The following is a 44,456-nucleotide window of genomic DNA, read 5'->3' as shown; positions in this document are numbered from 1 at the left end:
AGCAGGTACGAAAGTAGGTCTTAGTGATCCGGTGGTTCTGTATGGAAGGGCCATCGCTCAACGGATAAAAGGTACTCCGGGGATAACAGGCTGATACCGCCCAAGAGTTCATATCGACGGCGGTGTTTGGCACCTCGATGTCGGCTCATCACATCCTGGGGCTGAAGCCGGTCCCAAGGGTATGGCTGTTCGCCATTTAAAGTGGTACGCGAGCTGGGTTTAGAACGTCGTGAGACAGTTCGGTCCCTATCTGCCGTGGACGTTTGAGATTTGAGAGGGGCTGCTCCTAGTACGAGAGGACCGGAGTGGACGAACCTCTGGTGTTCCGGTTGTCACGCCAGTGGCATTGCCGGGTAGCTATGTTCGGAAGAGATAACCGCTGAAAGCATCTAAGCGGGAAACTTGCCTCAAGATGAGATCTCACTGGGATCTAGAATCCCCTGAAGGGCCGTCGAAGACTACGACGTTGATAGGTTGGGTGTGTAAGCGCTGTGAGGCGTTGAGCTAACCAATACTAATTGCCCGTGAGGCTTGACCATATAACACCCAAGCAATTTGCTCATGCAGATTGCGGTGGTGAAGATGACACGAACCGAAAGTTCGCACTGTTCACAAAGCATCACAACTATCACATATCCGAATTCGCTGGGCTGTCCATCTGGACATTCTGGCTACAGAATTTCTTGACGACCATAGAGCATTGGAACCACCTGATCCCATCCCGAACTCAGTAGTGAAACGATGGATCGCCGATGGTAGTGTGGGGTCTCCCCATGTGAGAGTAGGTCATCGTCAAGATTCATTTCGCAAAACCCCTATCTGCGCATGCAGGTAGGGGTTTTGTCTTTCTGCCCCCAAACATCAGCCGCATGCATTCCCTTGTAGGCCTTGCGTCGCGATCGGGCGCCCAGCGGCCGCAAAACCTGCATCCCCGATCTCCCAGGCAGACCCCGCGGCGTTGTCAGCGCAGACTGCAACAATATTCCCGCCCAATTTACGTGACTTTCCCTCGCCCCCCCTGCGTCAAGACTTTGGTTCGGAGCATTCCTTGCCCCGGGCCTGGCGATGCCAGCGTACCGTGCTGCGCATTTCTGGACTTCCACCGTCCCATCACTTGAGGTAGCAAGCAAGATGGCCAAGGCCGCCGATGTCGTTGTGCAATGCCTGGAAAACGAAGGTGTCGAGTATGTATTCGGCATTCCCGGTGAAGAAAACCTCGACCTGCTCGAATCCCTGCGCAAGTCGAAGATCAAGCTGGTACTGACCCGTCATGAGCAGTCTGCAGGTTTCATGGCTGCCACCTACGGTCGCCTGACCGGCAAGACCGGCGTCAGCCTGTCGACCCTTGGCCCTGGCGCCACCAACCTGGTCACCGCCAGCGCCTACGCCTACCTGGGCGGCATGCCGATGATGATGATCACCGGGCAGAAGCCGATCAAGAAGTCCAAGCAGGGCCGCTTCCAGATCATTGACGTGTGCGGCATGATGGACCCCATCACCAAGTACACCCACCAGTTCGCCTCGGCCGACAACATCCCGGCGCGCATGCGCGAAGCCTTCCGCCTGGCCGAAGAAGAGAAGCCGGGTGCGGTCCACCTGGAGCTGCCGGAAGATATCGCCGCCGAGCAGACCGACGCACTGCCGATCCCGCGCAGCCTGCACCGTCGCCCCCTGGCCGAGCACAAAGCCATCGAAGCGGCCGTGGAAAAGCTGCAGAACGCCCGTAACCCGATCCTGGTGATCGGCGCTGGCGCCAACCGCAAGATGACCGCCAAGGTCCTCAAGCAGCTGATCGACAAGACCGGCATCCCGTTCATCACCACGCAGATGGGTAAAGGCGTGGTCGACGAGCGTCACCCGCGCTTCCTCGGCAACGCCGCGCTGTCGTCCGGCGATTTTGTACATCGTGCGGTTGAGGCGGCCGACCTGATCGTCAACATCGGCCACGACGTGATCGAGAAGCCGCCGTTCTTCATGGTCCGCGGTGGCACCGAAGTCATCCACATCAACTTCCGCTCGGCCGAAGTCGATGCCGTGTACTTCCCGCAGGTGGAAGTGATCGGCGACATCGCCAACGCCGTGTGGCAGATCAGCGAAGCCCTGAACGACACTTCGCACTGGGACTTCACCCGCTTGCTGGCCATCCGTGAGGCCAACGAAGCGCAGATCGCCGAAGGCGGCGACGACGACCGCTTCCCGGTGTACCCACAGCGGCTGGTGGCCGACATCCGTCGCGTACTGCCGTCCGAAGGCATCGTTGCCCTGGACAACGGCATCTACAAGATCTGGTTCGCCCGCAACTACAAGGCGCACAAGCCCAATACCGTGCTGCTGGACAACGCCCTGGCGACCATGGGCGCCGGCCTGCCATCGGCAATGGCCGCGCACCTAGTGCACCCGGACCGCCCGGTGATCTCGGTATGTGGCGACGGCGGCTTCATGATGAACAGCCAGGAGCTGGAAACTGCAGTGCGCCTGAACATGCACATCACCGTGGTGATCCTGCGTGACGATGGCTACGGCATGATCCGCTGGAAACAGGCCAACATGGGCTTCACCGATTTCGGCCTGGACTACGGCAACCCGGACTTCGTCAAATACGCCGAAGCGTACGGTGCCAACGGCCACCGCGTGGAAAGCGCCGAAGGCCTGCTGCCGCTGCTGGAACACTGCATCAAGACCCCAGGCGTGCACGTGATCGACTGCCCGGTCGACTACAGCGAGAACGACCGCATCCTCAACAGTGAGCTACGCGAGCGCGCGCTGGCGGTATAAGCCCCCTGCCAACAGCGCTGCCCCTGGTGGGAGGCGCTGTCGGCTCGCGGTTATGTCCCGCAGGTTGGCTGTACATATCGACCCCCTGCCATAAGGCATATTTAATCACCCTCAGGTCTCCCACCCAGACCGCATCGAATTCAAGCCATGCGCCGTACTTGTGGGAGCCTGGCTTGCCGGCGATGGGCCGCAAAGCGGCCCCAATTGCTTAACGGACTGGCATTCGGCGATGCGGATGCCTTTTTTCAACAGGACTGGAGAGCCCCCGAAAGCGGCGCGCTCTCTGATGGCCTATTACGCTCATTTGTTCGAGCTGCGGATTTCCGATTCCCCTAACGCTGTACATCGATACTCGAAACATCAGGGTTAACAACTAACGCGGATGTAGCCAGAGCCCTACTGCATCCCGTCCCTTTTCCTACAGGCTTGTGGGAGTGTCCCGACTGTCACTCCCCGGTCGATCCCCGCTCTACTGGCGTCCTTCCAAAACAACCATAAGAAGGAAGCCACCATGTCTGAACACGGCACCCCAGTCAGCCCCGTACGTATTGCTGTCATCCAGTATGACCCTCAGGTCGGGCTTGAGCACTGCGTTGGTAACCTAGGCAGAGGGCTGGCACTGGCCCGGCGCGCGGTATGCGAAGGGGCCAATCTGATCGTGCTGCCCGAGCTGGCCAATACCGGATACACCTTCCACACCCGAGCTGAGGCCTATGCCCATGCCGAGACGCTGCGCGACGGCCCCAGCCTCAACGCCTGGGCGGACTTTGCCTGCGAGCACAAGGTGTTCCTGGCCGCAGGATTTGCCGAGCGTGACGGGCTGAAGCTCTATGACAGTGCGGTCCTGTTCGGCCCCCAGGGCCTGCTTGGGCATTACCGCAAGGCCCACTTGTGGAACCAGGAAAAGCTCTGGTTCACCCCTGGTGATCTGGGTTTCCCCGTGTTCGAGACGCCGATTGGCCGCATCGGCCTGTTGATCTGCTGGGATATCTGGTTCCCGGAGGTACCGCGGCTGATGGCCGCACAGGGCGCCGACATCATCTGCAGCCTGAACAACTGGGTATGGACACCGCCCCCTCTGTTCGACGAAGCAGGTCGCTGCATGGCGTCCTACCTGACCATGACCGCAGCACACGTCAACAACGTCTACATTGCCGCCGCCAACCGCATCGGCACGGAGCGGGGTGGACGCTTCCTGGGCTGTTCGCTGATCGCTGGAACCAATGGTTGGCCCATTGGTGAAGTGGCCGGCCCAGAGGAGGAAAGCATCTTGTATGCCGATGTCGACCTCAGCATTGCGCGTTCGGCACCGATCTGGAACACCCTCAACGATCTGCCCCGTGATCGGCGCACTGACCTCTACGATGCGGCGCTTGGCTATCGCTTGCATTCACCGATGCCGCGCTGAGGAGTCGCCGATGAAAACGCTACGCTTCTCGAACCGGCAACGTTCGCCGGCGTTGATATTCGCCTGCCTTTTGGTGCTGTTGGTGGTGAGCCTGGCCCATGGCCAATGGCCGGACTATGGGCAACTCGCGGCGACGCTCGATCAGCCGATGAGCCGCTTGCGCTGGATAATCGGCGATATCAGCGAAGTGACGTTCTACAAGCACGAGCTGCCTGCCCTGGGCTTGCTGCTAGGTGCTTGCCTGGCACACTGGGCCCATGTGCGCGGATACCGTTGGCAGGGTTTTGCCATTTGCTACGGCAGCGGCTTGTGGCCATGGGTGTTCACCAGCTCATTGCTGGGCCTGCTGCTGAGTCACGCATTGTGGGGATGGACCTTGGCCAGTGGTGCCTGGCAACCGACCTTCGTTGCCTTCGTGTCATTGCCGGCAGCCATGGTGCTGCTGTTTGGTGCAGGCTGGCGGGTGACGATAACCGGCGCCCTGCTGGGCGCGTTGCTGGTAACGCCAGCCAGCCTTTTGGTGGTCAACTACCTGTGCTATCCCTTGCAGCTGCCGGCGGTGATCGGCAACGTGAGCGGCATGGCGCTGGCAAGCCTTGTGGCATTCCTGTTGTGCAAGTGTTTTCCCTCATGGGTAAGGCCCTGTCACACGCCGGCCCCATCCGAGCCCGTCGCTGTACAGGCTGATTACGGCGTGGTCTGGACCTTGCGCCGCGTGCTGGCTGACTTCAGCGAAGCGCCATTTTACGGGAATGAACTGGCCAGCCTAGGCTTGCTGCTGGGCGCGTTCCTGGCCTATATCCTCGCTCCGTCAGCGGCGGCGTATGGTTCGCTGCTGTTGCTGCCAATGATCGCCGGGCAGGCGCTGGCGTCACTGGTCGGGGTCGTGTTCTGGCGACGCCAGTGGCAAGCGCGTGGGTGGTATCCCACTTACATTCCGATTGTCTCGATCGTCCCGGCAGCGGTGCTTGCCCACGGTGGCAGCTGGCAGGTGGTTGTCGCCAGTGCAGTGCTTGGCGCGCTGGTAGCTCCGCCGCTGGCAGTGGCCATTACCCAGCGCTTGCCGGCCTCTATGCACGGCTATATCGGCAATGTGCTGTCGATGGCCATCAGTACCCTGGGGATCGTGCCGCTGGTTGGGGTGCTTGCCGGAGGTGGGGTATGAATGGGGGAGTGCCACTGCCCAGGCTCTCGATCGGTAGCCTGGGTGGCACGGTGAGCATGCAGGCAGCTGCTCCGGGACGCGCTGTGCGACCAACGCTTGGCTGCGATGAGCAACTGGCCAAGGTCCCGCAATTGCGCCATATGGCTGATGTTGAAGTCGCCACACTGGGCCTGCTTCCCAGTGCCTCGTTGGGCTTTGCGGCGCTGCTCGACGTGCTGGCCTGGGCCCGCAGTGAAGTGGAGCGGGGCGCGCAGGGTGTAATCCTTACCCAAGGTACCGACACCTTGGAGGAAACCGCTTATTTTCTTGATCTACTGTGGCCGTTCGATGTTCCGTTGGTGATGACCGGTGCCATGCGCGCGGCCAGCCAGCCGGGCAATGACGGCCCCGCCAACCTGCTGAGTGCGGCACAGGTTGCGCTGGCACAAGGCAGCCGTGGACGTGGTGTGCTGGTAGTGATGAATGATCAGGTCCACTGTGCAGCCAAGGTTCGCAAGACGGCCAGCCTGGCGCTGGCCGCTTTCGAGTCGCCTGGCTGCGGCCGCGTGGGCGATGTTGTGGAGGGCGCAGTGGTTTATCGCCAACCGCCAGGCTTGCGCAATGTGTTGCCGCTGCCCCATCGAATCGAGCACCGCGTTGCTTTGCTGGAAGTGTGCCTGGACGCGGATACGGCCCTGTTGCAAGCCGTAGCACCCTTGGGCTACGAGGGGCTGGTCATCGCAGCGTTCGGCGCAGGGCATGTTTCCGGCAGCTGGGCCGCGCTGCTGGATCAGCTCGCATCTGCCTTGCCGGTGATCGTTGCCACCCGCACCGGCAGTGGTTCGACCGCCCGAGCCACCTACGGGTTTGCCGGAGCCGAGATCGATCTGCAGCGCAAGGGGGTGCACATGGCCGGGCAGCTCTGCCCGCGCAAGTGCCGCATTCTGTTGTGGTTACTGCTGGGTACCGGTGAGCAACCGGCACTGCAAAGCTGGTTGTCTCAGTAACGAATCTGCCCGCGTAGCGACCGCCGCGGGCAGCTCTTGAGGCACTGCTGTGCTAGTGTGCACACACTTTTGCTTTCCAGGATGTCCATCCATGCTTCCCCTTCTCAGCGAAAAAGAACTCGTCCGCCTCGAGGACCTGCTGATCACTTACGGCAATGACTATTCGGTGCTCAACCTGGCCGAGCTCAATGGCTTTTTCACCGCGCTGGCCAGCTCGCCGATTACCGTCACCCCTGAACATTGGTTGCCAGCGGTAGCCGGTGGCAAGGTGCCGAAGTTCAAGAAGCCTGCACATGAAGAGGCCTATACCGCGTTGATGCTGCGCTATGCCAGCCAGGTGGCGGAACAGTTGAGCGACGACGTCGATCACTTCGAGCCGTTGTTCGAGGAAAACGAAGGCGAGCAGGGCAGCGTTATCGTCATGGAGGAATGGTGCTTCGGCTACATGCGCGGTACCCAGATCGCTGGCTGGACCGAACTGCCGCCTGAGCAGGACCAACTGCTCAAGGCTATCTCGCTGCATGGATTGGAAGACAACTTCGAATTGCTTGACCAGATGAGCGAAGACGATATCCAGGCCTGCGTGCCGCAGGTGGTCGAGGCCGCGCGTGAGCTGTTCCGGTATTTCAACAAGCTGCACTGATTTGGCATGCCTATTGGCCCTACCGCCGTCTTGCCGGCGATAGGGCGGTGTAGACTGGACGATTATTCCGCTCAGCGAAATTATGGTTTCCCCTGCGCACGGATTCTGCTGCCAGCCGAACCGGTGCAGGATGTGCTCCATCAGCCCAACCCGGCGCTGACCAGGAGCCAAGCCCATGTCGAACCCGATCAAGCTCTACAACTTTCCCAAGTCCGGCCACGCCCACCGCATCGAGCTGATGCTCTCGCTGCTGAACCTGCCTGCCGAACTGGTGTTCGTCGACCTGGCCAAAGGGGCGCACAAGCAGCCCGACTTTCTGGCCCTCAACCCGTTCGGCCAGGTTCCGGTAATTGATGACAACGGCATTGTGATTGCCGATTCCAATGCGATTCTGGTGTACCTGGCGAAAAAGTACGACAACGGCACCTGGCTGCCCGAGGAACCTGCCGCAGCCGCTCGCGTGCAGCGCTGGCTGTCGATCGCTGCCGGCCCGCTGGCTTTCGGCCCTGCCGCCGCACGCCTGGTCACGGTGTTCGGAGCCGCGTTCAACACCGACGAAGTGATCGCCCGTGCCCACACCCTGCTCAAGGTGATCGACGCCGAGCTGGCCAAGGCCCCCTTCCTGGCTGGCAGCAGCCCGACCATTGCCGACATCGCCAACTACTCGTACATCGCCCACGCTCCCGAAGGCAATGTGTCGCTGGAGCCCTATGCCAACGTGCGCAGCTGGCTGGCGCGGATCGAAGCGCTACCAGGCTTCGTGCCCATGCCGCGTACCGTGATCGGGCTGCAAACCAGCGCCTGACACCCTGCCATCGGGAGGACCGCCGCCATGCAACAGCACTCGGACCACCGCCCCTCGCCCTGGCATGCCGGCGAGAAGACCCTCCAGGAAAAGGTGGGTGTAGCAGAGCGCATGGAGGCGTTCGGGCAAAAGGTCATTCGTGACTTCATGCCCGACCAGCACCGCATTTTCTATCATCAACTGCCGTTCATGATCGCTGCCAGCGTGGACGCTGACGGCCACCCTTGGGCAACCCTGCTGGAAGGCCCGGAGGGGTTCGTCAGTTCGCCTGATCCTCGTCAGCTGACGATCGATACCACGTTGCCTGCAGATGACCCTGCCACCCCGGGGCTGGCCTCCGGGCAGGCGATCGGCCTGCTGGGTATCGAGCTGCATACTCGCCGGCGCAACCGTATCAACGGGCAGATCCGCCAGGCTGCGGGCGGGCAATTGCAGGTGATGGTAGAGCAGGCGTTCGGCAACTGCCCGCAATACATCCAGCTGCGTGACTACACCCGCGTCGATGAGCCCCGCCTGGCACGTGTCGACGCGAGCACACTGGACGCCGCGACAGTCAGCATGATCCAGGCGGCCGATACCTTTTTCGTCGCCAGCTACGTCGAGCACAGCGACGGCCAGCGTTCGGTGGATGTCTCCCACCGCGGCGGCCGGCCCGGGTTCGTCAAGGTAGAAGGCAACCGCCTGACCATTCCCGACTATGCCGGCAACCTGCACTTCAACACCCTGGGCAACTTGTTGGTAAACCCGCAGGCAGGCTTGCTGTTCATCGATTTCAACAACGGCAACGTGCTGCAGCTCGGCGGCCGTACCGAGGTGCTGCTGGACAGCCCGGTAACCCAGGCGTTCGAAGGCGCCGAGCGGTTATGGACATTGCAGGTCGAACAGGTGGTGTGGCGCCCGGCTGCCGTTTCGCTGCGCTGGGCGTTCAAGGAGTATGCGCCCACCAGCCTGACGACCGGCACCTGGTCCGAGGCCGCAGCGCGTATCCAGCAACGTCAGCAACAGCGCCAGTGGCAGGCCTGGCAAGTGATGCGGGTGGAGCAGGAGAGCCGCGATATTCGCTCGTTCTACCTTGAGCCACCGGCCGGCAGCAACGTGGCTTTTGCGCCGGGGCAGCATGTTCCCGTGCAGATCCAGCCTGACGGTGGGGCTGCCTTGATCCGCACCTATAGTTTGTCCAGCGCGCCTGCCGACGGCTACCTGCGCATCAGCGTCAAGGCCCAGGGCCCGGCGTCGCGGTACCTGCATGAGCGCGTTGTGGCGGGTGATGTGCTGAACGTACGCGCGCCGATGGGCAGCTTCACCCTCGATCGGCAGAGTACCCGGCCGCTGGTACTGATCGGCGCGGGCGTCGGTATCACGCCGTTACTGGCCATGCTGCGCGAGCAGCTGAGCAGCGGCCCGGCACGGCGTATTCACCTTTTCCATGGCGCCCGCAGCCTGGCCGACTTGCCGTTCCGTCAGGAACTGACAGCTTTGCAGCAACAGGCCGCTGGCATGCTGCACGTGCACCGTGCCCTGAGCCAGCCGGAAAGCCATGCGGTGGTGGGGCGTGATCATGAGTTCGTCGGGCGGCTGGGCATCGAGCAGGTCAAGGCGACGCTGGCGCTGGACGACTACGATTTCTACCTGTGTGGCCCGGGTAGTTTTACCCAGGACCTGTATGAAGGGCTGCGCGGGGTGCATGTGCCGGATGCACGGATCCACGCGGAAGCCTTTGGCCCATCGACGCTACGACGGCACACCGACGGCGCCCAGCCGGCGTTGCAGCAGCCGCCTGCTGCCAGCGAGCCGGTGCCGGTGTATTTTGCGGCTTCGGCCAAAGAGGCGCGTTGGGCGCCCGGCAGCGGTACGCTGCTGGAGCTGGCAGAAGCGCGCGGGTTGGCGCCGGAATTCAGTTGCCGGGGCGGGTCATGTGGAACGTGCAAGACCAGGCTGGTGAGTGGCCAGGTGCATTACCCGAACCCGCCGGCAGAGATGCCGGATGCCGGGACCGTGTTGATCTGCTGTGCTGTGCCGGCGCGGATGGAGGAGGGCGGGCAGGCGTTGGTGCTGGATGCCTGATTCGCCTGCCCGCGAACAGGCCAGGCCAGACAACCCCAAAAGCCCAAATGAAAGATAATCTGCGCACTTCATAGCCCCGAGGCCCGCATGGACCAGATCCACCTGATGAAGGTGTTCGTCGCCGTCGGCGAACTGGAAAGCTTCGCCGCCGCTGCCCGCCGCCTGGACATCTCCCCCGCAGCGGTGACCCGCGCCGTCAGTGCCCTGGAAGATCAACTGGGGGTCAAGCTGTTGCTGCGCACCACCCGCAGCGTTCGCCTGACCGAGGCGGGCAGCCGTTACCTGGAAGACACCCGGCATATCCTTGCCAGCATCCACGAAGCCAACGAAGCGGCCGCCGGTATCAACGCCACACCCAAAGGGGAACTTGCAGTCACCGCCCCGATCCTGTTCGGCAAGAAGTTCGTCATGCCCTGCATCGTGCGCTATCTGCAGCAGTTCCCCGAGGTCGATGTGTCTGCCTACTTTCTAGACCGGGTGGTGAATATGGTCGAAGAGGGCATGGATGTGGCCGTGCGCATTGGCCCGTTGCCTGACTCCGGGCTGAAAGCACTGCGGGTGGGCAGGGTGCGACGGATGCTGTGTGCGTCCCCAGACTACCTGGCCCGCCATGGCATGCCCACGCACCCCTCGGACCTGGCAGGGCATGCGGTGATCGGCACCACCAACCTGTCGCCACGCGCCGGCTGGCGTTTTGGGGTGACCGATGAGCCGACCTTGGTGCGCATGAAGCCGCGGTTGACCGTGACCAGCAACGATGGGGCGATCGCTGCCGCCAGCGACGGGCTGGGGATCGCCCGCCTGCTGTCTTACCAGGTGGCAGACGAGCTGGCCAGCGGGCAGCTTCAAGTGATTCTGGCCGAGTATGAAGAAGCACCATGGCCGATTCATGTGCTGCACCGGGAGAGCAAGTATGGCTCGGCCAAGGTCAGGGCCTTCATCGATATGCTCGCCCAGACCTTGCGCGCACAGCAGCTGAATTGAGATCGTACAACAGCAGCAAAAACATCTCGAAACAATAAGTGTTGTACGATGACCTATGACGTGGCAATCTTCCGCCTGAAACAATTTGTCGCATATGACCACTGCCGGCATAAGCGCGAATCACCCGCAACTCTAAAAACAAAAATTCAGGTGAACCATGAAGATGAAAGGCATCCGTTGGTGGATGGTCAGCCTTGTCACGGCTGGGCTCGTCGTCAATTACCTCGCCCGCAATACCCTCTCGGTGGCCGCGCCCACCCTGATGACCGATCTTTCCATCAGTACCGAGCAATACGCCAAGATCGTTGCCAGCTGGCAGATCTGCTACGCCCTCATGCAGCCGATAGCGGGCTGGTTCATCGACTTCATCGGCACCAAGCTGGGCTTTGCCGTGTTTGCCATGGCCTGGTCGCTGGCCTGCGCCGGCGCGGCGCTGGCCACGGGCTGGCAGAGCATGGCGTTCATGCGCGGGCTGTTGGGCATGACCGAGGCCGCCGGCCTGCCAGCCGGGGTCAAGGCCACCACCGAGTGGTTCCCGGCCAAGGAGCGTTCGGTGGCGATCGGCTGGTTCAACATTGGCTCGTCGCTCGGCGCCTTGCTGGCGCCGCCGCTGGTGGTGTGGGCGATCCTGCACAGCGGCTGGCAGCTGGCATTCGTCATCGTCGGGGCATCGGGCATCGTCTGGACCCTGCTGTGGATGCTGTTGTACAAGCACCCGCGCGACCAGAAGCGCTTGAGCGACCAGGAGCGCGACTACATCCTGGCCGGGCAGGAGGCGCACTTTCAGCAGGACACCCGTGAGAAAGGCGCGTGGAAACGCATCTTCAAGACCCGCAACTTCTACGCCATCGCTTCGGCGCGAATCCTTTCCGAGCCGGCCTGGCAAACTTTCAACGCGTGGATCCCGCTGTACCTGATGACCGAGCGGCACATGAATATCAAGGAAGTGGCGATGTTCGCCTGGCTGCCGTTCCTGGCTGCCGACATCGGCTGCGTGCTGGGGGGCTACCTGAGCCCGCTGTTCCACCGCTACTTCAAGGTGTCGCTGTTCACCTCGCGCAAGATGGTGCTGGTGTTTGGCGCCAGCTGCATGATCGGCCCGGCCTGCATCGGCTTGGTGGAAAGCCCGTATACGGCGATTCTGTTGCTGTGCATCGGCGGCTTTGCTCACCAGACGTTGTCGGGTGCGCTGTACTCGATCACCTCTGACTCGTTCAGCAAGGATCAGGTGGCGACTGCCACCGGCATGGGCGGCATGTGTGGGTACCTGGGGGCGGCGGTGTTTACCCTGGTGTTCGGCATTCTGGTGACGCAGGTTGGCTACAGCCCGCTGTTCGTGGTGCTGGCGGCGTTCGATATCGTGGCGGCGGTGCTGGTGTGGAAGGTGGCGCGGGAGGTGTGTGGGGTTGCTGCATCTGGCAAGCCGATGGCGACGTCGACCGAGGCGCTCGCTTAAAGCGTCAGATTTTGGGGCCGCAAAGCGGCCCCACCCCAGGCGAAACGGTTACAACGCTCGATATTGCATCCGGAACCCCAGGCTCATCGCTTCCCCTCGCTGCAACAACCGCAGCCCGGGCCGCCCCGGCAGGTGATGGGCATTGACCGGATGGCTAACCGGCTCGAAGCAGAAAAAGCCCTGTCCTTGCGGGCAGAACAGCAAAAAGTGTTCAGCCCCGCTGGCGCTGCATGCCAGCCGATAGCCTGCACTGGGTTGTTCGATCAAGCATTCTCCTGCCCAGCCACTGAAGGCATGATCAACCACGGTTTCGGGCAACCGGCCCATGGTCTGAAAACGCCACTGCTCGGGGATCTCGGCCTGGTACGACGGCAACCGCCCATCTTCGGCCAGCCATACCCTGCGCGCCGCTGCATAAAGCTTGGTATCGGGATATCGAGGGAAGTAGGGGTGCAGCCCCAACCCATACCAGGTGGCTGGCTCATCCAGGTGCGTCACGTGCAGGTCCAGGTTCAGGCAGCCCTCATGCAGGTGCACATCCAGTGTGGCGTGGTAGGCAAATGGCACCTTACTGTCCAGCGTCAGGCGTGCACGCCGTTCACTGTGGTGCTCCACCTGCCATGCCTGCTGCCAGGCACTGCCATGAATGGGGTAGGGGTCATGCCCGGTGTTCGGCGTCAAGGCCTGCCACCCCTCGGGGCGGGCAAAACCACCTTCGGCAATACGGTTGGACCACGGCGCCAGCGGATAACAGCCCAGGCGTCGTGGCGTACCGCTGGCCAGTGCGGCCGGGTCGGAATGGCGCAGCAGCGCCTGCCCGGTCGCACTCACTTCCCAGTTCACCAGGCTGGCGCCCAGCTCCGGGGCCAGGCTCAGGCGGGTCAGGCGGTCCTGCAGGTGCAGTTCGGTCACAGCCATTCAAGGCTCCTTTGAAAAGTCAGCTGGCCCGGCGGTAGGTAAGCAGCACGATGCCGCACACCACCACGGCGCCGCCGAGTAGTTGCAGGGGGCTCAGTTGCTGGTCGAGCAAAGCCCAGCCCAGCAGCAGGGTGGCGATAGGTTCGACGTTCATCACCGGTGCGTTCTGCGCCATGTTCAGCCGTGGCACGCAGACGAACAGCAAGGTGAAGGCCAGGCCATACAGCACCACCAGGCAGGCCAGCGCCAGCCAGCCGCTGCTGCTGCCCGGCAGTGACAGACCGGACGGCATCACCCCGCTGAAGCCGGCTACCAGCATGCTGGAGAACACGATCAGCAATGTCAGCAGGCTGCGCACTGGCCCGCGCACACCGGCCAGTTTGTGGTCGGTGATCCACAACGCGCAGGCGAAGGCGCAGGCGGCGCCGAAGGCCAGGCTGACGCCCAGCGCCCAGTGCGGGTTGGCTGCGCCGCTGTCGGCCAGGCGCGCCGGCACATCCAGCGCCAGTACCAGGCCACACAGGATCAGCCCCATGAACAGCACGGTGCGGCCGGTCGGGCGGGCGCCGCCCAGTGCCCAGGTCAGCAGGGCCAACAGCATCGGGAAGGTGTTGCCCACCAGCAGCGCCAAGGCCACCGGAATGCGCGCTACTGCCGAGTACAGGCACAGGCTCTGGGTGGCGATCAACAGGCCCAGTACCAACTGCCAGTGGCGGGTACCGGCGGGCAGGCCCAGTGCCTGGCGCTGCCATAGCAGGAGGCAGGCCAGCACCAGCAAGGTGATGCCCGAGCGGCAGAGGATTGCCAGCAACACCCCGGTACCGTCATCGAAGGCGATGCGTGCGGCGATGTGGTTGCCGGCGAATGAGCAGGCCAGCAGCGCCAGCAGGGCGATTGCCAGTTTGCGCGGGAACAGGGTTGCAGCAGAGGAGGGGACAGCCATGTGCAGGATCCATTTGCAGGTTTCGCGTAGGGGGCTGCTTTGCAGCCCATCGCCGGCGAGCCAGCTCCCACAGAGACTGCGCAGGGCTGGACGGCTGCCCAATTCCTGTGGGAGCTGGCTCGCCGGCGATGGGCCGCAAAGCGGCCCCGCTTTCAGTTACAACACCACGCTAGGCAGCCATAGCGAAATGGCCGGAATGTAGGTCACCGCGATCAGTACCAGGAACAGCGCCAGGTAGAACGGCAGCAGTGCCTTCACGGTCGATTCGATGCTCACCTTGCCAACGGCCGAGCCGACGAACAGCACCGCCCCCACCGGCGGTGTAATCAAGCCTATCCCCAGGTTCACCAGCATGATCATGCCGAACTGCACCGGGTCCACCCCGATACCGGTAACCACCGGCAGCAGGATCGGCGTGAGGATCAGGATCAGCGGTGCCATGTCCATCACCGTACCCAGCAGCAACAGCATGAAGTTGATGCACATCAGGATTACGTAGCGGTTGTCCGACAGTGTCAGGAACGCCGTGGTGATCTTCGACGGGATCTGCATCAGGGTCATCACGTAGCCAAAGCTGGCGGCAAAGCCGATCAGGATCATCACGATCGAGATGGTCCGCACCGTGCGGTGCATCAGCTTGGGCAGGTCGCGCCACTTGTAGTCGCGGTAGACGAACATGGTCACGAAGAACGACCACACCACGGCCACTGCCGCCGATTCGGTGGCCGTGAATACGCCCGACAGAATGCCGCCAAGGATGATGACCATGGCCATCAGGCCCCATAGCGCCTCGCCGGCGATCTTCAGCGCCTGGCGCAGGGGGATCACTTCGCCCTTGGGGTAGTTGCGCTTCCGGGCGAACAACAGGCACAGGCCCATCATCACCCCACTCAGCAGCAAGCCTGGCATCACCCCGGCCATGAACAGCGAGGCGATCGACACCGTGCCGCCCGCCGCCAGCGAATACAGTACCGAGTTGTGGCTTGGCGGGGTCAGCAATGCCTGCACCGAGCCACTGACGGTCACGGCGGTGGAGAACTCTCGGGGGTAGCCTTTGCGCTCCATCTCCGGGATCAGCACCGAACCCACCGACGCGGTGTCGGCCACCGACGAGCCGGAAATCGCACCGAAAAAGGTCGAGGCCATGATGTTGACCAGCGACAGCCCGCCGCGCACGAAGCCCACCAGCACCCCGGCAAACGCCACCAGGCGCCGTGACATGCCGCCTTCGGCCATGATCGCGCCGGCCAGCACGAAGAACGGAATGGCCAGCAGCGAGAACTTGTTAACCCCACTGGCCACCTGGATCATCATCGCCTGCAGCGGAATGTCGATCCACCAGGCGCCGATCAGTGCCGACAGGCCCAGGGCATAGGCCACCGGCATGCCGAGCAGGATGAGGGCGACGAAACTGCCCAACAGAATGAACGCATCCATTTATGCCGCTCCTTCGCTTTCTTCTTCGAGTTGGTCGAAGCGCACCACCTTGCGCTGGCTCTGGTCGCCCAGCAGCAGTTTCTCCAGCACAAAGACCAGGGTCAGCACACCACCGATCGGGATCGGCGCATAGGTCATGCCCACCCGCACGCCCGGCAGCGATGCCAGAAACTGATTCCAGGTGGTGATGCACAGCTTGGTGCCGTACCAGGTCATGAACACGCACACCAGAATCATCAGCACTTGCACCAGCAGCGCGGCCAGCTGCTGCGGCAGCGGAGGCAGGCGGTCGGTGATCATCGCCACCGCCATGTGCGCCCCGGCCCGATAGCTGGCGGCGGCGCCGACGAAGGTGAACACCACCATCAGCAGGATGGCCACCGGCTCTGGCCAGCTGGCGCCAGTGCCGAGCACGTAGCGGGCGAAGATGCCCCAGGGGATGATCAGCGACATGGCCAGGATCGACAGGCCGGCGATCCAGATGCAGCCGCGGTAGAGCGTGTCGTTCGCACGCAGGAAAAGGTTTTTCATGGGCATCACCAAAGCGGCAGGGCGGCGGGCGCCGCACTGCCGAGGTCGTTCGGGAAGGGACCGGGTTACTGGACGGCGTCGATGCGCTTCATCAGGTCGGCGTACGGCGCGCCGTATTTTTCACGTACCGAGGCGGTGGCGTCGTAGAACGGCTTCTTGTCGACGCTGATGAATTCCACGCCGGCGGCCTTGAGCTTCTCTTCGCTGGCGGCGGACTTGGCGTCCCACAGTGCGCGTTCTTCCATCTGTGCTTCACGGGCCACTTTTTTCACCAGCACCTGCTGCTCGGGGCTCAGCTTGTTCCACGTGGTCTTGGACATTACCACCGGCTCCGGCAGGATCAGGTGACCGGTCAGGGTGTAGTACTTGGCACTCTGGAAGTGGTTGTGCTCGAGCAGCGTCGGCGGGTTGTTCTCGGCGCCATCGATCACGCCGGTCTGCAGCGCGCTGAAGATCTCCCCGGTGTCCATGGCGATGCCGTTGCCGCCCATGGCGTTCATCATGTCGATGAACAGCGGGTTGCCCTGCACGCGAATCTTCATGCCCTTGAGGTCTTCAAGGCTGCGCACTGGCTTCTTGGTGTAGATGCTGCGCGAGCCACCGTCCATCCAGGCCAGGGCGACCAGGTTGAAATCGGAGTTGGTGATCTTGTCGAGGATCTCCTGGCCGATCTCACCGTCGATGATCTTGCGCATGTGTTCGTGGTCGCGGAATACGAACGGCATGTTGAACACGTTCACATCCGGCACCACCGGGCCGACGATCCCCAGGCTGACGCGGGTCATCTGCACGGCACCGATCTGCGCCTGTTCGATCACTTCCTTTTCCGAGCCCAGCACGCCACCGGCGAACATCTTGAAAGTAATGTCGCCATTGCTGGCCTGTTCGAGTTTTTTGCCCATGTTCTGTTCGGCAACCACCGTCGGGTAGCCGGCCGGGTGGATTTCGGCGAACTTGATGTCCAGTGCCGAGACGGGCATGGACAGGCTGAGGGCGAAGGGGAGTGCGGCAAGAAGCAGCTTGCGTTTGAACGTCATGATGAAACTCCGTGGTTTTTATTATCCGGTTTCGGGCGTGCAAGTGTTGGTGTGGCAAAGGGCTCAGCCCCGGTAGGCAGGTTCCTCGACACCCTTGGTGCCAGGGTTGAGGGCAAATACCCCGCCAGCCAGGGGCTGGTTACTGAGGTCGGAGCCCGCGGGGCGGATCGAGGTGACGTACAGGGTGTCCAGGTTGGCGCCGCCAAAGGCACACATCGCAGGCTTTTTCACCGGCACGTCGAGTGAGCGGTCAAGCCGACCTTCGGGGGTAAAGCGATGGACCTGCCCGGCATCGTTGCCGCAGATCCAGTAGCAGCCATCCTGGTCGATGGCGGCGCCATCGGGCCGGCCGGGGTAACCGCGCATGTCGACGAACAGCCGTTTGTCGTGCGGCGTGCCGCTGTCGATGTCGTAGTCGAACACCCAGACCTTCTGCACGTTGGGGTGCGAGTCGGACAGGTACATGCGTTTGCCATCGGGGCTGAAGGCCAGGCCGTTAGGCACGATCATGCCATCCAGCTGCAGATGCAGCTGGCCTTCGCCATCATGCCGGTACAGCGCGCCAACGTGGGCGCCCTGCGGCATGTCCATGAGCATGCTGCCGGCCCAGAAGCGGCCTTGGCGGTCACAGCGTCCATCGTTGAAGCGCATGCCAGCCTGGGCATGCTGCACGCTGCTGAGCAGGTGGCTGTCGAGGCTGCCGTCAGCCTTGGCCTGCAGCTGGAATATGCCGCTTTCCATACCGGCCACCCAGCCTTCGCCGCTGCGGGCGATACAGGCGAGCATCTCGTCAGCCTGCCAGACCTGGTGCATGCCATCGGCCGCCTGCCAACGGTGCAGTTGGCGTGCGGGAATATCGACCCAGTACAGGGCCTGTTCGCTTGGGTGCCACACGGGGCTTTCGCCGGTGCCGTTGCGGGCGTCGACGATCAGTTCGCAGTTCATGGCCGTGCCTCCTGGCGCAGTGGGTCAGTTGAACGGGCCGGCCACGGCGAAAGCGCCGCCCTGATAGACCATGCTCGGGTCATCGGCGGCAGGCGCCGGCTGGGCTTCCACGGCGGCGCGGAAGGCTTCCGAGCTGTCCTTGGGCGCGTAGCCCAGGTGCGCGGCATGGCGGTTGTCCCACCACACGGTGCGGTTGTCGGAAGCGCCGTAGACCACGGTGTGGCCAACGTCCGGCGTAGACAGGCCTCGCTCGATCAGCTGCAGCAGGTCGTCATAGCTCAGCCAGGTGCAGAGCATGCGCGGGTTCTGCGGTTGCGGGAACGACGAGCCGATGCGGATGCTGACGGTCTCGATGCCGTAACGGTCGAAGTAGAAACTGGCAACATCCTCGCCATAGCACTTGGACAGCCCGTAGTAGCTGTCGGGGCGGCGCGGGGAGTGGGCGTCTATGCGCTCGTCCTGGCGGTAGAAGCCGATGGTGTGGTTGGAGCTGGCGAAGATGATGCGCTTTACGCCATGTTTGCGCGCCGCCTCATAGATGTGGAATACGCCACAGATGTTGGGGCCGAGGATGTCTTCGAAGGAATGCTCGGTGGATACGCCACCGAAGTGGATGATGGCATCAACGCCTTCGACCAGGGCATGCACTGCAGCCTTGTCGGCCAGGTCGCAAGTGACGACCTCTTCATGCGGCCCGGCAGCGGGCGCCATGGGGCTGATATCGGAAAGGCGCAGGACCTCGGCGTAGCCTTGCAGGCGATCGCGAAGGACCTTGCCCAGGCCGCCTGCAGCTCCGGTGAGCAGCAGGCGATTGAGGGGGGTAGTGGTCATGGCCGGCTCTTGTTGTTGATTGTTGTAGGTTGTCGTATGACTTTTGTGATTATTGGCGGTGGTTCCGGTGGTTGTCAATGAGGCTTGTGTGGCTTTTGCCGGCCTCTTCGCGGGTAAACCCGCTCCCACAGTAGATAGATGCTCTTCTGACCTACGCGATCCCTGTGGGAGCGGGTTCACCCGCGAACACCGGCGAAGCCGGTGCCATATCCCGTAGCCTTTGATTAGAGCAACGACAACGGGTAGTTGAAAATCAACCGGTTCTCATCAAACTCGTTATTGCTGTAATCCCGGCGAATCGACGAGTTGCGCCACTTCACGCTCAAATCCTTGAACGCCCCGCTCTGGATCACATAGGCAAGCTCGGTCTCGCGCACCCATTCCTTGCCATCGGTCACCACCCCGCTGTGGACATCCTGGCCGCTGATATAGCGGTTCATCAGCGTCAAACCCGGCACCCCCACAGTGACGAAGTTGAAGTCATGCCGCACCTGCCACGAACGCTCGTTGGCGTTGTCGAAGCTGGAGTTGTAGCTGTCGTTGGCCAGGGTCCCGCCACTGGTGCCATTGACCCGCATCCAGGTATCGCCATCGACCTTCTGCAACCCCACCCAGAAGGTGTTGCCACCGTACTTGGCCGAGAACATTCCCGAGTAGGTCTTGTTATCCAGTTCGCCTGCGCGCCTGGAACCGTCATCATCGCCATGGAAGTAGCCCAGGTTGGCGCCCAGGGTCCAGTCGCCCAGCGGCTGGCTGTGGCTCAGTTGCAGGTACTGCTGCTGGTAAACGTCCTTCAGCACAGCGTTCCACAGCCCGACCAGGGTGCGGTCCTGGTTGAACTTGTACTCGCCGCCGACGAAGTTGAAGCGGTCCGACACCCCGCCGCCGTAGCTCATGTCTTCCATGCTGGCGTCATTGCGCGGGCTGTTGCCGCGGAACTGGCCGCCGTACAGGGTCAGGCCGGCAATCTCGTTGGAGGTGACCTGCCCGCCGCGGAACGTCTGCGGCAGCGAGCGCCCGTCGTCCGAGCGCAGGATCGGCAGCACCGGCATCCACTCGCCGATCTTCAGTTCGGTCTTGGAAATCCGCGCCTTGCCTGCTACCGCCAGGCGCCCATAGTCATCCGCCGGCCGGCCATCGTCATGACGCGGGAGCAGCGCCGTGCCATAGGTGCCGCCACCGCCGTCGAGCTTCACCGACCACAGCCCCAGCACATCCACGCCGAACCCGATCGGGCCCTCGGTGAATCCCGAACGGGCATCGAGGATGAAGCTTTGCGTCCACTCCTCGGCTTTGCTTTGCGGGTTGGCGGGGTTGGTGAAATTACGGTTGATGTAGAAGTTGCGCAGCCCGAGCGTGGCCTTGCTGTCCTCGACAAAACCCGCCGCCAGGCTAGTGCCTGGCAGGCCGGCAATGACCCCGGCGCCGAGCAGGGCGAAGGGAAGGGTTTGGCAGATTTTCATTATTGTTGTGCTCCCGAAGGGTGTAGCAGCCCGTCCACCGGGCACGCGCAAGCGGCCTGCGGCAGGGGCGAGTAGATTACGGGCCGGTCAGGGCCTGGGGTGACTGCGTACTAGCCGGCGGCTAGGTACCGGTGGATGTACGTGAGCTGGCTGCGGGAAAAGAGGTGTGCAACAGGCGTGGATGGAGCGGGATGAGTGTCGACATGATTTCGTCCACTGATTGTTGTTTTTGTTATGCGTTGTCGTACAACTGTGGGCGATTATTAGCAAGGAGGCGGTAGGCTGTCAATCCGTAATGAGCCAGTGATCAAGGCTGCGATAACCGAAAAACCGGGCGCGCGTGCTCTACAATGCCGCGTACAAAGACATACGATGACCTGGTCCACTCCCAGGCCTTCGATGGCGCTCGGCCTTTGGTACGAGCGGGTTCGCGATTCCCTGTAGGAGCGGCCTTGTGTCGCGAAAGGGCCGCACAGCGGCCCCGGCAATATTACAGGTGCGGGGTCTTGCGGCCGCTGCACGACCCAAAGCAGCTCCTAAGGTGATTGCGCTAGCGGCTCATAAGTGAATGGACTGTGGCACTGCCAGCAAACAATCCGCCATTGCAGAATCACCAAGATCAGTGCATTGTAATGACATTCGTCATTACATGAGGGCCAGGTTATGGCTTCCATCAACATCCGCGTCGACGATGATCTCAAAGCCCGCGCCTACAAAGAGCTCGAGCGCCTCGGCGTAACCCCCTCTGAACTCATGCGACAGGCTCTGCAATATGTAGCTGAGCGGGGCAAGTTACCCTTCCGGCCGGTCCTCATGACCGAAGAAGATGAAGACCTCATTGCCACTGTGCAGGAGCGACTGGCTTCGCCGCAGCGCGTGAGGGTGCAGCTGGATGACCTATAGCCTCGACTTCGATTCCCGTGCATTGAAAGAGTGGAAGAAACTGGGCGATACCGTGCGTCAGCAGTTCAAGAAGAAACTGGCAGAGGTTCTGCTGAATCCTCGGGTTGAAGCCAATCGTCTTCACTCGCTACCAGACTGCTACAAGATAAAGCTGCGCAGCAGCCGGTATAGGCTGATCTATCAGGTCATTGACCAAGAGATCGTGGTTTTTGTCGTCGCTGTCGATCGCCGTGAAAGAGACCAAGCTTACAAAAAGGCCGCTGAGCGACTCGAGTAGGCCTCCAGGATATGGCAGTCCCAGGCTGCAGTCTCAAGGTAGACATCGCCAAAAAGCTAGAGCTCTGATTCTGTGGGAGCGGGCTTGCCCGCGAAGAACCCCATTCTGCCATTCCCGAGCCAATAAAAAGGCTGCCAATCGGCAGCCTTCTTGATGTTCAGCCCGCGTAGGTTTTCATCCTGTTTTAAACCACAATTCCTTGGCAGATTGGCTGAGGTGGATATAAATTCAGCTACATTGATTTTATTTTTCTAGATATTTGAAACAAGGAGCAATGGTTTCATTCGGGGCAGAACGGGCGATCGAGTGTAGAACAAGAAGAACTATTGGTTGAGCTTGGCAAGACTTGATGATGCCGGCTCTTAATTTTTAATCGAAATGTCAAAAAATGCCGAATAAGCTAGAGGGGGCCATTAATCAGCAATGAGAGAAGCTGAATGGCTGGCGCCGGGGAAATTGTAGTGGGTGGGTGACATTGATGAAGTGGAAAGACGAGCGGTAGCTCAGCATTGGCCTAAATTTGATTATGCACTTAGCCGTGAGTGCTCTGCTGTAAGCGGTTGGTTTTTCATCCAAGGCTTGGGGTAGACTAGTTATATGGCGGATATCTGGTTTCTGCTGATTCTACTTAAAATACCTATTCAAGAGGGCATGGATCTCTTTTCTTTTCAATAGTGGATGTTTAAAGCCATAGTCGGGTATCCAATAAAAATCCATTTTATTATGATTGGCTAAGAAATTAACATGGGTCGCAGAAAGTCCCAAGATTTTCGCTGCTTCCATTATGGTGCAGTATTCGCTCAGGAATGAGTTGATTTTTCTGGCGTCGCATTGGGTGAGGAATTGTTGATCATTAAACTTGATCGGGTGGACAAACCCCTTAGTTATGAAGCGTCTGCAAAATTGATACTGACTAAGGTTGTGTGACTCCAAAATTGCTTTGAGCGGGGTTAGGGTTGCTAGCTTTGTCCGCAGGGAGTCGATTTCGTCTAAGGAAACTTTCGTGTACGATCTATAGAGTGGAGCTCTAGCAGGCCGAATTTCATCGCGGGCAACGCGAATCAAGTCAGCTCGTTTGATATGCAAGAGATTTGCTGCTTCTTGCAAGCCCACTATTTTTTTTTGTGAGAGGCACATGCCAAAGGTTCCGCCTGTCGGATTCAGTAGGATTTTCAGGGCATCAGAAAAGTGTCTGCGGTCATAAACGGTAATCGAATGCCCATTGATCAATTTTCCGGTAATGGCATGCACATTATGCGCCTCAAGGATGATATGCAATTTATTGGCGGTGAGATTAAGCTCATTGCTAAGGATGCGAGGAGTGGTGTAGCGTTCATAGAATTTTTCTACGTCGTCTAGTAGAAAAATTCGAGTGTCAGTGTCTGAGCAACGAAGCAAGCCAATATCGCGGTAATAGATTACTGTATTTTTATGTGTTTTTAATATCGCGGCCGCTTGATCGAGAGTGCAGTTTGTTTTATCGCCCATGAAGCAGCGTCGAATTTTCTTATTTCTTCTTATTGAGTTACTTTTGTGCGGGATCGTATCGATCGAAAGAGATACCGCTGTCAGATCTGCGGAGTGAATCAGAAATGGATTACCTACCTTGTTGAAAATCGGCGTGACTGCCCCGCAACGGTTGATCGCAGCGAAAATTTCAAAACAAGATCTCTTATATTTTGCAGCAAGCGCTTGAGTGGTTATGTATGAAGTTTGGAAGGCATGCACATCTTCTTTTTTGAAGTAGGAGGCAGTGCGAATTGACGCAATTGGTGTCAATAGCTTCTGGCGTGATAAGTCCTTGCATTCTTGAGGGTTAAGGCCCAAGATCTTAGTAGTGTCGCTTAATGAATAACAGTTTGAATGTATTTGGGCTTCGAGGATGAATTGATGGGCCTTGGTGCTTGTTTTAAAATTATTAATTGCAATGCTTATGGGCGCGATATCAGCACCGTCATACCTGGCTTTATCATATGCCGGCTGTGCTTTTAGGAACTGTTTCCAAAGGCGGCTGTCAATCCCAAGCAGAAGTCTTAGTCCATTACCGAAGATTGGCCGTGGTCGAGCTGTTTTACTAGCGGTCATGCTTTTATGAGGGAGCCCATTAAGTAGGCTAAAAAACTTTGGGTATTGTTTCTTTAGTTTTAAGCTAAGTATCTCTGCCTGCGTTGAGTCCATCGAATCCCAGATGTGGGGGAGTAGTTTCCAAAGTCTTTCAGAGTCGTCAAATACTAAGGCGGTGGCGGCATCGAAAATCAGGTGGCTCGCCCGGTTGATTTTTTGTTTAGGGATGCCAAGCATGAGCATTGCTGAGAAGAATGAGTCAAGCTTTACCTGGTCTTGCTGCTTAAGTAAGGTGAGCAATCGCTCTTCGGGAAGGCAGTCATCTTTCGAACATGTCGGAGACTCCCAATTAACACCGCAGATACAGTTTTTACGGCCCAGGTGGCTCAATCTAAGAGGGCGCTTGCATTTTGGGCAGGCATTAAGCAGTTTTCGTTGATGTATGGGGCAATAGCTGCATAGGCACAGGTCATTTATATAGTGGAAGTGGTCAGCCATTTGGCACTCACTGCAAACAGGGTAAAAGGAAGCTCGCAGCAGGCGTCTACCAATTTTCAGTTTCCCAATTTGAAACCTTCCGTCAGGCTCATCTGGGTTTGCTAGAGAGTAGAACCCGTCGTGAATGCGCTTTTGTAATGCGGGACCTACTTGAGCGTGCATCATTGATTCGTAACGGCTGCCTTGAACCAGTGAGTTTCCATGCACTGGATAACTGTAACCATGAAAACATGAAGTTAATTTGGAGACACGGCTGTATCCGTTCATCAGCGCTAGCCGCCGGATAATGCTGGAAGGGCTTTCGTCAACGAAAGGCAATGGTATGTAGTTAAATGTTTTCATTGTGCACGTGCAGTTTTTCATAAGCCGATGGCAACTCCAGATCGAAAGGAGCCGAGCTCATGCGGAGCTTCAAGTCAATCAACCGGCACGCTTGATTGAAATCATTCAATTCTAAGGACAGTCGTTGATGAGCGAGCATGTTCTGAATGGCGCCATGAATGATCAGTCTGATGTACTCCAAGCTACCTGATGTTGCGACATACAGGCGGACGGCTATGTCCGAATCGGTGAGGTGAGCCCCTGAGCGAAGAAGCCCCCGGGTATAGAGTTGCTCGTCTAGGCTGCTGAGTAAAACCATGTAGTCCGACCCACTGTCCTCACTGAAAGCCGGATATTGTAACTCTATGATAAATGGAAAACGTCGGGCGAGGGCAGGGCGTTGATTCAACAAAAACTTGCACTCTGGCGTTCCCGCGAGTACGAAGGGCGTCATGGTTTCATTCATCATGGTAATGAGCCAATCAATCACGGTGCCACGCGCTTTATCGGCTTCGGGCCTTGCAAGATGGTGGAACTCATCCAATTCACACACTTCGACTAGGCAGGTTTTCAACAATGCCATGATGCGGTAACTCAGTTCCACGGTATCGCCCCTGGTATCAGAGCAGCCCAGTTCACGCACCAGCGTCTTGGCGAAAGATTTGACCGTAACAGGTGACGGTACGCTGCAATAAAAGGCTGGGCGAACCGTGGTGACACCGTTCGCTTCAATCAGTTCGTGTGGAGCGCCAAACGAATCCCGGAATAACTTGAGCAGCGTGGATTTACCGCTACCTGACGGTCCTACCACCATCGCGGACGTCGGGATACTCCGCTGTCGAGCGGTCTCAACACTTTTTTGCAGCATGGTGTAGGCATGCAGATACGATGGGAACAAGACGAGTTGTTGAGAGTAGTCGCGCAACCATTGGGTGTCGGTGTTAATCATGGCGCACCTGCACTGTAGTGGTGGACGTGAGTGGAATGCTTTCGAGCAGTGCAATAGCTGCAAGAGGAGCGGGATTTGAGAACTTGGCTTGCTCCAGAGGTGGAGAGCTGGGTGGAATGTTAACTGTTTCCTCAACCGCTGATTTCTGACTTTCCGCCAAGCGCGCCAAGCGTTTTTGTGCGGATTTGCCTTTGTCGCTGCGCAGCGCGAGGATATATTTGACCCTGCGCTCACGGGCAGACTTAAAGTCGAAACTCTTCCGTTCACTGCGTAGTTGCTTGAGCACCACACGGTGCAACTGCAACGTCAGCCCGTTTTGGTAGTCCGGGTCGACGGCTTCGAGTTGAAACAGGTCTTCAGGCTTGTCAGGGTGGCAGATCCACACAGAGCCCAGATCACTGATGTCATAGAACACAGTGAGCCTGACCCTCTTTGGTCGGCGCGTCGCCAGCGCGGGAACTGCCGGCCCAGTCCATTGAAGATTGGAAAATCCAATGCGTCCGTTGACCGGCAATGCCGTTGTTTTGCTCCAAAACAAGCGTTGAACATCCTCGGCACCGTACCTCTTGGGCGGGAAATCGCCGTCAATCAACTTGTTCCAGGTATTCAGAGGAGAATCATTGAGCGACCGATGGAGATCCTGATGGTAGGTATCCAGAAATTTGGCAAACTTCTCCTTCAGTTCGGCGATGGTGTAGGTGGCATTTTTTTCTGAGTCATAATCTCCCCGTTCGTCAGGGCTCGAAAAAGTGGTTCCGCTGAGGTGATGGGCGAAGCGGATGTTGTGAGTTTTGAACCAGCGCTCAACGAACGGCTTCTGATCGGGAGTGTAAGGTTCGCAATAAACGACCTTGGAACCGAGCAAATGCATGATGTAGCCAATTTTTTTTCCTGCAAACTCGCTACCGTTGTCCATCACGTAAGTAGTGGCTAAGCCCGTGAACGTACCCTCTGGGCTGAGTGAGCTTTTAAGTGCACGCAGGGTTTTCTCGATGCAGGGTGGGTTGATTGATATGTCCCACCCAATAATCACGCGTGAACGGACTTCAAGCAGGACCGTGAGCCAGGCTCGGCCGATGACGGTCCCGCGATCGTTCACGATCAGGACATCAATCATCTGAGTATCGCACTCAACTCGATCCAGCAAGTGAGTAGGTTGTTGGCTTTTCCTGCTAAACTTCTGTTTATTGACCGCGCGCCGCCGACCCAGTTGGGCCAAGTCTTTTTCGTACGTGTCATATTGCTGAATGATCCGCCAGATGGTCGAATTGCTGGGGACATTCAATTGGTCGGTAACGGGTCGCTTGCTGTTCAGATCCTCGAGACTGCATTGGATTACGTCGGTAACTTCCACAATGCTGTGTGGAAGTTCGATGAAATACAGTTCTCGCACCCAATGATCAATGATTTCTGCGACCACGTTGGGTTGACGATCAAGCAGTCGCCGCTGACGCCGCAGAGGTGAGCGGATCAATGCCAATGGACTGCCGCCAGACTGCCGATAGAGCATCATCCAACGGTACATCGAACCATAACAGGGAGGGTGCAGGTCACCGAGCTGTTCCGCAGTTTCCCGGATTAGCGATATGGTCGCTGGACGCGGCAGCTGTCCACCGAGCTTGGCTTCAGCCGAACGAACATAGTAGAGTCGTTTGTCGAGATCACGTCGTTGCTCGTCGGTAAGGTCGGCGATAATCCGCTGCACGTTATGCTCCAGAGGGGCATCTTGCATGCGGAATAGATTGCCGCGTTCGAATGCGTGACGCAGGCGGTCCAAGGTGTGAATCGCTATATGAGTGCGCCTTGCAAGACTGCGCAGCTGCGCTCGCTTGTCATCTACCGCTATAACGACATACACCTCAGTATAAAGGCGCCACTGCTCGCCAACCTGCATATTGAAAGCTTTGTGAGTGTTCATGATCTGCTCTCTCTAAACCGGCAAAAATTGAGCGGAGGTGGAGAGGTGATCCGCATGTCCGGAGCATCTTGGATAAGTTAAATAAATGGTGAGGTTTATTGGTTGTTAATCAAGCCATACCATGGTGTTGCTTGTGAGCGGCTTGCATAAATCGCAAACGATGGCTCTGTAGAATAATGCGTGCGCAATCTCCCTTGCCTCATGTACGCTGCATAGTAACTGCTGCAGCGGAATTGCTCCTTTCTTTTGGGCCAGATATCGTCGGACCGCTATGTCCGACCGGGCGGTGCTGCTGTAGCCCCGGTGATACAGATAATCCAGATTGATGGTCCGAATCGGATGGTAGAAGTGGCGCATTGGCAGGCATTCTAGAAGGCAGTCGTACTCAGCGAGCCATTCTGTAATTTGCAGCAACCTAGACTTGGTTCTGAAGCATTCAAAGCTTTCATCATTTTTTACTTCAATCAACTGCTGTGCACCACTGAGATAGGTGACCTCGAAGTCGGGAGTATAACGACACTTTGAACATTTGAAGTTCAGTGTGTAAGGATGAATTTGATAGCGGGCAACGTCGGGCCGCCGTTCCAATTCTAAGCAAAACGCTGCTTCAAGCAATGACTCACACATAAGCGGATCTCCATTTTTCTTTGAAGGAAAAATGGTGACGCGGCTCCCGTGCCGACCATGGCGCGGCAGACGGCTAGGGCTAAGGTCGGCCACGGCACCTAGGCGAACCTTGATATCTACATAATTGACAGAAGGCATCTCAGCCTCCTTTACGATAGAGTCTCCAAATCCCAACGATTACTAACGCTGCGTTTGGAGAGCGTTGGGACGTCCCGACGGTGCTTCCTATGGACTTCATTATGGGATGTAATAGGGATATTGAGTACGGGTCAAAATACGGCGCTCAATGGCTTCCTGCAGAGACCGCGCAAAGCTCTACCCTGCGGGTTTTCCGAAATCTGCATTCCGCGCAAAGTGCGCCGCATTCCGAACGTATTGGAGGTGTACACTATGTCCACCCTCAAACTAGGCCCAGTGAGCTGTCTGTATCGCAGCAAGACATTATTTCATGCAGCGGCACAATCCATGGGCTGCCCTCCCACCCCATGCAGCATGGCCAAATGTTGGCGCATGATTCGCCCATGGACCGATAGTTTTTCGCTATGGAAGCGTCTACGGTGCGGAACGGAGTTAAATAAAAATAACCAAGCTGCGTTGTTTGAGCATTTTCCGACACTACGCACGCTGTATGACAATCCGCTGTGGATGGCAATTTCTCATCCCGAGTGGGTGAACGAATGGGATGAGCTGGCAGCATCCATTCGGATCGGCGGAAAGCCGTTGGATGCGTATAACGGTAAGTTAACTCGACTCCTGTATGGCCGCGTGGATTGGCCTTGCCTGGGTGTCCACTTAGTGCTGTTGCAGACGCAGGGCACCCGCTTTATGTTTCATCGGATGTGGCTGGAGAAGAATCTTTTGGCCATGGCGGGGCTCAGCTGCATCCAGCGACCGATTAGAAATATTCGTAATGAGTTCCAAGATTTTCTCTTTCGCATATTTGTCGGCACAGAGCCTGCATCGCACAACGGCTGGCAATACTGGCGCTCGTGCTGGGCTTTTGACGAAAAGCTCTTTGAATTTCTGCAGGAGAGGCAGTGGCTACATGGCGATGATCAACAACTCGCGCTACTCATCTGGAACTTCCGTCAACAGCTTCTGCGCGAGTTGGATGTTGGTCCTCAAAAGCCTATGGGAGAGATAGGGTGTGGATTGCCCCATTCCTTGCGCAAAAAATGGTGCCGCGAACGTTCGCAATGGATGGATCATCCTATCCACTTAAACGGTGTTTGCTGCGAATTCTCCCACCAGCATGCATCGACTGCTGTTTCTCGCGATAATCAAGCGACTTCGCTGACAACGTAGCCGCCGATGCGCTGTTCAATCATGGAGTGGAGTTATCAGAGTCTGAGGTTAAACGGAGGGGAACGGTCTCGCTTGGCAGACGGGCCAAAAGTTGATGAACCAGATGCAATTGTTGCGCGAGGTCGCGAAGATTCCGACGGTCCTGGCGACGATCGAGCAAATACCGGTGTGCGCGTTCACGTAAGCTGGTCGCTTCAAGCTGCAGCAACTGCTCCCGTTGTCGCAATTGACTGAGGACCGTGTTCAGCTGTTCGTGGCTTGCTTGAAGCTGCTGGACCTGTTTCTGTGCGGATTGCAGGGTCAGGCGCTGAGTATGATTTTCAGCGCATTGGCGTTCTAAATCTCGGTACAACTGTGTCAGGTCTTCCTGTTTTCTCATCAGCTGCTCCTGCAGACGCCGCTGCTCATGCTGTAGCTGCTGTACCTGTGCATCATGGCTTCGGATGTCAGTCTCCCGCTGTTGGCGGACATGCTCACGGTAATGCACCAACGAATCGCGACCCTGCTGATACTTTTCTTCCAGCGACTGAAGCTGTTTGGCGCGATCGCTCACGATTTGTTGAAGATGGGATTCGGCGGCGAGCAGTCGCTGCCGTTCACCTTCCAATTGCTGCAAGCGCGACGTCAGGGTGAGCTCCCGCTCGCGGGCTTCGAGACGTTCATCGAGCAGCAATTGATGATTTTTTTTCAACTCTTCATGGCGGGCGTTGTCGATCTGGCGTTGCTGCTCGTAAGCCAGTTTCTGCCGCTCAAGGCGCGCCCGGTCGGCGCTGACTGCTGTTTGCGCATCTGCCGCCAGGCGCTGTACCAGACCTTCCATGTAGGTCTGCACTTCCTCGCTCAACGTCACCGCAGGCGGTCGCGGCTCTTCACTCGCTAGCTCGCGCAAATAGCGGTTGATCGTAGTTTTCGAACCCGTGTCGCCCAGTTCAACCCGCACTGCGTCAATGCTCGGCGCTTCACCCCGGGCGAGGAGGGCGTCTCGAGCAGTCTGCACCAGCGCTTTGTTGATTCCGCTACGGGCCATGGCGTTGATCCGATAAGGTGGTTCTAACACAGTATGGTGCAAACCGAATGCGCTGCTTCGCGCTCAGCCGCGCGGGCAGCACCTGTCCGGACTGGTCATCTAGCATCAGTTCCTCAGGATTATTCATGCTAACGTCGATCGGGTTGATGTGGCTAATCAAGGCGCCTGCTGCCAGGGCCAAGTCGGGTAGGCCGGCCGCCGGCATGATCACGCCGGAGGTGCCGATGTAGCAGCAGGGACCAATGTTGTATTGCCTGCGCAGCTGCCTTGTAGGCTCCCTTCGGCAGGTCCTCCCCAAACCACACGACACCTGACGCGGTCGGCAGTTACAGCGTGACCAACGCGACGGCTCAACCTATTCGCCCTGCTGGGATACGGTCTGCTCAACCGGCTTAGGACGGCGGCGCGATGGCAGGCAACACACTTTGGCGGCATCTGGCTGACATGCAGGTGCACGAGGCCTTTGCTGCCGAGACGCTTACGCAGGTCATCCATGTTTGGTGTGATCACGGTGCCCCGGTGTCCTCTCAGATCCACACCAGCGCCAGGCTCCTAGGCTCTGTACGAAATGTCTTGTGGGAGCGGGCTTGCCCCGCGATGGAGTGCGAAGCGCTCCTGTTCTCGAGATCAAATAGTGCCAAAGACGCCGCAAATTCAGGCTTTACTGCCGCGTTGCGGCAGATCGCTGGACAAGCCCGCTCCCACAACGATGGATGACCATACTTTTCGTACAGAGCCTAGGAAGAAAAATGACGCAACTCATCTGATGTCAATGAGGAATTTCGTAAAAACCCCCATTGACAAACCATTCGTTAAGCGAAAGAGTTTTGTAGGTTATATATTGCCAACTATTAACTTTAACGCTATACCGCTGTGCCTCCTCCATCAAAAAACTCCTAACAGCGGAGACACCACGAGCCACATGCAGGCCAACGAGGTAATCCCGAGTTAATGTTAAATCGTGGGCCGCATTTGTAGTGTAACTGTGGCCTAAATTTACCACATTGAAATGCCTTGCAACTCTTCGCTTCAGCGTCTCATCCCAATTCGCAGGAGGGGATGGAAAAAATTGCAGCGCAGGAACTACTTGTTCATTTAGTACAGCAGAAATCCATTGCTCCCTTGTGAAGTCGTCATAATAGGGATGAAATGTTTGCTCAGCAGCAGAACTAGGAAATTTGGCTTTTTTAGCATTATTGCAGAAATCACAAGCAGGTACCAAATTGCTTGGAACAATTGCCAAGTCAGGATATTTAGACTTGGGCAGATGATGATCTAGCACCGTCACTGTCCCAATACTGCATAGTGGACAAGTGGAAGAAGCGCTCCTCAACAAGTTGTAGTACTTCCTGGCACTACCACGAGTCGCGCTCAAGTGGGTTGTATAAAGAGAGTCAAGCTCCGCCTTCGTTACTGAACCCACCGACAGAACCCGTTCAAATAAATACAGGTCCTGAGCTATGCCTCTTGCATCGTACGTCGACGCCGTTGCAGCTAATGAAGCCTCAATACTACGGAGTCTACCTGCCAATTCGGCATCACTAGTACCTTCTATGCAGGCACTCATTACCTGAGAAAAATTGAAAAGTGGCTTCGGCAAGATTTTCATCATTAAATACTCGGAGGAGGTATTAAGCTGAGCGCTCTTGCTAACGCCCTACCTTCGGCACCAATTGCACCACCAAATTCAGTGATGACCTGTTCATACGTACGCCCAATCGCCCTCTCGGCAATTAGTTTATGATAGCCAGTTTGAGTTAGCTCCAAGCTAAATACTTCTCTGGTCAAAGTACCTACGTTTTCACCAAACGTATTAATCTGAGGCCGCTCAGCGGTGACTTCATGACCTGAGCGGGAGAGTTTCCACACACAGGACGCCGGAACTTCCTGTAGAACCACGGGCGAATGCGTAGCGATTATCGCTACGCCGTTTCGATTCACTAATAAATCAGAAAGCGCTCGCACAAGAGCAGATAGCAACGGTGGATGCAAATGGCATTCTGGCTCATCAATCAGAACTAACGACTTCTCTTCAACCAACTCCACAAGTCGTGTAACGGCCAAAAGCACAATGGCGTGACCTGAGCTTAATTTCCTGAACATTCGAATAGCTTGATCCTCTACGTGCACGGGATCAATTTCGGACAGACAAGAGACATTGATTTCAGCAAATAGCGGATCTGACTCTAAAGTATCAAGTGCTTTTTTCCACCGATCTCGGCGAACACCCTCCAAGCAAATCAAAACGCTTCGTGCAAACTCACTGGCAAGTTCATAGGCGCCCTTTACACGGGGTTCAGCTAATGGGGGTAACCCTGGTGGCGATAAAGGCAAATTTTCTCTAGTAATCAATCCAATATAGCTGTAGCGGACATCTCCGGCCGATACTCCACCCAGCGGCCCCTTGGAATCAAACGCGCTGAAGGAAACCGCAACCAGCCCAGCAAAGCCCAGTTGTCGAGCGCTGCTGACAAATGGATTGCTAGGGAAAGCAGAGCTTCGAAGAACCCCAACTGCTTGCGAGCCATCCTCGGCGGGCATCCCGAGAAATGAACGTGCAAGCAAGTCGAAACACCTACTCTTTCCGACCCCGTTCCGCCCGATAATCACATGGGCATTGGTAGAAGGAAGTGTTCCTGGCATGACCTCAAACTTAAGAAGAGGTGGTGGTGTCACAGCTTGGGGGTCCTTCGGAAACTCATATTCAAAACTATACGGCGTCAACAGGCTTCTCGCATGAGCCAACTGCCTAAATCGATCCTTTACTCGGGATATAAGGATATCCCTTAGCAGTGAATCATTCAAAACCAATTCCTGCTCGTGCTGAATGTAAATATTTTCATCAAATGCAAAATCACGCATGGCGCGCAAATATTTAACTCGCACACTATCCCCAAGAGAAATAAGGGTTTCGTAATAATTCTCATCCTGGCCGATTGAAAAATATTCCGAGCTTAAAGCTTCGAACGCCTGCGGCAACTTCGTGGTTCCGTCCTGCTCATTCATCCCGCGCCTAGCCACTTTTACATAGCCCAAACTCACCGACTCGCGAGCACCCAAGATTATAGTAACCTTAAACATTGTCTGCCACTTGAACCAATCATTCCATGAATCTGGAACTAGCACACAGTAAGGCTCCCCTCCAAACAAAGCCGGGCTTTCAGTATAAAATTTCAAAGCAAGCACTCCTTAGAATTTCCATTCACATTCAACTAAGCCCTAATACGCACGGACTATTAAAATCCAAGATCCCTAAAGTCCATAAAGCACACCAGTTTCAGACAAAAGTCTCGGATCAACTACCATGCCGTTCCTTTTAACCAGCCACTTAATAGCCAGCATTAGGCTATCATCTCTATCCTTTCTCTAGCAAGCAAGGCATACGTAAATTTGACGTTACCGGCCGACACCTTGTTCACACTTTGTTGCACGCTAATTATAGACACTTTCCTTACGTGAGGTGCTGATATTAATTGCTTAAGGTAGTAATGCAGCGGCGAGTTACTCAACGTCATAGAGCTTTTATGGCCACACATCTCAAACGCACCCTCATTAGTTCGCCACATCACATGCACAAGATGCCTATGAAAATATTGATTACACTCACAGCTTATAGACCCTGCCGTTGCGAGGTCACAATACTCTTCGCTTTATAGATCCGCTCCCTAGCCATTTTCGGTTGGGCCAGCGGTACGATTCTTATTCTAGGCTCTGTACGAAAAGAGATGTCGCAAACACCGCATGGAGCAGGCCAGTGAGACCATCGCGGCATAACTTTTCGCGAGCTCGTCGAAGCGCGTCACGATCCTGCGGTTCTCTTTCAGTCAGCCAAACATGCGCTCGATGATGTTGCGCTGTGGGTATTTGGGCCGGTCAAACAGTCTTGGTAATCCAGGCTTGGGCTTGCGCTTCATCGAGCGCAACGGGATGATGGGCTGCATTCGATATTGGTCGCAGTAGCGGCGTAGCGCTTCGGCGTCGTAGCCCTTGTCGGCGAGCAGCCATTTGCAGCGCTTACGCGGGCGGCCACGTTGGTTCGATGGAATGCTGACCTCGTCCAATAGTGCTTGTGCGTAGCTGATGCCACTGGCTTGACCGCCAGAGAGGAGAAAGCGCAGCGGTGTTCCGTTGGCGTCGCAGAGCATGTGGATTTTGGTAGTCAGGCCGCCGCGACTGCGGTCTAGAGCATGATCGGCAGGCTCGTCAGGTCCCCTTGTTTCCCGGCGCCAGATGAGGCTCGGGTTGCGCGTACTGCGGTTGAGTCGATCATCCAGGTTTGCAGATCGATCAAGCCTTGCTCATTCAATTTCAGGTGCAGCCGTTTGAGCATCTGCTCGAACGTCCCCTGGTTTCGCCAGCCCCGAAACCGTTGATACACCGTTGACCATGGGCCGAAGCGCTCAGACATATCTCGCCATGCAGCACCCGAGCAGAGCACCCACAGCACGCCATCGAGCATCAGGCGGTCGCATTGTCGGGGGCCGGCCTCGGCCATGGGTTTCGATGAAGAGATCGGAGACCACATCCCAGGCCTCGTCCGTGAGTTCGTAGCGCCTTGCCATCACAGAGTTCCTTTCCGTTAATGGCGCGTGACTCTACAAAATCTCAGCGTTGGAGGAGCGATGATTAGGTTTCTCGGGATTTCGTACAGAGAGCGTTATTGACGTTTTCAGGTAAATGCGGGGTACGGTCGGCTCGCCGCGCTCTAGTTCTGGCGAGTGGTCCAAAGTAAAAAGCCCGCCGAAAATCGGCGGGCTTATCAATTGTCTCCAAGGGGAGGCGTGACGCCAACAAATCTCGGAGCCAGCCCTCATAGCATACACGGGTTCGTCGACAACCGGGTGGCCCGTGGGGGGCTTGCTGCGGGTTCGGCACACCTTATACGACTTGATCAAGGGATGGCGGGTCTTGCGAAACCCATCAGCCACCGTCGCGGGACCAATCGTTGCGGCTGACCAAGCCCAATTCTTTCTCGCCGTGGCGGGCGTCATCCTCGAATAGATCTACGGTACGCCGCTCCTGTTTGAGGTAGGCGAGGGTGGTGAAGAAGCAGCGCTCACAGAGGTGCACTTCATCGCGCTCGCCGTCGTGTGCCGTCCCATAGCCCCACTGCCCCCCAGGCTGCCGTAGTGCAGATTGCCGTTTGCTAGCCGGGTGGATTCGCTGCAGACGTCGCAGCGGACATCGGTCACCGCTTCGCATTCCACGCGTCCGAGGATTTTCATGGTTCCTGCCTCGTTGGCCATCGTTCTCTAAGCGTAGAGCGCAGGAAGTTTCTGAGTAGGCCATCGGTCGCGTATGACCGGTGCATGGCGGGCAGTGGCTCTGCCTCAGAGCACAAAAGGCTTTGGCTACACTGAGAGAAGCGGACGCCCCGCATGGGCTGAGCCGAGCGCTTCCCGGCGGTGACCCTCCGAGCCTGACGCCCGTTTCGACGCAGAGCTCGCCGCATGACTGTTACAGCCGGGCAAGCGCTGTTACACCGCATTTTTTCGTACCGTTCAAACGGTACGAAATTACAGGTGTACAAACCTTGGTCGGCAGCGCGGAAGAGGTCCGATCCTGAGGTGTGAGAAGCCTGCATTCTCAAACTCCAGGCAGGAAATCACTGCTCAGTTGCGTTCTAGGCTATACGGAGGGCGGGGCATGAGCGATCCCGAGCGCTATCGGCAGGCCGGAAGGCGTGAAAGCACCGTCCGCCGTTATGCACGGGTGATCGAGCATTTCGAAGGGGAGTGGGGCGGGCTGCTGCCGGCCAGTCACGCCAGTGTGGCGCGCTACTTGGCGGAGAATGCCGAACAATTTTCCCCGGGTACTCTGCGTACGCACCTGGCGGCGTTGGCCCGCTGGCACCAGGAGCATGGTTTTGTAGACCCGACCAAGGCACCGGCCGTGCGCGATGTGCTGCGGGGCATCCAGGCATTGCACACCCGGCCGGTCCAGCAGGCTGAACCGCTGCAACTGCAGGAACTGGAAGCTTGCATTCAGGTACTGAAAAGGGAGGAGGAGGGCGGGCAACCGGCGATGCGCTTGCGTGCTTGTCGCGATCGGCTGTTGCTGTTGCTGGGTTTTTGGCGTGCGCTGCGCAGTGACGAACTGTGCCGTTTGCGCATCGAATTCATCCGGCTTGAACCGGCGCAGGGGCTGACGGTGTTCCTGCCCAGCAGCAAGACTGATCGCGCCAACCTGGGGCGACAGCTCAGCGTACCGGCGCTGAACCACTTGTGTCCGGTCCAGGCCTATGAAGATTGGCTGGCCTGCAGTGGGTTGTGTGACGGACCGTTGCTACGTAATGTCGACCGCTGGGGGCGGTTGGGTGAGGGGCTACACAGTTACAGCGTGTCCCGAATCCTGCGGCGGATCTTGCAGCGCAGTGGGCTGGAGGCGGTGGGTTTCAGCAGCCATTCGTTGCGTCGAGGGTTCGCCACATGGGCCAGTGCCAATCAGTGGAATGCCAAAGCCTTGATGGATTATGTGGGATGGCGCGACGTGCAGTCGGCGATGCGTTATGTCGACGCGGACGCCCCATTTGGCACATTGCGGCGCTGATTCTAGGGCAAGCTTCTATTTAGCGTCAGTCAGATTGCCAACCGCCCAGCAATGCTCTGGGTGAGTATTGAGTGACCATTGCAGCGTTGGGTTAAGCGGGCGCTGTAAGCCGTAAGAGGGAGGCCAATACCAGTGAAGCAGACAGTCATGCTAAATGCAGATACACGACCAAGTTCGTCAGAGCGCCGAGACGGCAAGCCTACGGTGTTTTTGATCGGCGATCAGCCGGTGCGGCCCAGTTCACTACAGGTATACCTGCTGGTGCGAGCTGGCTTCGCATTGACGGATGTAAAAGCGATGGTTTCGTCATCAGCGCTCTACTCCAGTGCTGACATTTTGAAGCGGGTGGTTGGACGGTCTGTTCGCACGCTTCAGCGTAAAGCGCTTGAGAGTGATAAAGCACGATTGAGTGCTCAGCAAAGCGCGGTCGCTTTTCAATATGCCCGGGCACTTGAGGATGCCATAGCGGTTTTCGGCTCTCAGCCACAGGCAGAAGCCTGGCTCGGGCGGCCATGCCGGCATCTTGAAGGTTGCGTGCCGCTGGATATGGTTGAAAACGCAGTCGGCTTCCAGGCCGTCGAGTCGTATCTGCAAAGGATAGAGATGGGAGTCTATCAATAAGGCTCGAAGCCCCCCAGAAGGCATGTGGCTGGCGTTCAGCGTGACGGAAGTTGTAAGCTGAAGTTCAACATACCGAGTTTGGAGCAGTCCTCATGTCACGTCTTGCAGAATTCCGTCGCCTTGAACAGCAACTCGCCACGCAATTGGCGGAGCTTGAGGCCATGAAGGGGGATACCGCGATACAAGCGGAAATGGCGTTTGAGAGTAAGCTGCGCTCCCTTTTGAATGACTATGGCTTTAGCCTGCGCGATGTCATTAACATCCTGGACCCTCAGGCGCTCAACCGTAAGCCAACTCCTACGGTTTCCGAAAAAGCATCGCGCAAGCCACGTGAAGTGAAGGTCTACAAGCACCCGCAGAGCGGTGAGCTGGTTCAGACTAAGGGTGGCAATCATGCTGTACTCAAAGCCTGGAAAGCCGAGCATGGTTCTGAAACAGTAGAGTCATGGCGCCAGCAATGAAACAGCCGGCCTCATTGAGCCGCTGTTGTATTTGAAGGCCAGCGTTGAAGAAATTAACCTGGAAAGGGAAGTTTAGGTAGATGCACGCAGCTCTTGATAAATCAATGCAAGCGATTGTCGAAGCAGAAGATCTAAAGCTTCAAGAGGTCGTGGATTCTTATGGCTACGTGTGCCACGGCCATAAGTGCGGGATTCAAGTTTTCCCGCGCTCCTATCGAGCTGAAAATCTGCTGCGCGCGCATTTTTATGCCAAGGTGACCCACGTTCCAGACTGTGATGTGAGCGGCGAAGAACAGATTCGCTCGAAAGGCAAGAAGCGCAGTGTCGCCGCAGAGCTGGAAACATCCCCAGGCCTATCGCCAGCTAGTTTAAAGCTCATCGACAAACGGGTGATTACTGATGAGGCTCCAGCAGAAGGGGGCGATGCAAAAATCACTAGTGGTCCACGATCAGCATCAGCAGACAGGGAGCCCTCTCAGAAGCCCGCCGGGCGGCGCGCTGCCAATAGCATTCGGCCAATCTGCAGAGCCTTCCTTGAGTTCCCTTACGACCGTCATCTTGCTCTGCAGGTCAGCGGAGTTCAAAACAACACGTATCAAACCGTTTTCAAAGTACTTCGTTCAGCAGGAATAGAGCGTCTGTCCCAGCAACGCATTTTCTATGGGGAACTGTCGTGGACAGCTGCTCGGGATTATGGCGATAAGCTTGAGATTCCGCTCAATGCCGGGTCATGGATTGACAAGAAGCTGACACCTTATACTGTTGTGGTGGAGTGGAAGGACTGGACCCAGACCGCAAGGTCACGGCTGATAAATGAGTTGAAAATAGCACGCAAAGAAAACATGGATGCCAAAAAACAAGATCGGTCGCAAAGAACGTATTTGTTTTTCCTTGGCCCTCAAGATTCTGATGATTTCTCACGATTCACACTGAGTGATCAACGCCTGATTTGTACAGTACACGGAAAGTTATTCTTCCCGTAGTCTGTGATCCGTAGTTACAGACTGACTTCGCACTCCCAATCTACCCCGGGTCGTTCAGGGCCAGTATTTGCTCACCGACTGCAAATGGGTTTGGTAACCAAGGGCGGGCTGACCTTCTTCCACGGTACGCTGGACTACTACATCCGTGCACTGGATAACGATACCGGCGAAGAACTATGGCGTGGCCGCCTGCCAGTGGGTGGTCAAGGAGCACCAATGTCCTATGTCGTCGTGATGGCAAGCAGTACATCGTTGTGACTGTGGGCGGGGCGACTCGTACCGGCACAAATGACAACCGTGGTGACTACGCGCTACCTGGCAAGACCCAGTAGTTTTCGGACCAGGCTGCGGGGGAGTATTTCCCCGTAGCCACTCAGGCGTTGAGACATGGACAGATCGTACTCGGTCGAAGGTGCATACACCTTTGGAGATTTGGCGTTGAATCCTGTAAGCCGCGAGGCCTCGTGTGGGACCCGCCGTATCGTAGTGAAGGCAACGTCCTTCAAAATCCTCACTCTGCTGATTCTACACGCTGACCAAATTGTAAGCCGGCAATCCATTTTCAGTGATGTATGGGGGTACGGGTTTGACCCCGGCACCAAGGTGCTTGAGGTGCAATTGTCATACTTTCGGCGAACACTCACCGCCCTGGAATCAGTTGTTCAGATAAAAACTCATCGCGGACGCGGGCTAAGGATTGAAGTACTTCGATCCAACTCCATCCTCGCCGATGCACTAGTTGCAGCTGTTGAATACGATGGTAGAGACCAATCTCCGCTCCCATCTTGAGCGTCGATTTTTTTGCACCGAGACCGCATGACTTGGACTGAAGGGGTAGGGCATGGCACGCCCTGTAGGCGGACGGCGATGCCTATCGAAGTGCTGTTAATGCGATCTCGTAGCAAAGCGAACGCGTCGACACCTCGCCCTGATGATCGACGCAGCCTGGATGCTCACTGATTTAAAATGAAGGTCCTCGATTGCTCAAGCAATGCGCGAATGCTCAGAAATGGTTCATTGGGAAAGCCATTGAAAAATGGATAAATCGGTCCAGCCGCCAGCAGGGCGGGCTGGCCTAGCGGGCCTTGCCGGACGAGCAGGTCTTGCAGGACGTGCGGGGCGAGCGGCTCTTGCTGCCCTGGCGGGACGAGGTGGGCGTCCGGTTCCCGAAACAGCCTGTTGAGTATTCCAGAGTATCGGCCTTCCTGAATGATCCATGCAGATCAACCCATTGACGGCACCTAACCAGTTCCCGGTCTCAGCTGACCACGTATGATTGCTGGACAGGTAGGCAATCCAGTTCATGTCTGTGTCGAAAATGTGTCGGCCAGGGTCCATCCAGCCGGTGAGCTCACAGTTCTGATCGAAAAGCGGATAGAGCATGAGAACCTCCTTCGGTTGATCCGTTATTTTTATCGCTGATCGATGCAATAAATTGTTGGTGATCAGTTGTAGTTGCGCACTAGCTTGATATTTCGAGATTTTTTCGTTAGATTTATTTACATTGGCGCAGTTCGGTAGCTTTGTCAGAACAGGGAATTATTTTGATGGAACCAATCGCAGCAGGTGTTTCTGTGGTAAATGCCACCGGTGCCCCTAAAAAAATTGCTGAAAGTAAAATTGTGTCGGATGTATTTGATTCGTTGGTGTTGAAGTATAAGCTCTCTTCATTCTCGGATTTCAAAGAAAATTTTCTAAAGTCTTGTTCTGGGAATTTACTAATCAAGACGATCGCATCTCCAGATAGCTATGTTCATGTAGATGAGATTTATGTGCCGTTAGAACTTTCAGGTCATTCCAAAATTGAAGTTGAAAGCGGTACCACTTTAGATAATTCAAGTCGAGCCTCGTTAATTGTTGGGCTTGCAGGTCAGGGTAAGTCAACAATTTTACGTAAGTTGCTTTCCAATAATATATCTAAAATAAGTCGGCTGCCTTTTTTTTACGAGTTAAAGCATTATTCGGGCGGCGAGATCGAGGTGGCTATTTCAAATAATCTTTCTGCTCAGGGTATTGAATTCAGCCCGGGTGGGTTGAAGAAAATTTTAAATGATAGTAATGTTCGGCTTTTCCTCGATGCTTTCGATGAGTGCCCCTCGATACATAAAGTAGCTTTGTTTCAGGAAATTGATAAGCTAGTAAGAAAGTATAATTGCAATATAATTTGCACAACTCGTCCTGATACTGAGCTTGATGCCTTGGTGGGGGTTGACATATACCGAGTAGAATTTTTAAAGCCCAGGCAGATACGGTCAATTATCCATAAGACATGCAATGACCCAAGCAAGGCGGACGAGTTATGTAGTGCGCTAGAGCGAAGCCACTTCCATAAAGAAAGTGACAGTGTTCTGAGGTCGCCGATTTTAGTGGTCCTCTTCTGCGTGAGCTACAATTTGGGGATATCTATACCTGAGTCATTGTCTCAGTTTTACAAGAATATCTTCGATACCGTTTTTTTGAAACATGATAATTTAAAGGGTAAGGTTTCTCGGGCCCGTCACTGGAATGACGATAGAAGCATCTATCGTAACGTTTTTGATTATTTCTGCTTCATTTCTCAACGGAAATCGTTGGCTAGTTTCAGTTTTTCCGAGCTATCAGTTTTGATAGGGCAGTCTTTGAGTTACTTTAGCAAGGAATCAAACGTTGCTGACGTTATAGCTTCAGAGCTGATTGAAATCACTAATTTGCTAATCAAAGATGGATATGATGAATATAAGTTCATTCATAAGTCCATACAAGAGTTTTATTGTGCTTCCTTCCTGGCATCTGGTTTAGATACGGAGAAGAAAAAAGACTTTTACCGTAAATGTGCTGAGGAAATAGGCTTTTATAATATTTTCTCGAACACATTGCTGTTTATGAGGGAAATTGACTCATTTGACTATCTGGCATTTTTCGTAGCGCCTGCTGTAAGCAAAATGCTTGGCCTAGAAATGCGCTCAATTAATGATGACTATGTAGTCGGTCGACGCCTCATGGGCGAGTATATGACTAGTGTGAAGTATGTCGTCCGATATGAGGAGGGCTTTGATCGGCGAGGCGGTGCGACCGTAGTTGCAGAAATTTTCCCAGCTAAGATTAGTCCGGGTGTCAAAAATACGTTCTCTTACAAGCTATTCTCAACAGCAAGTGAATTTATTCACATGAAACATCCCTCGGATGCTGTTATTAAGGCTATTGCTTCTGGGTCTAAAGGTCTTGGTGAAGGTCTCTACGAAATAGACCTTAAAGCAATGCTGCCTCACATTGGCGTTGATGAGGCCGGCATTGAGCACAGCCTAATGCTGTCGTTGGGAATTTTGTATCGAAGGGAATACAACTCAGCCATTGATCATATCGCTAATAGAGTTTCCCAGGTTTCGAAGCAAGGATATCTAGATTTTGATCTGGAGTGATGAAAAGTTCTACCTATCTGGCTATATCCAGATCTCAAACAAGACCTCGCCCTACTCGGGAAGGCCGAAGCAAGAAGGGGCCTTAAAGTAGTCCGGGAACGGACCGCTGAAGGAGAGCCCGACAAGATCGGTAAACCCCTCCGAGGAGTTCTAGCAGGACACCGACGAATCCGAGCGGGCGATGTACGTTTCGTCTATCGGATTGAATGTACCGAGCTGGTACTTTGCATAGCGGCTCGATGCGATGAAGTGTATGAGGCCGTCAACCGGCGTATCTGACCCCTAAACCCCGCACTGGCGGGGTTTTTCAGTTCAACTCCCTCCACGTCTCCCCAGCCTAGATTCGATAAGCGCTGTGGTTTAGCAGATGATGCTCAGATAAATTTCTGATGTTCTATTGCGCCATAATCTCAAGATACTGCCTGGCTGGTGCGCATAATAGGTTTTGCTTCTATATAGCTATAGCTGCGCGCCCTGGGCACGGTTTTGGTGCGTCAGTCCAGTCCGGATGAAAATAATCTTGGGAAACGTGAAAAGCCACGGGACATTCTTTCCGACGCTGGCTTACTATCCTCGATTGCAATACTCATTATACTGGAGAGTATAAACATGCGCTGCAGACCTTGATGAGATAACCTAGTTGGTAAATTGATGTAGGTCGAGAATTTTCCCTTGCTGGCCTGGTGATTATTGCAATTCCAAATTTAAATATCCACCCATGTGATACGAAAAAAATGTGGCATGCCCTGCCTTGGCCACTAAAGCGAGCGAAACCTAGCCCGGTGCGGAGTCGTTGTCCTTTCGATAGTAACCAAGGAGGGGCCTATACCTCTAGATCATTACCCTGAGAGTTCGTCCAGGTTTAGCGCTGATGAAGGCTGCCCTCCGTCGTTGATCGGTGAGATCCAGTTGTTAGAGATCGGCCGACCTGGGTTTTCAGCAGTTAGCCCGGGCTAAATTATTTCTCCAAATCCTTCGAATTTACTCATAATGATTTGAGTTCAATGAGTCCGCTGTTATGATTACTGTAGTATGCTCCTCTCGAATAAGATTAACCTCAGCAACGGCCTATTGAATAAATGCAAGATGCTAACTCCCCGCACCCCAGTGCCCTCCATCCTAATGGTACCTTTGACAAGCTGAAGTCTGCGGGTTTGTCAATCCTGTTTTTAATTGGGGCAGGGTTCACCTTGCTTCAGATTCACGATTCCGGCTACAGCAAGGGGAAAAGCGAAACTCAAACACTCATAGATACATACAAATTGCGGCAGGAAGATGCAGAGAAGGCGACGAAGGTTGCGCAGCAAGAAATAACCTCATTAAAGCTGGAGCTGCAGCGCGCTGTAGAAACAGTCACTCCTAGAGAAAAATCAGCTCCAGATCTAGCATTTATTGGAAAGACGTTGGCTGAACAATCCACGAGAGGGATCAGTCTTTCCCTCAGTGCAGGTAAGACTATTTCACCATTTGATGACGGACTCTATATTTCGCTCGAGAGAATTGATTATCTCCCTCCGATTCATGTCGCAACTTTAACATTTGGACATACTGGAAAAAATAATCTTCGTGTGGAGAATTTAGCAGTGGGCTCAATTACGCAATATGAAGGTTATGAAATTAGAGTCGTGGCGACCAGTACTTTCTCTATTGGATTGAAAGTTGAAAAAATGAAAGCGTAGCCCATTTTCAATCTATCTATCACGGTTTTGGATTTGGATGGGTAGTATGGCTGGGCAGCGATGATAGGGTATATCCTCCCGGAAGATGTGTAATTATGTGAGGTGTGCTTCCTGATTGGTTGAGGTTGAGAATGGCCTAGCTGCTAAATAAAATTAGCAGCTTAGACAGTGAGTGTTACCCTGTTTGGTCAGTGGTCAGTGGTCAGTGGTCAGTGGTCAGTGGTCAGTGGTCAGTGGTCAGTGGTCAGTTTTCAGTGTTTGTTGGCTTCGTTGTTTGGCCATTTGCGTTCTGCAATCTCAAAACAGTTAATACCCTCAGGATCTCTAGATATCAAGGTCAGTTCGAGATCTCCATGCGTTGGAGTGTTGGTCCAATAGTGTCCTCTCAAACGAGTTGAGTCATCGATTAGTCTGAGTTCTCCTGAGCCGGTGGTTAGCTTATTCTCGCCTTGGTATTGTCTGCGCAACTCAAATACATAACATAG

39 protein-coding genes, 2 rRNA genes and 2 pseudogenes (2 of these 43 running past the window's edge) are annotated in these 44,456 nt (G+C 56.2%); 23 read left to right on the top strand and 20 right to left on the bottom strand.

Going from position 1 to position 44,456, the window contains the following annotated elements; all coding sequences use genetic code 11:
* From AC5O5I_RS22205 to AC5O5I_RS22150, 12 genes and pseudogenes are all read left to right on the top strand, one after another.
* Nucleotides 1-539, top strand: a 23S ribosomal RNA gene (locus AC5O5I_RS22205); it begins 2,354 nt to the left of the window's first position.
* A 143-nt stretch (nucleotides 540-682) separates the two neighbouring features.
* Nucleotides 683-798 (top strand): 5S ribosomal RNA (rrf, locus tag AC5O5I_RS22200).
* Between the two features lie 333 nt (nucleotides 799-1,131).
* Complete coding sequence (locus AC5O5I_RS22195) at nucleotides 1,132-2,775, top strand: acetolactate synthase large subunit (protein ID WP_494511581.1); 1,644 nt, start codon at nucleotides 1,132-1,134, stop codon at nucleotides 2,773-2,775.
* 229 nt (nucleotides 2,776-3,004) lie between these two features.
* Nucleotides 3,005-3,112, top strand: a pseudogene (locus AC5O5I_RS22190) (FAD-dependent oxidoreductase); the annotation flags it as partial.
* Between the two features lie 174 nt (nucleotides 3,113-3,286).
* Nucleotides 3,287-4,183 carry a nitrilase family protein gene (locus AC5O5I_RS22185; protein ID WP_494511580.1) on the top strand — a complete coding sequence of 299 codons (897 nt, stop codon included), beginning with the start codon at nucleotides 3,287-3,289 and terminating at the stop codon, nucleotides 4,181-4,183.
* A gap of 10 nt (nucleotides 4,184-4,193) precedes the next feature.
* Nucleotides 4,194-5,348, top strand: a complete 1,155-nt coding sequence (locus tag AC5O5I_RS22180) for a hypothetical protein (RefSeq protein WP_494511579.1) — start codon at nucleotides 4,194-4,196, stop codon at nucleotides 5,346-5,348.
* Entirely contained in the window at nucleotides 5,345-6,334 is a 990-nt protein-coding gene (locus tag AC5O5I_RS22175; RefSeq protein ID WP_494511578.1) for an asparaginase, read from the top strand. Before AC5O5I_RS22180 ends, AC5O5I_RS22175 begins: the two co-directional genes overlap by 4 nt.
* A 91-nt stretch (nucleotides 6,335-6,425) precedes the next feature.
* A complete protein-coding gene (locus tag AC5O5I_RS22170; RefSeq protein WP_494511577.1) occupies nucleotides 6,426-6,977 on the top strand; it encodes a UPF0149 family protein in 552 nt (183 codons plus the stop codon).
* Between the two features lie 175 nt (nucleotides 6,978-7,152).
* Entirely contained in the window at nucleotides 7,153-7,782 is a 630-nt protein-coding gene (locus AC5O5I_RS22165; protein WP_172226807.1) for a glutathione S-transferase family protein, read from the top strand.
* A gap of 27 nt (nucleotides 7,783-7,809) precedes the next feature.
* Complete coding sequence (locus AC5O5I_RS22160) at nucleotides 7,810-9,846, top strand: pyridoxamine 5'-phosphate oxidase family protein (protein ID WP_494511576.1); 2,037 nt, start codon at nucleotides 7,810-7,812, stop codon at nucleotides 9,844-9,846.
* Nucleotides 9,847-9,933: 87 nt separating this feature from the next.
* Complete coding sequence (locus AC5O5I_RS22155; protein WP_172226801.1) at nucleotides 9,934-10,830, top strand: LysR family transcriptional regulator; 897 nt, start codon at nucleotides 9,934-9,936, stop codon at nucleotides 10,828-10,830.
* Between the two features lie 157 nt (nucleotides 10,831-10,987).
* A complete protein-coding gene (locus AC5O5I_RS22150; RefSeq protein ID WP_172226798.1) occupies nucleotides 10,988-12,286 on the top strand; it encodes an MFS transporter in 1,299 nt (432 codons plus the stop codon).
* A 48-nt stretch (nucleotides 12,287-12,334) separates the two neighbouring features.
* Here AC5O5I_RS22150 and AC5O5I_RS22145 read toward each other — a convergent pair whose 3' ends face one another.
* The 8 genes from AC5O5I_RS22145 to AC5O5I_RS22110 all read right to left on the bottom strand — a co-directional run bounded on the left by AC5O5I_RS22145 (nucleotide 12,335) and on the right by AC5O5I_RS22110 (nucleotide 20,391).
* Complete coding sequence (locus AC5O5I_RS22145; RefSeq protein WP_172226795.1) at nucleotides 12,335-13,204, bottom strand: aldose 1-epimerase; 870 nt, start codon at nucleotides 13,202-13,204, stop codon at nucleotides 12,335-12,337.
* A 19-nt stretch (nucleotides 13,205-13,223) separates the two neighbouring features.
* Nucleotides 13,224-14,147, bottom strand: a complete 924-nt coding sequence (locus AC5O5I_RS22140) for an EamA family transporter (protein ID WP_494511575.1) — start codon at nucleotides 14,145-14,147, stop codon at nucleotides 13,224-13,226.
* A 156-nt stretch (nucleotides 14,148-14,303) separates the two neighbouring features.
* Entirely contained in the window at nucleotides 14,304-15,584 is a 1,281-nt protein-coding gene (locus AC5O5I_RS22135) for a TRAP transporter large permease (protein ID WP_172229324.1), read from the bottom strand.
* Entirely contained in the window at nucleotides 15,585-16,115 is a 531-nt protein-coding gene (locus tag AC5O5I_RS22130) for a TRAP transporter small permease (RefSeq protein ID WP_172229322.1), read from the bottom strand.
* A gap of 65 nt (nucleotides 16,116-16,180) precedes the next feature.
* Nucleotides 16,181-17,152 carry a TRAP transporter substrate-binding protein gene (locus AC5O5I_RS22125; RefSeq protein ID WP_172229320.1) on the bottom strand — a complete coding sequence of 324 codons (972 nt, stop codon included), beginning with the start codon at nucleotides 17,150-17,152 and terminating at the stop codon, nucleotides 16,181-16,183.
* Nucleotides 17,153-17,215: 63 nt separating this feature from the next.
* Nucleotides 17,216-18,097, bottom strand: coding sequence for a glucurono-1,5-lactonase (locus AC5O5I_RS22120; RefSeq protein ID WP_494511574.1), 882 nt, complete (start codon nucleotides 18,095-18,097; stop codon nucleotides 17,216-17,218).
* Nucleotides 18,098-18,121: 24 nt separating this feature from the next.
* Nucleotides 18,122-18,928, bottom strand: a complete 807-nt coding sequence (locus AC5O5I_RS22115) for an NAD-dependent epimerase/dehydratase family protein (protein WP_172229316.1) — start codon at nucleotides 18,926-18,928, stop codon at nucleotides 18,122-18,124.
* A 224-nt stretch (nucleotides 18,929-19,152) separates the two neighbouring features.
* Entirely contained in the window at nucleotides 19,153-20,391 is a 1,239-nt protein-coding gene (locus AC5O5I_RS22110; protein WP_494511573.1) for an OprD family porin, read from the bottom strand.
* A 663-nt stretch (nucleotides 20,392-21,054) separates the two neighbouring features.
* On the opposite strand from AC5O5I_RS22110, the gene AC5O5I_RS22105 reads away from it, so the two are divergent.
* Nucleotides 21,055-21,294 carry a type II toxin-antitoxin system RelB/DinJ family antitoxin gene (locus AC5O5I_RS22105; RefSeq protein ID WP_028700126.1) on the top strand — a complete coding sequence of 80 codons (240 nt, stop codon included), beginning with the start codon at nucleotides 21,055-21,057 and terminating at the stop codon, nucleotides 21,292-21,294.
* On the top strand, nucleotides 21,284-21,571 hold the full coding sequence (locus tag AC5O5I_RS22100; protein ID WP_494511572.1) for a type II toxin-antitoxin system RelE family toxin: 288 nt from the start codon (nucleotides 21,284-21,286) through the stop codon (nucleotides 21,569-21,571). Before AC5O5I_RS22105 ends, AC5O5I_RS22100 begins: the two co-directional genes overlap by 11 nt.
* Before the next feature lie 624 nt (nucleotides 21,572-22,195).
* Here AC5O5I_RS22100 and AC5O5I_RS22095 read toward each other — a convergent pair.
* The 4 genes from AC5O5I_RS22095 to AC5O5I_RS22080 all read right to left on the bottom strand — a co-directional run bounded on the left by AC5O5I_RS22095 (nucleotide 22,196) and on the right by AC5O5I_RS22080 (nucleotide 28,086).
* The gene (locus tag AC5O5I_RS22095; protein WP_494511571.1) at nucleotides 22,196-24,475 is read right to left on the bottom strand and encodes a hypothetical protein; all 2,280 of its coding nucleotides are present in this window, start codon (nucleotides 24,473-24,475) and stop codon (nucleotides 22,196-22,198) included.
* Nucleotides 24,462-25,403 (bottom strand): TniB family NTP-binding protein, encoded by a 942-nt coding sequence (locus tag AC5O5I_RS22090; protein ID WP_494511570.1) that lies wholly within the window; start codon nucleotides 25,401-25,403, stop codon nucleotides 24,462-24,464. The genes AC5O5I_RS22095 and AC5O5I_RS22090 overlap by 14 nt, the downstream gene beginning before the upstream one ends.
* Nucleotides 25,396-27,321, bottom strand: coding sequence for a TnsB C-terminal domain-containing protein (locus AC5O5I_RS22085; protein WP_494511569.1), 1,926 nt, complete (start codon nucleotides 27,319-27,321; stop codon nucleotides 25,396-25,398). The genes AC5O5I_RS22090 and AC5O5I_RS22085 overlap by 8 nt, the downstream gene beginning before the upstream one ends.
* A 105-nt stretch (nucleotides 27,322-27,426) precedes the next feature.
* On the bottom strand, nucleotides 27,427-28,086 hold the full coding sequence (locus AC5O5I_RS22080) for a hypothetical protein (RefSeq protein ID WP_494511568.1): 660 nt from the start codon (nucleotides 28,084-28,086) through the stop codon (nucleotides 27,427-27,429).
* Nucleotides 28,087-28,338: 252 nt separating this feature from the next.
* Here AC5O5I_RS22080 and AC5O5I_RS22075 point away from each other — a divergent pair, with 252 nt between their 5' ends.
* Nucleotides 28,339-29,253, top strand: coding sequence for a hypothetical protein (locus AC5O5I_RS22075; protein ID WP_494511567.1), 915 nt, complete (start codon nucleotides 28,339-28,341; stop codon nucleotides 29,251-29,253).
* A 19-nt stretch (nucleotides 29,254-29,272) separates the two neighbouring features.
* Here AC5O5I_RS22075 and AC5O5I_RS22070 read toward each other — a convergent pair whose 3' ends face one another.
* From AC5O5I_RS22070 to AC5O5I_RS22045, 6 genes and pseudogenes are all read right to left on the bottom strand, one after another.
* The gene (locus AC5O5I_RS22070; protein WP_494511566.1) at nucleotides 29,273-30,280 is read right to left on the bottom strand and encodes a DNA-binding protein; all 1,008 of its coding nucleotides are present in this window, start codon (nucleotides 30,278-30,280) and stop codon (nucleotides 29,273-29,275) included.
* A 207-nt stretch (nucleotides 30,281-30,487) separates the two neighbouring features.
* On the bottom strand, nucleotides 30,488-30,790 hold the full coding sequence (locus tag AC5O5I_RS22065; protein ID WP_494511565.1) for a Sir2 family NAD-dependent protein deacetylase: 303 nt from the start codon (nucleotides 30,788-30,790) through the stop codon (nucleotides 30,488-30,490).
* Between the two features lie 259 nt (nucleotides 30,791-31,049).
* Nucleotides 31,050-31,892 carry an HNH endonuclease gene (locus AC5O5I_RS22060; RefSeq protein WP_494511564.1) on the bottom strand — a complete coding sequence of 281 codons (843 nt, stop codon included), beginning with the start codon at nucleotides 31,890-31,892 and terminating at the stop codon, nucleotides 31,050-31,052.
* Nucleotides 31,892-33,457 carry an AAA family ATPase gene (locus tag AC5O5I_RS22055; protein ID WP_494511563.1) on the bottom strand — a complete coding sequence of 522 codons (1,566 nt, stop codon included), beginning with the start codon at nucleotides 33,455-33,457 and terminating at the stop codon, nucleotides 31,892-31,894. The genes AC5O5I_RS22060 and AC5O5I_RS22055 overlap by 1 nt, the downstream gene beginning before the upstream one ends.
* A gap of 527 nt (nucleotides 33,458-33,984) precedes the next feature.
* Nucleotides 33,985-34,842 (bottom strand): annotated as a pseudogene (locus AC5O5I_RS22050) (IS5 family transposase).
* Nucleotides 34,843-35,200: 358 nt separating this feature from the next.
* Nucleotides 35,201-35,350 carry a hypothetical protein gene (locus AC5O5I_RS22045; RefSeq protein WP_494511562.1) on the bottom strand — a complete coding sequence of 50 codons (150 nt, stop codon included), beginning with the start codon at nucleotides 35,348-35,350 and terminating at the stop codon, nucleotides 35,201-35,203.
* A gap of 576 nt (nucleotides 35,351-35,926) precedes the next feature.
* On the opposite strand from AC5O5I_RS22045, the gene AC5O5I_RS22040 reads away from it, so the two are divergent.
* The 6 genes from AC5O5I_RS22040 to AC5O5I_RS22015 all read left to right on the top strand — a co-directional run bounded on the left by AC5O5I_RS22040 (nucleotide 35,927) and on the right by AC5O5I_RS22015 (nucleotide 39,683).
* Complete coding sequence (locus tag AC5O5I_RS22040; RefSeq protein ID WP_494511561.1) at nucleotides 35,927-36,829, top strand: site-specific integrase; 903 nt, start codon at nucleotides 35,927-35,929, stop codon at nucleotides 36,827-36,829.
* 147 nt (nucleotides 36,830-36,976) lie between these two features.
* The gene (locus AC5O5I_RS22035) at nucleotides 36,977-37,450 is read left to right on the top strand and encodes an Xre family toxin-antitoxin system antitoxin (protein WP_494512784.1); all 474 of its coding nucleotides are present in this window, start codon (nucleotides 36,977-36,979) and stop codon (nucleotides 37,448-37,450) included.
* A gap of 92 nt (nucleotides 37,451-37,542) precedes the next feature.
* Complete coding sequence (locus tag AC5O5I_RS22030) at nucleotides 37,543-37,911, top strand: histone-like nucleoid-structuring protein, MvaT/MvaU family (protein WP_494511560.1); 369 nt, start codon at nucleotides 37,543-37,545, stop codon at nucleotides 37,909-37,911.
* An 80-nt stretch (nucleotides 37,912-37,991) separates the two neighbouring features.
* Nucleotides 37,992-38,894, top strand: coding sequence for a hypothetical protein (locus AC5O5I_RS22025; protein WP_494511559.1), 903 nt, complete (start codon nucleotides 37,992-37,994; stop codon nucleotides 38,892-38,894).
* An 84-nt stretch (nucleotides 38,895-38,978) separates the two neighbouring features.
* Nucleotides 38,979-39,152, top strand: a complete 174-nt coding sequence (locus AC5O5I_RS22020; RefSeq protein ID WP_494511558.1) for a hypothetical protein — start codon at nucleotides 38,979-38,981, stop codon at nucleotides 39,150-39,152.
* A 129-nt stretch (nucleotides 39,153-39,281) separates the two neighbouring features.
* Nucleotides 39,282-39,683, top strand: coding sequence for a winged helix-turn-helix domain-containing protein (locus AC5O5I_RS22015; RefSeq protein ID WP_494511557.1), 402 nt, complete (start codon nucleotides 39,282-39,284; stop codon nucleotides 39,681-39,683).
* 225 nt (nucleotides 39,684-39,908) lie between these two features.
* Here AC5O5I_RS22015 and AC5O5I_RS22010 read toward each other — a convergent pair whose 3' ends face one another.
* Nucleotides 39,909-40,277 carry a 4-fold beta flower protein gene (locus AC5O5I_RS22010; protein WP_494511556.1) on the bottom strand — a complete coding sequence of 123 codons (369 nt, stop codon included), beginning with the start codon at nucleotides 40,275-40,277 and terminating at the stop codon, nucleotides 39,909-39,911.
* A 164-nt stretch (nucleotides 40,278-40,441) separates the two neighbouring features.
* On the opposite strand from AC5O5I_RS22010, the gene AC5O5I_RS22005 reads away from it, so the two are divergent.
* Together AC5O5I_RS22005 and AC5O5I_RS22000 are read left to right on the top strand one after the other, a co-directional pair.
* Nucleotides 40,442-42,292, top strand: coding sequence for an NACHT domain-containing protein (locus tag AC5O5I_RS22005; protein WP_494511555.1), 1,851 nt, complete (start codon nucleotides 40,442-40,444; stop codon nucleotides 42,290-42,292).
* Nucleotides 42,293-43,371: 1,079 nt separating this feature from the next.
* Nucleotides 43,372-43,971, top strand: a complete 600-nt coding sequence (locus AC5O5I_RS22000; RefSeq protein WP_196173485.1) for a hypothetical protein — start codon at nucleotides 43,372-43,374, stop codon at nucleotides 43,969-43,971.
* A gap of 251 nt (nucleotides 43,972-44,222) precedes the next feature.
* Here the strand turns inward: AC5O5I_RS22000 and AC5O5I_RS21995 are convergent, their stop codons facing one another.
* Nucleotides 44,223-44,456, bottom strand: partial view of a Cap15 family cyclic dinucleotide receptor domain-containing protein gene (locus AC5O5I_RS21995; RefSeq protein WP_494511554.1) — the end only. 432 nt of this gene lie beyond the right edge of the window; the window shows 234 of its 666 coding nt (coding positions 433-666); the start codon falls outside the window, past its right edge; the stop codon is at nucleotides 44,223-44,225.

It is taken from the genome of Pseudomonas sp. 9_2_1, assembly GCF_059295275.1.
Note: the sequence above shows the minus strand (reverse complement) of the source record. Positions and strands in the feature narration are given on the sequence as shown.

What these genes read in the sequence shown, in the direction of transcription:
- AC5O5I_RS22105 (WP_028700126.1), top strand. Translation starts at nt 21,055, where the DNA reads ATGGCTTCCATCAACATCCGCGTCGACGATGATCTCAAAGCCCGCGCC.
- AC5O5I_RS22130 (WP_172229322.1), bottom strand. Translation starts at nt 16,115, where the DNA reads ATGAAAAACCTTTTCCTGCGTGCGAACGACACGCTCTACCGCGGCTGC.
- AC5O5I_RS22020 (WP_494511558.1), top strand. Translation starts at nt 38,979, where the DNA reads ATGGGTTTGGTAACCAAGGGCGGGCTGACCTTCTTCCACGGTACGCTG.
- AC5O5I_RS22090 (WP_494511570.1), bottom strand. Translation starts at nt 25,403, where the DNA reads ATGATTAACACCGACACCCAATGGTTGCGCGACTACTCTCAACAACTC.
- AC5O5I_RS22015 (WP_494511557.1), top strand. Translation starts at nt 39,282, where the DNA reads ATGGACAGATCGTACTCGGTCGAAGGTGCATACACCTTTGGAGATTTG.
- AC5O5I_RS22060 (WP_494511564.1), bottom strand. Translation starts at nt 31,892, where the DNA reads ATGATGAAAATCTTGCCGAAGCCACTTTTCAATTTTTCTCAGGTAATG.
- AC5O5I_RS22095 (WP_494511571.1), bottom strand. Translation starts at nt 24,475, where the DNA reads ATGAAAACATTTAACTACATACCATTGCCTTTCGTTGACGAAAGCCCT.
- AC5O5I_RS22135 (WP_172229324.1), bottom strand. Translation starts at nt 15,584, where the DNA reads ATGGATGCGTTCATTCTGTTGGGCAGTTTCGTCGCCCTCATCCTGCTC.
- AC5O5I_RS22185 (WP_494511580.1), top strand. Translation starts at nt 3,287, where the DNA reads ATGTCTGAACACGGCACCCCAGTCAGCCCCGTACGTATTGCTGTCATC.
- AC5O5I_RS22125 (WP_172229320.1), bottom strand. Translation starts at nt 17,152, where the DNA reads ATGACGTTCAAACGCAAGCTGCTTCTTGCCGCACTCCCCTTCGCCCTC.
- AC5O5I_RS22115 (WP_172229316.1), bottom strand. Translation starts at nt 18,928, where the DNA reads ATGACCACTACCCCCCTCAATCGCCTGCTGCTCACCGGAGCTGCAGGC.
- AC5O5I_RS22025 (WP_494511559.1), top strand. Translation starts at nt 37,992, where the DNA reads ATGCACGCAGCTCTTGATAAATCAATGCAAGCGATTGTCGAAGCAGAA.
- AC5O5I_RS22005 (WP_494511555.1), top strand. Translation starts at nt 40,442, where the DNA reads ATGGAACCAATCGCAGCAGGTGTTTCTGTGGTAAATGCCACCGGTGCC.
- AC5O5I_RS22040 (WP_494511561.1), top strand. Translation starts at nt 35,927, where the DNA reads ATGAGCGATCCCGAGCGCTATCGGCAGGCCGGAAGGCGTGAAAGCACC.
- AC5O5I_RS22080 (WP_494511568.1), bottom strand. Translation starts at nt 28,086, where the DNA reads ATGCCTTCTGTCAATTATGTAGATATCAAGGTTCGCCTAGGTGCCGTG.
- AC5O5I_RS22100 (WP_494511572.1), top strand. Translation starts at nt 21,284, where the DNA reads ATGACCTATAGCCTCGACTTCGATTCCCGTGCATTGAAAGAGTGGAAG.
- AC5O5I_RS22110 (WP_494511573.1), bottom strand. Translation starts at nt 20,391, where the DNA reads ATGAAAATCTGCCAAACCCTTCCCTTCGCCCTGCTCGGCGCCGGGGTC.
- AC5O5I_RS22160 (WP_494511576.1), top strand. Translation starts at nt 7,810, where the DNA reads ATGCAACAGCACTCGGACCACCGCCCCTCGCCCTGGCATGCCGGCGAG.
- AC5O5I_RS22145 (WP_172226795.1), bottom strand. Translation starts at nt 13,204, where the DNA reads ATGGCTGTGACCGAACTGCACCTGCAGGACCGCCTGACCCGCCTGAGC.
- AC5O5I_RS22000 (WP_196173485.1), top strand. Translation starts at nt 43,372, where the DNA reads ATGCAAGATGCTAACTCCCCGCACCCCAGTGCCCTCCATCCTAATGGT.
- AC5O5I_RS22075 (WP_494511567.1), top strand. Translation starts at nt 28,339, where the DNA reads ATGTCCACCCTCAAACTAGGCCCAGTGAGCTGTCTGTATCGCAGCAAG.
- AC5O5I_RS22120 (WP_494511574.1), bottom strand. Translation starts at nt 18,097, where the DNA reads ATGAACTGCGAACTGATCGTCGACGCCCGCAACGGCACCGGCGAAAGC.
- AC5O5I_RS22035 (WP_494512784.1), top strand. Translation starts at nt 36,977, where the DNA reads ATGCTAAATGCAGATACACGACCAAGTTCGTCAGAGCGCCGAGACGGC.
- AC5O5I_RS22150 (WP_172226798.1), top strand. Translation starts at nt 10,988, where the DNA reads ATGAAGATGAAAGGCATCCGTTGGTGGATGGTCAGCCTTGTCACGGCT.
- AC5O5I_RS22165 (WP_172226807.1), top strand. Translation starts at nt 7,153, where the DNA reads ATGTCGAACCCGATCAAGCTCTACAACTTTCCCAAGTCCGGCCACGCC.
- AC5O5I_RS22070 (WP_494511566.1), bottom strand. Translation starts at nt 30,280, where the DNA reads ATGGCCCGTAGCGGAATCAACAAAGCGCTGGTGCAGACTGCTCGAGAC.
- AC5O5I_RS22085 (WP_494511569.1), bottom strand. Translation starts at nt 27,321, where the DNA reads ATGAACACTCACAAAGCTTTCAATATGCAGGTTGGCGAGCAGTGGCGC.
- AC5O5I_RS22195 (WP_494511581.1), top strand. Translation starts at nt 1,132, where the DNA reads ATGGCCAAGGCCGCCGATGTCGTTGTGCAATGCCTGGAAAACGAAGGT.
- AC5O5I_RS22010 (WP_494511556.1), bottom strand. Translation starts at nt 40,277, where the DNA reads ATGCTCTATCCGCTTTTCGATCAGAACTGTGAGCTCACCGGCTGGATG.
- AC5O5I_RS22175 (WP_494511578.1), top strand. Translation starts at nt 5,345, where the DNA reads ATGAATGGGGGAGTGCCACTGCCCAGGCTCTCGATCGGTAGCCTGGGT.
- AC5O5I_RS22140 (WP_494511575.1), bottom strand. Translation starts at nt 14,147, where the DNA reads ATGGCTGTCCCCTCCTCTGCTGCAACCCTGTTCCCGCGCAAACTGGCA.
- AC5O5I_RS22170 (WP_494511577.1), top strand. Translation starts at nt 6,426, where the DNA reads ATGCTTCCCCTTCTCAGCGAAAAAGAACTCGTCCGCCTCGAGGACCTG.
- AC5O5I_RS22155 (WP_172226801.1), top strand. Translation starts at nt 9,934, where the DNA reads ATGGACCAGATCCACCTGATGAAGGTGTTCGTCGCCGTCGGCGAACTG.
- AC5O5I_RS22030 (WP_494511560.1), top strand. Translation starts at nt 37,543, where the DNA reads ATGTCACGTCTTGCAGAATTCCGTCGCCTTGAACAGCAACTCGCCACG.
- AC5O5I_RS22180 (WP_494511579.1), top strand. Translation starts at nt 4,194, where the DNA reads ATGAAAACGCTACGCTTCTCGAACCGGCAACGTTCGCCGGCGTTGATA.